Source organism: Siminovitchia jepli, assembly GCF_047228825.1.
Lineage (GTDB): Bacteria > Bacillota > Bacilli > Bacillales > Bacillaceae_C > Siminovitchia.
This window is the reverse complement of record NZ_JBFEGN010000026.1, coordinates 1-42,392: the sequence shown is the minus strand read 5'-3', so window position 1 is coordinate 42,392 and position 42,392 is coordinate 1. Positions and strand designations below refer to the sequence as shown.

The following is a 42,392-nucleotide window of genomic DNA, read 5'->3' as shown; positions in this document are numbered from 1 at the left end:
TCCTACAAAGTAGGAGGGGAATCAAACAGTTGGGTCAAGAGATCCTTTGACCCATCTAACTCGGCGAATGCCGAGAGTCTATCTGATACTGAGGAGGATGAATAGGTTAGAGGGATTGTTGAATTTGCATTGGCATCATCATACTTGCTCTGCTCTGTTCATTAATACCGCAACAAACAATGACTGCAGTGCCAAATCAATCCGAGGAACTGGAGGAAGAAGTGTACTGATATTTTTATCAGCATTGACGGCTGGGAGGGTGACCCGGTAATTTCCACGTAATTCGTGAAACCAACATATCAAGTGTGTTGGTAGAGACAGGATTTCCGGATCATCCGGGAAATGCTGGCGCAGCAGTTACCGGCGACGAGCAGCCCAAGGAATTCTCTTGGGGGTGCACGATTATTTTATGTAATGAGGAAACATGAGGCCCTTGATGGATAGAGGCCTCTTCTCTCTATATTTAAATATAAAATGATCGTAAGATCGTTTTCTTTTAATCTATTAAATTTTGATGGGGGATTTGAATGTTTAAAATGAGCAGGCTTTTTACTATCTTGACAGTATCTGTATTACTCTTTCAGCTTTTACCGCAAAATTCTGCAGCTGATATGTTAGAAAATAGCCGTACATTAGGCGTACTCTTTGCCGAAAACCCGGAAGAAGAGATTGAAATATTTGCAGATGAATCGTTAGAGGAAGTCAAGCTTTTGATCCCGGACGATACGGTGGTGGAGATCGAACACGCGAATGATGCAGTAACATATGTACGCTACAAGGGTGAAAAGGATGGTGAAACGGCATATGAAGCTGGATATGTAAAAAATGACCATATTATAAACATTGAAGAGGCTGAGGAATTCAGAAAGAAACGGCTGGAGCCGGGATTTGATTTGCAAGCATATCAACGGTCAAAGGTTAAGCAAAAATTGGACGAAGCGCAAGAGAACAAAGATCCGAAAACACCGGAAACAGACGGTCCAAAAGAGGAATCCCATTCAGAAAAAAATATGGATGAATCAAGTACGGAGCCTCCTTCAAATACGGAGGAAGGACCCAAGAAAAGTGAAGGTCCCGAAGCAGTCCAAAAAAGTGTAAATCTTAATATGATGCCCAAACAAGAAGCAAGTATCCGTGGAGTGGCACTGCAAGCTCCAACCAATGTATATGCTGATAAAGATAAGAGCTCTGAAGTGCTGAAAGCCTATAGTCAAGGGCATATACTCATTTTGCAGCCGCTGGACTCCGACTGGCATCTTGTTTTTGTTTATGTAAATGGAGAAAGGTTGCAGGGCTATGTACATGCTAAAGATGTTGATCCATTAGTCGAATCGGACAGGCTGGAAGGACATGCTTTAAAACAGCCGGTAGCTGTATACGAAAAGCCTGCCCGAAGTGCTAAAGTTTTAAAGACATACAACTATCATCAAAGATTGATATATCGGGCTTTTTCATCCCAATGGCACGAAGCGACTGTCTATGTTGGAGGTAAGCCAAAGACAGGTTATATACATGCCTCGGATACAGGAAGCATACAACAATCGCCGATGGTAAGAGGCGTTGCCTTGCTGGCGAAAACCCCTGTTTACAAAAAGCCTTCCAAAGATTCAGGTACATGGAAAACATATAGACAAGGACACGTATTAAAATACAGAAGCTACAATACCAATTGGCATATCGCTACTGTGTATGTGAATGGCAAAGCGGAAACGGGCTACATATATGCGAAAGATGTAGAATCGGCAGAGGTGTCCCCGACTTCCCAAAAAGGTGTCGGGACAAAGGAGACGATACGTATATATTCCTCTCCTTCTACTCATGCAGCAGCGGTAAAAAGCTATGCATACGGAAGTATCCTTCAGTACAGGACTTTTACATCTGCATGGCATGAGGTAACGGTTTATGTGAAAGGAAAAAAGCAGACAGGTTATCTCAAAGCAGACGATGTAAATGAGCTTCATACAAAGTTAAAAGGATATGCAATAAACAAGACGACCCCTGTGTACTCAAATCCGAATCCATATTCAGCTGTTTTAAAAAGCTATAAGAGAGGCCATGTGCTGCAATATCAGGGCTATCAATCCAATTGGTTCATAGCAACGGTCATTGTGAATGGAAAAGCCCAAACCGGCTATATCAGGACAAAAGATGTGTCCCCAAATGCGCCTATGATCACAGGATACGCATCTTCCGATCCAACCCATGTATATGCGAACCAATCCAAAAGCTCCGCAAAGTTAAAGACTTACAACAAAGGTCATCAACTTAAATTTAGACCGTTCAATTCCAATTGGCACATTGCCACCGTTTATGTTAACGGCAAAGCTGGAACCGGCTACATACACAAAAATGATGTCAGTGGCTCAGCGCCGATATTATCGGGTTATGCCAAAAAAAGCCCAACGTATGTCTACAGTCAAACATCAAGAAATGCACCCAAAATAAAAACATATCAAAAGGGCCAATTATTAAAATTCCGCTATCATAATGCCAGCTGGTATAAAGCTACAGTATATATTAATGGGAAGCCGCGCACCGGCTATATCCATAAAAGTGATGCAGGGGCAGCGACAGAGATATCTTTTGTCAATCCTTACAAAGTGTACACCTATAATCATATGGTTGCCGATATAAAGAGCCTTCAAAAGGCATACCCCGATCTCATAACGTATAGAGTGGTCGGAAAATCCGAATATGGACGCAATATTTACGCCGTCTCACTTGGAAAAGGAAAGGCAACTACCGTTATAAACGGCTCGCATCACGCCCGTGAATGGCTAACGACCAATTTGAATATGTACATGATCGAACAATATGCCAAAGCTTATCGGAAAAATAGCAAAATAAAAGGATACGATGCCAGAAGTATCCTGAACGAGACAACGATTTGGTTTATCCCGATGGTGAATCCCGATGGCGTTACGCTTCAACAGCAAGGTTTAAAGGCCTATCCAAAAAGCATGCACGCATCCTTAATAAAAATGAATAATGGGAGTAAAGATTTTAAACGTTGGAAAGCCAACATTAAAGGAGTAGATTTAAACAGGCAGTACGATGCAGGATGGAAAACAATTGCCGGTAATGTCGGAAGGCCCAATTATAAAAGCCATAAAGGAAAAGCCCCTGCAACGGCTTCGGAAGTAAAAGCGGTCCTTAAGCTTGACGCGGAGATTGATCCTGAAATCGCTGTAGCCTATCACAGCAGCGGCCAAATTTTATACTGGTATTATAAACAAACGGGAGCAGCCTATCATCGGGACCACACCTATGCTAAAGAGATTGGAAAATTAACCGGTTATCGATTGGTTTACCCAGGGTCAAACCCATCGGGCGGCGGATATACGGATTGGTTTATTGAAAAAAGAAAGCGGCCTGGTTTTACACCTGAAATCGCACCATATGTATTTGAGACAAATCCACCCATTTCCATCTTTTCCCAAGTCTGGAATGAAAATCAGGCAGTCGGGCTGTTCGTGGCCAAAGAAAGTGCCAAACTTTATAAAGCGAGGAAACAATAAAGAAATATTCATTGCATGTCGATGAAATGGTTTTCTGGGGGAAGGCGCAACCTTTCCCCGGAAATCATTTTAGCTTTTTTTAGGACTTTCGCCAGAACTAGATGAGTAGGATTTCACTCAAACGGTTATCGCGATTTTTATTCAAAATGGTCTGCTATTTTTAATCGTAATATGGTATGATGACATACGTATTAAAGAGACAAATTGGGGGTCAAGTCTGAATGTTTCGTTCCAAAAATTTATTCGTTGCTCTGCTTATCGTCTTATCTTTTTCATTTTTTTTCCTGTCCAATGCATCTGCCAGTAATGAAAAAGCAACGGGAGAAAGATTACAAGGGTATGCATTAAAACAACCGGTTTCCGTTTATGCCAGTCCTTCAAGGGATGCAACGGTTTTAAAAAATTACAACTACAATCAGCATCTCGTTTATAGCCCTTATTCATCAGAATGGTATGTTGTAACTGTTTATATAAATGGCATCTCTTATAGAGGATACATACATAAAGGCGATGTCGGAAACCATGAGCGGGCACAAAGCGTAAGGGGCGTTGCCTTACAAAAAACAAACGTATTCAGCTCAGCAAATGCTACATCAAAAATATTAAAGAGCTACAAAAAAGGGAGCATTTTACAATACCGCAGTTACAATAAAGATTGGTATACTGCAACAGTCTATGTGAGCGGAGTTAAGCACACGGGATATATTTCGGCAAAAGATGTTGAGACAATTGATACAAAACAACAAGTAATGAAAGGAATAGGAATCAAAAGGGCAACTTCGGTATATTCGGCCGCTTCCAAAGACTCAAACATTCTCAAAAACTATAAGTCTGGTCAAATTTTGCAATACCGAACGTTTTCAAAAAATTGGTTTGAGGCTACTGTTTATGTAGGCGGAAAAGCTAAAAAAGGTTACATTTCTACAATGGATGTTGAGCCCATTATAGAGGGGCAGCAACCATTAACCGGGGTCGCAATCAAGCAGCCAACCCGAATATATTCGCTTGCTTCCAAAGAATCGAAGGCCCTTAAAGACTATAAATATGGTCACATTCTGAAAATCCGCCCGTTTTCCAATAATTGGTATAAGGCAACCGTCAATGTAAACGGAAAGCCCCGAACCGGCTACATATTCAAAAGTGATGTTAACACTGATTTAAACAGTCCCTTAACAGGCTATGCGAAAGCAAATGCTACAGCAATATATAGTGATGCTTCCCGAGCTGCTACGGTATTGAAACGTTATAAAAAAGGACATTCTCTTAAATATCGTCCATATAATTCGAACTGGTTTCGTGCAACTGTATATGTAAATGGGAAAGCTCGGACTGGATATGTTTATACAGGTGATGTAAGTCCAAATCCAGCTACTCTTCGAGCTCATGCCTTAGCAAATCCTACTTACGTGTACAGCAAAACTTCCAGAAATTCTACCAAACTAAAAAGTTACAAAAAAGGAACGCTATTGCAAATTCGACCTTATAATGAATTTTGGCATAAAGCGACTGTTTATGTGAAAGGCAAGGCGCAAACCGGCTATATTCATGTGAAGGATGTAGGAGATTTACCTGTCAAAAAGAAACCGGGATTTGATATCCCAATTCTAATGTATCATCAAATTGGTGAAAATCCCGTTCCTGAAGGATATGGTTTGTTTGTAAAATCAGAAAACTTTCAAAAACAAATGAATTACTTAAAAACGGCAGGATTTACGCCAATTCATTTTGATGAGATTCCTAACATCAAAAATATTAAAAATCCCATTATCATCACTTTTGATGATGGTTACGAAAATAACATGATTGCATATGAAATATTAAAAAAAGTCAATGACAAATCTTTCAAAGCAAAAGCTACTTTCTTTATAATAGGTGCTAAAATTGATGTAAAAAATTATTTATCAGCGGCGCAAATCAAAGAGATGAGCGATTCCGGAATTATTTCCATCCAATCGCATACAATGACCCACCCGTTTTTTAATGATAATGAAACGGCAGGCCGCATCAATTACACGGAACAATTACGCGACAACAAGTTAAAATTGGAACAACTTACCGGGAAAAAGGTTAGGGTGCTTGCTTATCCTTACGGAAGCTACAACGACCTTGTAATTGCTGAAACGAAGAAATATTATGATTATGCAGTAACAACAAAACCAGGCATCGCCAATACAAATGATTCTCCTTATGAGTTAAAAAGAGTAAGGGTGCGTTTTGACACAACGCTGGAACAATTTAAAAAATCGATTGGTCGATAACAAGGAAAAGGGCGAACGATATGTTCCGCCCTTTTGCAATGCGTATCATTTTTTAGAATGTACGTGATCCGTATTCCCATAATGATATAATGAAATAAAAAACTGAAAAACTGCGGAAAGGAATATATGTATGCTTGGAAAATTGGTATCGGCTTTGGTCAGATTCCGAAGAGGAAAGTTCGTTCGGAAAATGTATAAATACACTTTTAATATTGCCGGGTTATTGCCCAAAAAAGATATCATCATATTCGAAAGCTTTCACGGCAAACAATATAGCGACAGTCCGAGAGCGATTTACGAATATATGAAGAGCAAAGGTACGAAATATGACTTGATATGGGCAGCAGATCGCAGACATGTTGATCGGTTTGAAAAAGCGGGCAATGTAAAGTACATAAAAAGACTATCCTTAAGATGGTTGTTATCCATGGCCAGAGCAAAATACTGGATCGTGAATGCGCGTTTGCCCCTTTGGATTCCAAAGCCAAAAGGTACTGTGTATGTCCAAACGTGGCATGGAACACCATTAAAAAAGTTGGGAGCGGACATAGAGGAAGTTCATATGCCAGGTACGAATACAGACAGGTATAAAGCAAATTTTTTAAAAGAGGCAAGCAAATGGGATTATCTCGTATCGCCAAATGCTTATTCATCAGAGATTTTTAAACGGGCCTTTGGATTTCATAAAACAATGATTGAGTCGGGATATCCCAGAAATGACTTTATCGTTAACCATCAAGATGATAAAGGTCTCATTGATGCCATCAAGGAGAAATGTCATCTTCCCAAGGATAAAAAAGTGATTTTATATGCACCGACTTGGCGAGATAATCAATATTACTCTGTTGGCAGGTACAAAGCAAATCTTCAAATGGATTTTGAGAAAATGAGAAAAGAGTTGGGAAAGGATTATATTATTGCCTTAAGACTGCATTACTTGGTTTCCGAACACCTTTACTTAACAGGCTTTGAGGATTTCGTATTTGATTTATCACATTATGAGGATATAAGGGATCTATATTTGATTGCCGATCTTTTGATTACAGATTATTCTTCAGTATTTTTTGATTACGCCAACTTGAAAAGGCCAATGATTTTCTTTGTTTACGATATAGAGAGGTATCGGGACAGCTTGCGCGGTTTTTATTTTGATCTGGAAGAAAAAGCACCCGGTCCGCTAGTAAAAACGACGGATGAGTTAATTGCCGAAATTAAGGCCATCGATCGGAACGGCTTTATTTCATCTGAGAATATAGAAGACTTTTACAAACGATTCTGTTATTTGGAGGATGGCCGCGCCAGTGAGCGTGTTGTGAATGAAGTTTTTAAGGAAAAATAATATCTTAAGAAAAAAGGCTGTTTTTTTTGGAAACGGTCTTTTTTACTTTCGCTTGCGGATGATGCGTATAGTCGACAGTTTGCAAAAAAAATATTTTTAGATTGGAAGGAATACCCATTATGATACAATGGTAAAAGCAGTAACCATCATTCAATGAAATGTTTTAAGGAGCGGAGGGATTTCATGGTACGTCTATATAAGACAATGATTTTAGGAATCATAGCGGTATTGGCCTTTCAGCAATTTCCCCAATTGATGTTTGCCCAAACGAATGAAGAAGAAGTGTTAAGTGCCGGGGAGCCGGAAGGGGACATTGAACATTCTGAGGAAGCTGCTGCCGAAGAGCCGAGTGATGCAGAAGTACAACAAGAAGAGAACAAGAATGATAATAAGCAAGAATTAGAAACGTCAGAGGAAGCAAGGGAAATACCAAATGCTGATCCGAAGGCAACTCCGAACTTGGAAGAAAAAGAAAACCATAAAGCGGATCAACAGGTAAAAAGTGAAAGCCCTGAGAAAGCAGAGCCAAGTTCTTTTTCAGCGGCAAGCCTGGCACCATCTTTACGAGGTGTGGCCCTGCAAAATCCAACAAAAGTGTATATGGAAAAAAAGAAAGACTCGCAAATATTAAAATCCTATAAGCAAGGTCATATTCTCCACTTCCAGGTCAATGACGGCAATTGGTATTCGGCCACTGTCTATGTAGGTGGAAAGAAACAATCGGGTTACATATTGAAAAGTGATGTCGATTTACTGGTCGATTCCCGGCCTCTTGAAGGTTATGCCCTAAAGCAATCGGTACAAGTGTATGAACAACCAACTCAGGAATCTAAAACCCTAAAAAAATATAACTTTGGCCAATTGCTCAAGTATCGGGCTTTTTCATCGAAGTGGCATGAGGCGACAGTCATTATAGAAGGAAAGGCCAAAACAGGCTTTATAAAAGCTTCTGATGTGGGCTATCAAATTAAAACGCCGTTCGTTAATGGGATTGCACTGGCAAACCAGACCCATGTGTATGATGATACTTCGAGAAACGCAAAAAAACTAAAAACATATAAAAAAGGCCATATTTTAAAATACCGCACTTACAATTCCGATTGGTTTATGGCAACAGTCTATCAAAATGGTAAAGGTTATACAGGTTTCATTGATAAAAACGATGTGGAAACAGCGGTTGCTAGGCAAACCACTTTAAAAGGAGTCGGCATAAAAAATCCCACTCGCGTTTTTTCGACAGCTTCCACAAATTCTAAGGTTCTGAAAAACTACAAATATGGGAGCATCCTAAAATACAAAACTTTTACCTCCAATTGGTACCAGGCCACTGTATATGTGGGGGGGAAAGCCCAATCAGGCTACATTTATGCAGGTGATACAGGAGCCCTTGATACAAAGCTGAAGGGATATGCGTTGGCTAATCCTGTGTATATTTACAGTGAACCCAATAGAAAATCCAAAAAGTTAAAAAGCTACGCACAAGGACATCTGCTCCAATACCGAGCCTATAACGCCAACTGGCATCAAGCAACAGTATATGTGAACGGCAAGGCTCAAAATGGGTATTTAAACGTTCACGATGCCGGTCCAGACGTACCCATTTTAAAAGGCTACGCCCAGCTGAATCCAACATATGTTTACAACAAACCATCCAAAAGCAGCGGGAAATTGAAAGCTTATAAAATAGGCCATTTATTGCAATACCGCCCATATAACTCAACTTGGCATACAGCCGCCGTTTATATAAATGGGAAACGGAAAACCGGTTATATTTATAACAAGGACGTGGGACCGACAAAGAAAAAAGCCAACTCCCCTACATACATCAATGGGGTCCTGATTGTGAGTAAGAATTACCCGTTGCCCGCCTCCCATGCTCCTGGAGAGAATCCGGCAGCCCGGAAAGCCTTCAATCAAATGGCGAAGGACGCCAAGAAAAGCGGATTCCGTTTGACAGCCTTTAGTACCTATCGCTCTTATTCATATCAAAAAAATCTTTTTGATAGATATGCAAGGAAACATGGTGTAGAGGCGGCGAATCGCTACAGTGCCAAAGCGGGGCAATCCGAACATCAAACCGGATTGGCATTTGATGTAGGAGAAGTAGGAAAAGAACATTTATGGGCAGAAGAAGGTTTTGAACATACAAATGCAAGTAAATGGATTGCGAAAAATGCCCATAAATACGGATTTATTGTCCGCTATCCAAAAGGGAAAGAGCATATAACAGGATATATTTATGAGCCATGGCATTTAAGATATCTGGGTGTAAACCTTGCAACCAAGGTATACAATAGCGGTTTGACTTTGGAAGAATATCTGGGGATATATTAAAAAGTAAAAGCGGAGGCTGGATGAAAATGCAGCCTCCGCTTTTTTAATTTTCTTTTACAATTAACCCGTAATTATCCCCAATGGTCGTGTAAAAATCGAATTTCTTTTGTTTTTGCGTAATGACGTTTCGGGAATTCATTTTGATCATCATTTTCCGATATTGGTCGTATTGTATATATATTGCATAACTGGCAGATGATAGTTTTTCCAGTTGGTCATAGGGAATGGAAGCTTCATAGAGAGTCTGGTCTATTTGTTTAATGGGAAATAGTACTTCTACCAAATGATTGTTTCGTTCACGCATGACTAAGCTATCAATTTGATGCTGCGGATCCCCATAAATGTGGACTTGTAATCTAAGCTTATCGTTCTTTTTCTCTGAAGCATGGAAGACAGCCAGCATATTGATCCTTGCAAGCTGATAGGGCTCCTCCTCAAATGGCAGCTTATAATATGGAAGTCCGTCTATGACAACCGTTTTCTTTATCGACTCATTCAAGCTCCAATTGATCAGGGTGACAATATCGTCAAATCTCCGTTCTTTAAATAAATCAACCAGCACTTTATGCCACGGTTCGAAAAAGTTTTCGGTGAAGTCGTAGGTCAAATCTTTGGTGGTTTCTAAAACTTTGGCGAATTTTTTAAAATATTTTTCCTTTTGTCTGGATTTTAAAAAATGCTGCCTGTTAAATAATCTTGTAATACAATCGAATTCATATAATCGGTTCAATACCATTCTTTCGATACGTTCCGGCAAGTTCTTTTGAATCACATACTTGATGACCTCAAGGTTCGTATCCGTTTTTTCAAATATGGATGTTTTTGAAGTCAGGCTTTTGTTCTCTTTATTCCTATTGACATAATAAATAATCTCTTTCGTTGTTGATATCGTGGGGCAATTCGTCAATACATCAATAAAAAATTGTTTGTCCTCTGCAAATCGCATGTTAGGGAATCTGAAATGATGTTCCTTCAAAAAATCTGCCCTCATCATTCTGGCTGTCGGTCCCAAATGTTGAAAGACATGGGGGATGGAACAAGGGTCAATGGATTCCCTGTTTTCACAGCTGTTATACTCACCTGTAATGGTCAATTTATTGTCTTCTGTTTTCATTGTTCTTCCAATCGCATAGGGATCCCCGGTTTTTTCCAGGAGCTTGTATAAAATTTCGATTCCATTCAAAGTTAGCCAGTCATCGGAATCGAGGAACATGATGTACTTGCCCTTTGCCAGGTCCATTCCGGTATTTCGCGGTTTCGCGGGTGACCCGTTATTTTTTTTGTAAAAGACAGGCACAATGTTTGGATGGGACTTTGCATAATCTAATATAATAGATTGGGAACTGTCTGTTGACTTATCGTCAATAATAATCAATTCGATATTTTCAAAGCCAATTGTCTGATTGATGACCGAATCAATCGTCTTTTTCAAAGTTTTTTCAGCATTAAAAACAGGCAAAATTACCGTCACATGATATTGTTTTTTTGGTGCGGCGGAATGTATGTAATAGCCTTCTTCATTATAGGAAGCTTGAAGAGCAGTTCCTTCTCTTTTTGAAGCAGGTGCAAATAACCGATTTAGAAAGCGCATTTTATCCTCCCTAGCTTTTCGTGCTCTTTATTATAAAATCATTTTACGTTAATGTTGAATGAGAAAACAATAGTATTTCTATAAATAGGTTGATGTATTTTTCAAACGGCATAAAGAGGTATAAGTTGGCAACCGGTTTAAAACCTGGCACTCCCTATCTTTTATTGTCTTTTCCATATCCTCCTTGTATAATTTAATAATGCAATAGCGTACCTATAGTTTTGAAAGGATATAACATGAAATCAGCAATTATTGTCATTAAAGAGCAAATTCAACATTTTTATTTGATCAGAAGACTCTCTTTATATGAACTAAAGAGCAAAAACAAAAGCAATTATTTGGGAATGGCGTGGGAAGTGATTAACCCCGTCATTCAAATTTTGATTTATTGGTTTGTTTTCGGAAGCATCCGGCAAAGGGCCGATATAGAGGTTGTACCCGGGTTTGAAGTGCCTTTCATCAACTGGCTGCTCGGAGGGTTTATTCTTTGGACCTTTTTTTATCAATCTACGATTCAAGGGTCAAAATCTATTTATACGAGACTGCGAATGTTGTCCAAAATGAATTTTCCAATGAGTGTAATCCCCAATATTGTGATCTTTTCTCAATTTTACATTCACCTGTTTATGCTGGGGATTGCTTTTCTTATATTTCAGCTAACCGGTTTCCATGCGACTCTTTATTTTACACAAATTGTTTATTATATGTTCGCAGCGTTTTGTTTAATTTTTGCTATTTCGTTGATTACATCTACGTTATCGACGATTATCAGGGACGTCCATATGCTTTTGAACGCTACGCTCAGGATGCTGCTGTATTTATCGCCAGTCCTCTGGCAAATGACAATATTGAAAGAACCGGTGGCATCGATTTTAAAGCTTAATCCGCTATATTACCTGATCGAGGGCTATCGTTCTTCATTGTTTGGAACGGAATGGTATTTTATCGTTCACTGGCAATATACACTTTATTTTTGGGCAGTAGTGGTCGTTTTATTATTGTTCGGTTCCGCGTTGCACGTGAAATTCAGAAGACATTTTATTGATTATTTATAACGGTTGTGATTATGATGGAAAAAGCCATTATTGTAAAAAACATTACAAAAAAATATAAACTATATAACGGGACGAAAGAACGGCTTTTAGATTTGATCTTACCCAAAAGTTACGGGGAAGATTTTTATGCATTGGCAAATGTCAGCTTTGAAGCCGAAAAAGGGGATGTCGTTGGATTTATCGGCATCAACGGTTCAGGAAAATCAACACTTTCCAATATCATCGCCGGCATTGTTCCCGAAACATCCGGTTCGGTCCAAGTAAACGGCCAGGTGGCTTTAATTGCGGTGGCTGCAGGGTTGAAAGCCGATTTATCCGGAAGGGACAATATCGAACTGAAGTTGCTTATGCTGGGTTTCTCCAAAGAGGAAATTAAAAAGCTCGAATCGGAAATCATCGAGTTTTCTGAGCTCGGAAAATTTATTGACCAGCCGGTCAAATCATACTCGAGCGGTATGAGGTCACGTCTTGGATTTTCCATATCGGTCACCGTGGACCCGGATATTTTAATTATTGATGAAGCATTGTCAGTAGGAGACAAGGCCTTTGCTGAAAAAAGCCTTGCTAAAATGAAAGAATTTAAGCAACAGGGCAAAACGATGATTTTTGTCAGTCATTCAATCGGGCAAATGAAACAGTTTTGCGATAAAATTTTGTGGCTTGAATATGGAATGGTAAAGGATTTTGGTTTAGTCGAAGAAGTCATTCCAAAATATGAAGCATTTTTGAAGCAATATAATAAAATGACCAACAGAGAACGGGAGCAATACAGGGAGGAGCGATTAAAAAAGCAACAGGAAAGCTTGATGTCTCTCCAAGAAGCGTAAATTAATGAAAAATCTGCACCATTAGGGGTGCAGTATTTTTTTTTCTGAAGTGCCACTGTCACTCCTCGAAATATGTCAAATAATTTTGATCCTTGATCCATTTGAGATTCCACCGTTGCCTTGTACATCCCGGCGGTCTGTTTGGCCGTAAGAACCCGCCGGCTGGTCGGTACCCGGTAAAAACGAAATTAAAATCCAGGTCCTTCCCATTTGCATTCAAGCAGTCCTTTTCAAGTGACAAAAAGTATTTAAACTTTTTGAAAGTTTGTGGTGCTTTCGAGTGATCCATAGATTATAATATTTTAGTAATTAGTAAATGCTTCCTGTTGAGGAAAGGTGAGGGAATGAAAAAGATTAAAAGACTGCTGGTTTTCATTCTTGTTTTTTCATTATTGGTGCCGATTCAAGGATTTGCAGATGGCTGGGATGACAACGCAAAAAAATCTAATGAATTCATGTCCGTTTTAAAGAGAGATGCAGAACCAAGGAAATCGGCAAAAGAGATGAAAGAACAGTATCAAAACCCGGCAGATTACCCTTTGAAAAATGAAGGTGAGTTTGTCGGCCGTTTGGTGGACTCGAAACACATATATCACGATATTACATTTAATCAAGTGGCTGACTATTCCAATGATTTCATGCAGCTCAGTCTTTTATATCAGTCTGGCAATGCCTATATGAAAGACCGGTATCTTCGGGTAGAACTATGGACGGATGCCGGGGGAAAAATGCAATACGCGGGTTATCTTGACTTCGATACTTGGGGGCATTCCAAGTCCACACTGAACGGGAATCTTCCCAAGTCCCATTTTGCAGACCAGAAATACCTCTATTTAAGAGCAGGGGTTTTCGGTGATCCAATCGATGAGTATTATTCCGATGTAACGATATTTAAGGTGGTAAATCCTTTTTACTCGGGGGGACAACAACCATCGGAAGGAAATAAATATGCTCTGATCAGCAATGAGTCCGTGGTGGCAGATCAAACGCAATTTACAGGCGCGTTTTCGATCAATAACGAAAAATACACGATGAACAAGAAAATGGGCAAGGCCGCCTATCAACTGGATGTAAACAGGCCGTTCGATACGGAAAAACATGCAGACAAAAAGCTTGAAAGAAGGCCTGCTTCAAAAAGGTCTCTTAACCGGGTTGGAGATACGAAATCTTTTTGGGCTTATGATTTTGCCACAGACAGAGATTATCAGATAGAAGCGAAACTGCTGTATACAGGTACAAAAACAAATGTATGGGTCCACAATCATCAAATAACATCCACAAATGCGCAGAAGTTGGGACAGGAGTTTGATCAAAAAATCCATCCTTCCGTCACGCAAAACTTTGCAAATGAATCAGATGTAGACGGCAATGGCAAAGTACATATTTTGTGCTTTGACATACAGGATGGGTTTACCGGTTATGGCGGATATATCGCCGGCTATTTTTACGGAGGGGATCTCTTTGATGTTGAAGGATCCAACAGGTCAGAAATTTTTTATATAGATACGTACCCGTCAATGGGAATGGGTTCAATCAAAAATGTCGATGCCGCATATGGGACGCTGGCCCATGAATTTCAGCACATGGTTAACTTTAACCAGAATGTGTTCGTTGAGGGCGGACTTCCGATGGATACATGGCTGAATGAAGGATTGTCGATGGCTGCGGAACAAGTCTATTCCGGAAAAATGTTGACGGACCGCATTGATTATTATAATTCTTCGAGTTCCATCACCAACGGCCACTCCCTCCTGTATTGGGATGATGATGGCGATACTTTGTCCAACTATTCTTTATCATATCTCTTCGGCCAGTACGTGAGAACGCAGGCGGGCCGGGGGAATGGCATTTTTAAAGAAATTTTGGCTGATGCCAACAATGATTATAGAGCTGTGGAAAATGCAGCGAAAAAGTACATGGATCCATCCATTACTTTTGGAAAGCTGATGACCAATTTCCGCGGGGCGCTTTTGTTAAAGCAAAAAACAGGTGTCTATGGATTTAAAGGGGAACCGGGCTTTGATGCAATTCAGCCAAAAGTGTTCACGCGTTCCTCTGCGTATTTAAGGGGCGGAGGGGCTGTCGTCAAAAAAGCAGCGGAGAATGAAACAATCCCTGCTGCCAAAGGCAAAGACGTCACCTACACCTTCTTTGATCTGGATAAAAAAGATCCGGGAGATGTCACACCGCCCAGCAAGCCGCTTGTCGAACCGGTCGGCGACCAGAACACAGCCGTATACGGGCTTTCAGAACCAGGAGCGACTGTCTATGTCCAGCGCAATGCTTCCACAATTGGATCTGGCACAACGGATGACCTTGGCGCTTTTAAAGTTCCCATCCCTAAGCAAAAAGCCGGTACGGTATTAACGATATTTGCCAAAGATCGGGCGGGGAACCGAAGTGAGGCAGTAAAGATAACCGTCATTGACAAAACCCCGCCCGGGGTGCCCGTTGTCAATGAAGTCGGCGACTCTGACAAAGTGGTGACCGGAACTGCTGAAGCAGGTTCCACCATCCGGGTTGAAAAAGCCGGCAGCAAACTTGGCAATGCGAAAACCGGGTCGGACGGCAAGTTTTCCGTTCCGTTGCCATCCGCCCAAAAAGCCGGCACCGTCCTTTATGTAACAGCGACGGATCCGGCTGGAAATTTGAGTCCGGCAAAAAAAGTGACGGTCGTAGACAAAACACCACCAAAGGCACCAACTATAAATCCGGTGAGTGACAAAGATCAGCGTGTTACGGGCACGGCCGAAGCAGGTTCAACCATATCAGTGAAATCCGGAAATACCAAGCTGGGAACAGCCAAATCGGGCAGCGATGGCAAGTTCTCCGTTTCACTGCCGTCCATTCAAAAAGCTGATACCGTCCTTTCCGTAACTGCAACGGATAAGGCCGGCAATGAAAGTCCCGCAAGCAAGGTAACGGTTCTTGATAGAACGGCACCTAATGCTCCAACAGTTTCTCCAGTGAGCGACAAAGATAAGGCTGTAAAGGGAACCGCCGAAGGAGGCTCCTCGGTGACTGTTAAAGCCGGGAGCAAAGTTCTTAATTCAAGTAAAGCCGGTGCCGATGGCAAGTTCACTGTAACATTATCGTCTGTCCAAAAAGCCGGTACCGTCCTTTTCGTAACTGCAACGGATAAGGCGGGAAATATAAGCCCGGCCAAAAAGATAACGGTCATTGACAAGACGCCCCCAGCAATACCGACTGCTTCACCAGTCAGCGATAGAGACAAAAAAGTAACCGGAAAAGCAGAAGCCGGTTCAAAAGTAAAGGTAAAAGCCGGCAGCAAAGTATTGAACAATGCCACGGCAAATAAGAACGGCAAATATGCCGTCTCGCTAAAATCAACTCAAAAAGCAGGGACTGTTCTTTACGTAACGGCGACCGACAAAGCAGGAAATGTAAGCAAAGCAAGAAAAGTAACGGTTGTGGACAAAACAGCGCCAGCCGTCCCGAAAGTCAACAAAGTAACCGTTAAATCAACCGCTGTGAAAGGAAAAGCGGAAGCAAACTCTACTGTATATGTGAAGACAGGAAAGAAAGTAATCGGCTCTGCAAAAGCAAACAAGAGCGGAAACTTTTCAGTAAAGATCAAGAAGCAAAAGGCCGGAACGGTTCTCCAGGTGTATGCAAAAGATAAAGCCGGGAATACAGGGAAAGCGGCGAAAGTAACTGTGAAAAAGAAATAAAATATTTTGGGTGCCACTGTCACTCCTCGAAATATGTCGAATTAAAGGCTGCCTCTGGGCAGCCTTTTTGAAGTGCCTGTCACTCCCCGAAATATGTCGCATAATATTTGAAGGCTCCCCAAAGTCGCGAGTATATTCTAGGTGCCTGCCATTACTTGAATTACTTGAATTTTATCGGATGGCGCATGGCATTCCAAATTCTCCTACTTTATATTCACCCCAATGTTATCCCCGATCGTTGTGTAAAAATCAATTTGCCGCTTGTCATAATCAAAAATTCTGCGCGTGTTCATTTTAATATACAGTCTCTGGTAGTCGTAATAGCGAATGAACATGAAATGGCTGGCGGATGAGAGTTCGGCCAGGCGGGCAAACGGAATTTCCACTTCGTACAACTCCCCGCCTGCATGGCGAATGGGCAGTTGAATCTCATTCAGTTCATTATCACGCTGCCGAATGACGAATGCATTTAACTTATCCAAGTGGTCCCCGTAAATTTTTACTCTCAGTAAAAATCGGTCAGCCTCTTTTACCTGGTCTTGATACAGGGCGAGCATGCTGACCCGTGCCCATTGGTATGGCTCCTCGAGCGGCAGCCGGTAGTACGGCAATCCGTCCCGAATGACCGTTTCTTTCGTTATGTCTTTCAGGCTCCATTCAATTAATTTGACAATATCGCCATAACGTTCCTCCCTGAAAAGATCGACGAGCACTTTGTGCCACGGTTCGAAAAAGTTTTCGGTAAAATCGTACCGCAGCCCTTTGGTTGTCTCCAGCACTTCCGCAAACTTTTTATAATATTTATCTTTTCGCAGCGACCGCAAAAAATGGTGGCGGTTGAATAAGCGCGTAATGCAGTCAAATTCATATAAACGGTTGAGCACCATCCGCTCGATGTTTTCCGGCAAGTTTTTCTTGATGACATGCCTGATCACCGCCAAATTTGTATCTGTTTTTTCAAAGATGGATGTTTTGGAAACGAGACTTTTATTGTCCCGATAACGATTGACATAATAAATGACTTCTTTCGTCGTCGATATGTTCGGGCAGTTCGTTAATACATCAATGAAAAACTGCTTGTCTTCCGCAAACCTCATATCCGGAAAGCGGCAGTTATGTTCTCTTAAAAATGCCGTTCTCATCATTCTCGCAGTCGGCCCCAAATGCTGAAAAATATGCGGAATCGTGCACGGATTGATCGACTCCCGATACTCGCAGCTGTTGTATTCTCCGGTAATGACAAGTTTTTTGTCTTCCACTTTCATCGTTCTCCCGATCCCGTAAGGATTCCCGGTTTTCTCCATCAATTTATATAACACTTCTATACCGTTTCTACTGAGCCAATCGTCCGAATCGATAAACATGAGATATTTGCCTTTCGCCAGATCGATCCCGACATTTCTCGGTTTTGCAGGCGAGCCGTTATTGCTTTTAAAAAAAACCGGCACGATATTTGGATAGGAACGGGCGTACTCCATAATGATCGACCGCGAATTGTCAGTGGATTTGTCATCCAGAATCAAAAATTCAATATTTTCAAAGCCAATCGTTTGCCGGATCACGGAATCAATCGTCTTCCGCAGCGTTTTTTCCGCATTATACACCGGCATGACGACCGAAACTTTAAAGTCCCTGTTCCGGTTCGCCGGATGGACGTAATAGCCTTCGGGATTATAATCAAACCGCTCAAAGTTCGGTCCTCCGTTTGTAAAAGCGGCATACATGCGCGTCAGGAATGAAATCATGGTTATCCTCCCATAAAATGAATCTTTTAAACGTATTATGGGCATCATACCTTCTTTTTATAAGTTTATTCCCCGCTTCATTGGACATACTTTTCAATATGTCAATACAAATGGGTACGGTGATTCCTATGCGCAAAAAACTGAGAAAAAAACTGCAAAAAATATATAAAAAGGTATTTAGGATGTTGGCGTTAACATTGCCGAAAAACAAAAAACTCATTGTGTTTGAAAGTTACTTGGGAAAGCAGTATAGCTGCAATCCACGGGCCATTTATGAATATTTAAGAGACAATCATTCGGGGTATGAAATGGTGTGGAGCGTGGACAAACGGTGTACGGAAACATTTGACAGCCGCGGTCTCCCATATGTCCGGCGCTTTTCCCTTGCATGGCTTTTCACGATGACGAGGGCGAAATATTGGGTGACCAATTGCCGCTTTCCGCTTTGGATGGCAAAACCCCCGGGAACCGTTTATGTTCAAACGTGGCACGGCACACCGTTAAAAAAGCTCGGACTTGACATGGAAGAGGTCTATATGCCGGGAACGAACACGAATAAATATAAAAGGAACTTTGTGAGAGAATCCGGAAAATGGGATTTTTTGATTTCGCCGAATGCCTACTCGACGGAAATTTTTAAGCGTGCTTTTCTATTCGGAAAAAATATGGTTGAAACGGGCTATCCCCGGAACGATTTTTTAATCCGTAACAACAACGCCGAAAAAATCGCGGAAATCAAGAAATCATGCGGCTTGCCATTGGATAAAAAGGTCATTTTATATGCCCCGACGTGGCGGGACAACCAATATTATGCCAAGGGAAGGTACAAGTTTGACCCGCAGCTTGATTTTGCGGCGTTAAAACGGGAGCTTGCCGATCAATATATCATCATTTTGCGCCTCCATTATCTCATTGCTGACAATCTTGATTTAACCGGTTATGAAGGTTTTCTGTATGATTTTTCCGAGTACGACGATATTCGCGACCTGTTTCTTATTTCGGACATTCTCGTCACCGATTATTCATCCGTCTTTTTTGATTTTGCCAATTTAAAACGGCCGATGATCTTTTTCGTTTACGACATTGAAGATTACCGGGACCATTTGCGAGGCTTTTATTTTGATTTTGAAAAAGAAGCCCCGGGTCCCCTTGTCAAAACAACGGACGAACTGATCGCGCAAATCAAAAGCATCGGTAACCTTGACCTTACTGAAAAAATGAAAACTTTTTATGACAAGTTTTGTTATTTGGATAACGGGAATGCCAGTGAACGAGTCGTCAATGAAGTGTTCAACGTACACCGGCTGTGAAAGGATTCACTTATGAAATCTGCATGGAACATCTTGAAAGAACAAATTGAGCATTTTTACTTAATCCGCCGGCTTTCCCTTTATGAATTAAAAAGCAAAAATAAAAGCAACTACCTCGGCATGGCGTGGGAAGTGATCAGCCCGGTCATTCAAATTTTGATTTATTGGTTCGTTTTCGGAAGCATCCGCCAGCGGGCGGATATCGAAGTGGCCCCCGGATTTGAAGTGCCATTTATCTATTGGCTGCTCGGCGGTTTTGTGCTATGGAGTTTTTTTTACCAAGCCGTCATTCAAGGATCAAAGTCAATTTATACGCGGCTGCTCATGCTGTCCAAAATGAATTTTCCGATGAGCGTCATTCCGAACATCGTCATTTTTTCGCAGTTTTACACGCACCTGATCCTGCTGGGAATTACCTTTATCATTTTTCAGGCGTCCGGTTACTTTGCAACGGTTTATATCTTGCAAATTTTTTATTTTATCTTCGCGACCTTTTTCCTGGTATTCGCCATTTCGCTGATTACGTCCACGTTGTCGACGATCATTCGGGATGTGCATATGCTGCTGAATGCGACGTTGCGCATGCTGCTGTATTTGTCGCCTGTTTTATGGCAAGTGACGATTTTGGAAGAGCCGCTTCCGACGATCATGAAAATCAATCCGTTATATTACTTGATTGAAGGATACCGGGCCGCGCTGTTTGGAACAGGCTGGTATTTTGCCGAGCATTGGAGATATTCCCTTTATTTCTGGACAGTCGTCCTTGTTTTGCTCCTGTTTGGCGCCAAACTGCATATGAAATTCAGGAGACATTTTATTGATTATTTGTAACGGGGTGTGATGAAAATGGAAAAAGCCATCATCGCCAAGAACGTCACGAAAAAATATAAATTGTACAGCGGAACGAAAGAGCGCCTGTTTGATTTGATTTTCCCCAAAGATTACGGTGAGGACTTCTACGCGCTCGCCAACGTCAGCTTTGAACTGAAAAAAGGCGATTCGATCGGATTTATGGGCATGAACGGATCCGGAAAATCAACCCTGGCGAACATCGTTGCCGGGATCGTTCCCGAAACGTCGGGTACGGTGGAAGTAAATGGGCAGTCCGCACTGATCGCTGTCGCGGCAGGACTCAAAGCAGATTTATCCGGAAGGGACAACATTGAATTAAAACTCCTTATGCTCGGTTTTTCCAAGGAAGAAATTAAAGAAATGGAACCGGAAATCATTGACTTCTCGGAACTGGGAAAATTCATCGATCAACCTGTGAAGTCGTATTCCAGCGGCATGAGATCCCGGCTCGGATTTTCCATCTCCGTCAATATCGATCCTGACATTTTAATCATTGATGAAGCCCTGTCCGTCGGCGACAGGGCGTTTGCCGAAAAAAGCCTTGACAAAATGAAGGAATTTAAACAAAAAGGGAAAACACTCATCTTCGTCAGCCACTCACTGGGACAGATGAGACAGTTTTGCGAAAAAATTCTTTGGCTCGAATACGGCATGGTCAAGGACGTCGGAACCGTGGAGGAAATCATCCCGAAATACGAAACTTTTCTGGGCGATTTTAAAAAAATGTCGCGGGAAGAAAAGGAAACCTACAAAGAGAAGGCCATGGAACGGCAAAAGGAGTTGCTGATGGCACAAGTGTAGCCGGACCATGCGCCCTCCATCTTTTACATCTGAAAAAACTTGTGTATTTCACCGCATTTTTACACATCCTAAGATGGAGGAGGAAGGTTCCATTGATGTATGCAGCACCGATCATTTGCTTTATGATCACGATCATTTTAACTCCAGCCGTAAAACACCTGGCACATCGGTGGGGCGCTATCGATCGGCCGAATAAGCGAAAAATCCATCAGCAGCCGACACCGCTTTTGGGCGGCCTTGCCATCTTTGCCAGCTTTCTGGCCGGCGTGATCCTCATCTTTCCATTCGATCAGCGCATGATCACGATTATTGCCGGCGCGCTCATTATCGTCATGACCGGTTTTCTTGACGATATACTGCAAATGCCGGCAAGGTTTAAACTGCTTGGACAGGTCATCGCTGCGAGCGTGATCATATTGGGCGGCCTGGTGATCACCGAGTTGAACATCCCGTTTGGCGGGCAGATTGAGCTCGGTTTTTTTAGCATTCCCATCACCATGTTATGGATCGTCGGCATCACGAACGCCATCAACCTGATCGACGGACTGGACGGTTTAGCCGCCGGTGTCTCGGCCATTGCCTTTTCCGCCATCAGCTTCATGGCTTTCCTTCACGGAGACTTCTTCGTACTTGCTCTCGGACTCATTTGCATCGGAAGCACACTTGGCTTTCTTGTGTACAATTTTTACCCGGCCAACATCTTTATGGGAGACACCGGCGCCCTTTTCCTTGGCTACATGATCGCTGTTTTGTCCCTCCTCGGGTTTAAAAGCGTCACCTTTATCTCTTTCATCATTCCCATCATCATTTTGGGAGTGCCCATTTCCGACACACTCTTCGCCATTATCAGGCGCATTATACATAAAAAACCTATTGCCGCACCAGACAAGGCCCACTTGCATCATTGCCTGCTGTTGATCGGGTTCTCCCACAGGCAAGCCGTTTTGGCCATCTACGGGATCGCAGCACTCTTCAGCTTGGCTGGCATCGTTTTTTCCATGGCTACCGAATGGATGTCAATCGTCATTCTCTGCATTTTTCTTGTCCTGACCGGCACTCTCGGACTCATCAGCGCCAACGACAAACCGCTCCTGTTCATGATGCGAAGGAAATAGCACCAGGTTTTTGGTTTTGTTAACGGAACTTGGTACTTTATTATCTGAACTCGGTACTTTATTATCCAAACGCGGCACTTTATTATCCAACTCGGCACTTTGTTGAACTCGGTACTTTGTTATCCGAACTCGGTACTTTGTTATCCGAACTCGATACTTTATTATCCGAACTCCGCACTTTGTTATCCGAACTCGATACTTTATTATCCAACTCGGCATTTTGAGTTATCTGAACTTCTTTATTATCCGCACTCGGCACTTTGTTATCTGAACGCGGCACTTTATTATCCGCACTCGGCATTTTGAGTTATCTGAACTTCTTTATTATCCAAACTCGGTACTTTGTTATCCGCATTCCGAACTTTATTATCCAAACTCAACACTTTGTTATCCGAACTCCGCATTTTATTATCTGAACTCTTATTTTAATAAGCTTTTCAATTTTTCCAGCGACAAGTGATACACCCGGTTCCTTTTTTGTCCGGAAACCGGGAGACCGAGCGCAACGAGGAGCTTGGTCGCGACAGAAATGGAATTTAGTTTGAAAAAAGCACGCAGCTCCCGGTTCGTAATGGTGTTCCCGATTAAATAATAATAGTCGATGAGCGCCTCAATAGGGGCTTTGGGATTTTCCTTTTTGCACCTTGTGCAGATCCAGCGTCCTCTATATCTTATGACGGTAAGAAGTTTGCAATCGTTACAGAACAACCCTGGTAAAATATCTTTTTTGCTGATATGAAACTCTTGGAAAATGTCATGGCGGAGCGGCGTGTCCAATTGAAGCAAAAGAGTGGCAAGACGATGGAGCTGTTCAGTTGATAAAACAGGGTTTGGGTATTGCCTGGAAAAATGCTCAACTTTGTGCCGGATGGCAGAAGGCCTGATCATTTTGGGAGCTGCAATATGCCGATAGGACGGATCAAAATGGATGATACAAGAGGGATTGGTCATGACGACAAAGCAAGTATGTGGAAGCTGGATATGGAGATAATCCTTCATCAGATTGTTCAGGTGGAAAAGTTGGTTTTCAGCTTGTACGAGGGGATTTTGGAAGGCTTGTGTTTGTTCATTTATCGTTTGTTGAAGCTGATGCTCTTCAACCAGTAAAGATCCCGCAACATTTTTGGCTTCAAATGTTACATAAAATCTGTTTGTCAGCAGAAGGGAATCGATTTGAAAAAATTCCGTTTCCGAGTGTGGCAGCCGGAGACCCGGAAAAATATACTGGTATCCAAAAGAAAGTTGCCGTAAATAGTAGTCCAAGTTTTGTTCCCCGCGGTAACCCGATTTTCGGTGTGCCAAATCCTTCGACACCCGCTCCCTTTCGGGATGTTTCTTTGAAATGCGTTTTAAAATGGCCTCCAGAACCGGAATTTTGTAAGGAACCGGTCTTTTTCTAAGCAAAAAATCACCTCTTTCATGTATTCAATCAAATAATTTCTAGAAAAACGTCGAAAACCCTTTATTTTTTTAAAAAAAAGAGGGTTCGGCAAAGCCGAACCCTTCCGATTTGATGTCTTAGCGTTAGTTTCATCTGAAAACCGGGCTTCATTATCCGGTCTCAAATGTTTATTCTCCGAAATTCGGGCTTTATTATCCGGTTTCGAATGTTTATTCTCCGAAATTCGGGCTTTATGATCCAAATCAGCTCATTTATCATCCAAATCGGCCCATTTGTGATCCGAACGAACAGCCCTTAATCATTCCGCAATAAAATATTTCTTTAAAAACGCAAACCACACTTCGTGCCCCTTTTTGTTCGGAGCGCTCTGGTCCTCCAATAAATAGGAGCGCAGCTCTTCGTTTTCCGGATCCGGCCATTCAGGCCAGTGATTCAGGAAAGTTAAGTTGTGATTACCGGCGAATTTCTCCAGCTCCTCCACTTGCCAAGGATAGATGGTCGCATTATGGATGGGATGCGGCGGCTGCAAGATGACGACTGCTTCATTATTTTCCTTTTCAATACTGGATAAAAAGGTTTCGATGTTCTGGTGACTGTCTTCCACTTCCACGTTTCCGTTATCGTTTAATGTGAATGGCTCAAATAATATAACATCAGGTTTGAATTTGGCGACTTCTTTGTCATGCCCGGAATTGATAAATCCATCGGACCGTTCTTCATATTGAAAAATTTTCACATCGAGCGCATCCCCATAGGCATCCGCCAAGGCATCTTGCAGCTGAACAGACCAGCCATTTGCATCCTTACCCAATGCTTCCGAGCCGACAAGGGCTACTTTCAATGCTTTTTCATTCAACATGGCTTTTTCAAAAGCTGTCTGGGCTTTCTCTGGCCAGTTAGCTGCTTTTTCCAGTTTTTTCTCATCAAAAACAGGTTCCTTGGCTTTTTCGGGTTCCGCTTTTTCCTTCGGAGTAACCGTTGCGCCAACATTTACCGAAGTCGTCTTATGTTTCCAGTATGTATGGCCTGCAAACAAAAAAATAATCGTTATGATGACTGCTATGAAAGTAAAAAATCGTCTCATACTAAGCCTCCTGCACAAAAAAGTATTATAGCAAAAAACACATAATGAAAAAATTCCCTGGCATTTTTTCATTATACGACATATAATCGTAATTAGTGGTTATTTCAAACAAAAATCTCTCAATATTTACATATATCATATAACAGATTTAGCCAGGAGGAAACTATGGAAGAAACTATCAGCTTGAGGGAACTGATGGCGACACTGAAAAAACGGATGAATCTCATCGTGCTTGTCACGTTAACGGCCGTCGTATTAAGTGGAGCTGTCAGTTATTTTGTCATGACGCCAATCTATCAATCTTCGACACAATTGCTTGTCAATCAGTCGAAAAGCGAACAGCCTGTTTACAATCCGGCGGAAATTCAGACCAATTTGCAATTAATCAATACTTATAATGTCATTATCAAGAGTCCGGCCATCTTAGACGACGTCATCAAAGATTTGAATTTGCAAATGACGGTAAACGAATTAATTGAAAAAATTACGGTGCAAAGCGAGAAAGACTCTCAAGTGGTTAATGTCACCGTTCAAGATCCGGATCCAAACAAAGCAGCGGAAATTGCCAATCAGATTGGAACCGTTTTTCAAAACAAAATCGCCAAAATCATGAATGTGGACAACGTCAGCATTCTGACGAAAGCCGAGATCGGCGAGAATCCATCACCTGTCAAGCCAAAGCCGCTGCTCAACATCGCCATCGCGTTGGCGGTTGGGTTGATGGCAGGAGTAGGGATTGCCTTCCTGCTTGAATATTTGGACAACACAGTCAAAACGGAACAAGACGTCGAACAATTATTGAACCTTCCGGTCCTGGGAGCCATTGCCACGTTTGAAGAACAAGACTTACAAAAATCATCGAGATCCGAAAGAAGACCAAGGCTAAGGGGTGAGACGGTTGGCTCTAAGTAAAAAAAAGACCGGTAATCCTACGAGAAGAAAGTTAATCACAAAATTAAATCCAAAATCCCCGGTCTCCGAACAATACAGGACGATTCGGACAAACATACAGTTTTCCATTATCGACGAAGAAATTCGCACCTTGATGGTCACTTCATCCGGTCCGGGTGAAGGGAAATCCACCACTACGGCCAATTTGGCGGTTGTGTTTGCCCAGCAGGGAAAACGCGTCTTGCTCGTAGATGCCGATATGAGAAAGCCTACCGTTCATTATACATTTGGCTTGACCAATACATTTGGCCTCACGAACGTGCTCACCCGGCAAATGGAACTGGCAGAGGCAGCGAAAACGACAAACGAGGAACTGTTGCACGTCTTAACGTCGGGCCCCATCCCGCCCAATCCGGCGGAACTGTTAAGTTCCCGCGGGATGAAACAATTTCTCGACGTGGCATTGGCGGAATATGATTTGGTAATGTTCGATACCCCTCCCGTATTGGCAGTAACCGATGCGCAAGTGTTGTCTAATCAATGTGATGGAACGATTTTGGTCATCTCCAGCGGCAAAACGGAAATCGAGTCGGCCCAGAAAACAAAGGATCTGCTGGAAGCGGCCAAAGCAAAAATCCTGGGTGTTGTGCTCAATAACAAGAAAATGAATAAAAATGACAACTATTACTATTATGGAACAAAGTGACACTCGACAAGCCTCGCTATTTACTTGTAAAATAGTTATAGTAATATAAGACGAAGAATGGTTATATCTATTCATAAGGGAGGGAACCAAATGATAGATATACATTGTCATATATTGCCCGGCGTAGATGATGGGGCCGCAGACTTTACGGAAAGCCTGGAAATGGCACATGCCGCGGCCAAAGAAGGCATCAAAAAGATCATTGCCACACCCCATCATCAAAATGGCAGTTACGTCAATTACAAAGAGGACATCATCCAAAAAACAAACGAATTAAATGAGTATTTACAGTCCGAACAGGTAAAGGTGGAAATCTTGCCCGGGCAGGAAACAAGAATATACGGTGAAATGGTAGAAGACTATGAACAGGGGGAAATCCTGCCGCTTGCCGAAGTATCGACATATGTGTTTGTCGAGCTTCCTTCCGGGCATGTTCCCCGTTATACAGAACAACTATTATTCGACCTGCAAATGAAAGGTTTAACACCGGTCATTGTGCATCCGGAAAGAAATGCGGAGCTGATCGAGCAGCCGGACAAATTGTATCAATTTGTCAAAAACGGTACGGCTACCCAAGTAACGGCAGCCAGTCTGGTCGGCTATTTCGGAAAAAAGATCCAAAAGTTTTCCGAAGACTTGATTCAAGCCAATTTAACGCATTTTATCGCTTCAGATGCGCATAACACGACGACAAGGGCGTTTAAAATGGAAGAAGCTCTTGAAGCCGTCAATGGAAAATTCGGAACAGACACACTGTTTATGTTAATGGATAATTCGGATTTGGTCGTGGATGGAAAAGACATTCTCCGCGAGTATCCCGAAAGAATTAAAAAGAAAAGGCTATTTGGCCTTTTTTAGTGTTTGCGACCAAGCATGGTCATTTAGTACCAATGATAAAAACATGTATCGGTCATGTCTCCCAGCCGTTATCATTGGAGGCACTCGGTCATGCTGTGGGTAGGCCCTGAGACCTACCTTAGACGCCCGTCGTCGAGAGTGTGGCGTGAGGATGGGTTAGATGCCCAATTTTAAATTAATGAAAGAATTAAATGTTTAATGAAAGGGTATAAGCTGATGTATGCGTTTTCATTAAACATTTAATTGCATAATTACAAAATCAGTTATAATTTTATGAGTGATTTGTATTACAATGTATGTACCTGTTGTTTTAAATTTTTGAAGAAAAGAAGGGATTCATGTTGACTTATCAAAAGCGGGTGCCGCTGTTGATGCTCCTTGATTCCGCGATTGTTTTGTGTTCGATCTATATCGGCTTTTTTATTTTGCATCCCTATTCGGACTTTTATAATTCCAAAACGCTTTTTATGAGTGCGGTCGTCCTGTTGATCAGCCACCATATCTTTGCTTTTATGTATAGGCTGTACCACAAAGCGTGGGAATATGCGAGCGTCGGTGAGTTGATGATCATTACTAAGGCGGTCACCTTTTCAATCGGAATTGCGGCGTTGGCCCAGTTTATTGGTACCGGCAATATTTACTTGCGGGTCCTGTTTATAACGTGGATGCTGCATATGCTCTTAATCGGGGGATCACGGTTCTCATGGAGAATGTACAGAGACCGATACATAAAACCAAAGATCGAAAAAAAGCGAACGTTAATCGTCGGGGCTGGTTCCGGGGGAACGACCCTGGCGAGACAGTTGCTGCACAGCAATGATGTGGATTTGGAGCCGGTGGCATTCGCAGATGATGATCCGAGAAAGTTTATGTTGGAAATGTATGGATTGAAAGTGTGCGGCGGAATTGATGACATTCCCTTAATCGTAAGAGAAAATAGAATCGAAAACATTATTATCGCCATCCCGTCTTTGCCCAAAAAAGAAGTCAGGCGGATCTACGAAACATGTGCCAAAACGGATGCCGAGATTAAAATTATGCCGCTGATTGAAGACGTCATGACGGGGAAAGTCGAAGTAAGCGCCCTTCGGAATGTAGAAGTGGAGGATTTGCTTGGACGCGAACCGGTGGAACTGGATATTTGCAGCATTACCGAATCAATCAAAGGGTCGACCGTCCTTGTTACGGGGGCAGGCGGATCGATCGGGTCGGAAATATGCCGGCAAATTTGTCAATTTGAACCGAGAGAAATCATTCTTCTCGGCCATGGCGAATACAGCATTTACAACATTGATATGGAACTTCGCCAAAAATACGGAGACAAAATCGGCATCTTCCCGGTAATAGCGGACGTCCAGGACCGCGAGCGCATTATGGAAGTAATGGATACACACAGGCCAGACGTTGTCTATCATGCTGCAGCCCATAAACATGTACCGCTCATGGAGTACAATCCCAGGGAAGCGGTAAAAAACAACATATTCGGCACGAAAAATGTAGCCGAAGCTGCTGATACATATAAAGTGAATACGTTTGTTCTTGTTTCAACGGACAAAGCGGTCAACCCGCCAAACGTGATGGGAGCAACAAAACGCATTGCCGAAATGATCATCCAAAACATGGCCAAAATCAGCCATACAAAGTTTGTCGCCGTTCGTTTCGGGAACGTTCTTGGCAGCCGCGGCAGCGTCATCCCGCTATTTAAAAAGCAAATTGAAGCCGGGGGTCCCGTTACCGTCACGCATCCGGACATGACACGCTACTTTATGACAATTCCGGAAGCATCTCGGCTCGTCATCCAAGCCGGAGTGTTGGCCCGCGGGGGGGAAGTGTTCGTTCTTGACATGGGTGAACCTGTCAAAATCGCCGACCTGGCGAAAAACCTGATTACACTTTCGGGATATACCGTTGAAGAAATAGGTATTGAATATACCGGGATCCGACCGGGCGAAAAAATGTACGAAGAGCTGTTGAATGACAACGAAATACAAGAAAAGCAGATATTTCCAAAAATCCATATTGGGAAGGCGGAGCCGATTGATGCTTCCGAGCTATTCAGCTTAATCAGCCATTTGGAAAATGCGCCGATGGAGAAAGTGAAAGATATCATTGTAGGAGCGGCAAACAGGAAGCCTGAGCGGACCGTACAGCTTGCTAAATAAATGGAGGTACATAAGTTGAAAAAAGTTAAAAAAGCGATCATTCCGGCTGCGGGCCTGGGAACAAGATTTTTGCCGGCAACGAAAGCCATGCCGAAAGAAATGCTCCCGATCGTAGATAAACCGACCATTCAATATATCGTAGAAGAAGCGATTGCATCAGGTATTGAAGACATTATTATTGTAACAGGAAAAGGGAAACGGGCCATTGAGGATCATTTCGACAACAACTTCGAATTGGAAGACAACCTGGTCAAAAAAGAAAAATTTGATTTATTGGCAAAGGTAAAAGCATCATCAAATGTTGACATCCATTATATTCGTCAAAAAGATCCGAAAGGTCTCGGCCATGCCGTCTGGTGTGCACGAAAATTCATTGGCGATGAACCATTTGCGGTACTATTGGGAGATGACATCGTCCAAGCTGATACTCCAGGACTAAGACAGTTAATCGAACAATACGAAGAAACGCAATGTTCGGTTGTCGGTGTCCAGCAAGTTGGAGATCAGGAAACCGACCGTTATGGCATTGTAGACCCTATATCAAAGGAAGGCCGGCGCTACCAAGTGAAACAATTCGTGGAAAAGCCGAAATTGGGAACAGCGCCATCCAACTTGGCGATCATGGGCAGATATGTCTTTACGCCGGAAATCTTCTCTTATTTGGATAAACAGGAAATTGGTGCTGGTGGCGAGATTCAACTGACTGACGCGATTCAAAAATTAAACGAAGAACAGAAAGTCTACGCCTATGACTTTGAAGGCAAACGCTATGACGTCGGCGAAAAGTTGGGCTTCATAACAACTACCATTGAAATGGCCCTGCAGCATGATGATTTACGAGTTGACCTGCTGACCTATCTTGAAGAAGTTATGGCCAAAGAAAAATTAGTAAAATAAATCACGCAGCCTCTGTTCATATTATGGTTTATGTGATATGGGCAGGGGCTTTTTTCTGTTGTCCATAAAAAATACAAAGAAAAATACAACGGTACCTCAGGAAGGAAGTATCAAGCAGTGACTGATAAAATATTTCTCTCATCACCGCATATGAGTGATGAAGGTTATGAAATGCAATATGTAAAGGAAGCTTTTGATACAAACTGGATAGCACCCCTTGGAGAAAATGTAAATCAATTTGAAATAGAGCTGGCCAAGAAAGTGGGATCTAAGGCTGCTGCAGCTCTTTCTTCCGGGACGGCAGCCATTCATCTAGCATTAAAAGCTGCCGGGGTCGGAGAAGGAGATATCGTCTTCTGCCAATCACTCACTTTTTCGGCCACAGCGAATCCTATTATCTACCAAAATGCTATTCCAGTCTTTATAGACAGTGATCATGAAACATGGAATATGTGCCCTAAAGCATTGGAAAAGGCTTTTAATAAATATCCTGAAGTAAAAGCTGTGATTGTAGTTCATCTATATGGTTTATCGGCAGATATGGATAAAATTTTAGACCTTTGTAAAAAATATAACGTTGTCTTAATCGAAGACTCTGCCGAAAGCCTGGGTACTTATTATAAGGGAAAGCATACAGGGACTTTTGGTGACTATGGGATCTTTTCATTTAATGGGAATAAAATCATTACCACTTCAGGTGGCGGAATGCTTGTATCTGATAATGAAGAAATGATTCAAAAAGTGAAATTTTGGGCCACTCAATCAAGAGATGCGGCAAGACACTATCAACACAGTGAATTAGGGTATAATTATCGAATGAGCAACGTTCTCGCTGGGATAGGTCGCGGACAACTAAAAGTATTGGATCAACGAGTAGAAAAAAAGAAATATATATTTGATTTTTATAAAAGAGAGTTGGGCGAACTTGATGGTGTAAAGTTCATGCCAGTTAATGAATGGAATGAACCAAATTATTGGCTGAGTGCAATGTTTTTGACCGGCAAAGTAAGACCTATTGATATTATGGAAGCTCTGGAAGCCGAAAATATTGAATCAAGACCTGTTTGGAAGCCGATGCATATGCAGCCGTTCTTTGAGAAATTTGATTTTCTGGGCAAAAATGTAGCGGAATTGCTATTTGAAAATGGTGTGTGCTTACCGTCGGATACAAAGATGACAGATGATCATTTAGATAAAGTATGCAGGAAAATTAAGGGGTTGTGGGATAGATAATGAGAGCAGTCAACCTATTTATAAAAAGATTAATAGATATCTTTGGAAGTAGTATAGGGCTATTAATAATATCACCTGTTCTTATTATTGCAGCTTTACTTATAAAGCTCACAATGCCTGGTCCTATATTCTTTAAACAAGAACGTGTAGGAAAGAATAAAAAGTTATTTTACATATTAAAGTTACGTACGATGAAAGTTGATAAAGAAGCTGAGGAAAATCTGGATTTCTCTAAGGATAAAGACAGGTTAACAGCTGTTGGTAAAATATTAAGAAGGACAAAAGTTGATGAACTACCTCAACTAATTAACGTGTTGGTAGGTGATATGAGCTTAGTAGGGCCAAGACCAACAGTTATGAAACAAATAGAAGGCTACACTGATTTTCAACTACAACGTCTCAATATGCGACCAGGAATGACGGGTCTTGCTCAGGTGAATGGAAACATTACATTGCCATGGGAACAAAGAATTGAATACGATATTGAATATATAAGAAACTTTTCGATTGTACTTGATTGTAAGATATTTTTTAAGACGATAGCAATTGTATTGTTTGGTGAGGAGAAATTCAAAAAAGTGAAAATGACAAATTCCCAAAATCAAGTGGTTGAAAAATAAACGATTTTTAAAGTAACAATAAGAGGAGATTAAAATGAAGTCTATTCTGATAGGTTCAGTTGGTTCGAGCAAAATAATACTGGAAGAAATGATAAAACTAAACTTTCCAATTGATATGGTTTTTTCCCTAGATGAACAGTATTCAGAAAACGTATCGGGGTATTATCCAATTCATGAAATTGCAAAAGAAAGTAAAATTCCATATAGAAAATTTAAAAAAATAAACACCCCCGAGCATATAGCAATAATTAAAAAAATAAACCCAGATTACATTTTCGTTATTGGATTATCACAATTAATTGGTAGGGATATTATAGAGGCGGCAAAAAAAGGTGTTATTGGATTTCATCCTACTCCTCTCCCCAAATTTAGAGGTAGGGCAGCCATGGTCTGGCAAGTTCTATTGGGTGTCAAAGCAACTAAATGTACATTATTCTTTATTGATGATGGAATAGATTCTGGTGATATTATTGGTCAGGAAGACTATGTTATTGATGATACAGACTATGCTATTGATGTGAGTCGGAAGTGTCAACAAGCATTTAAACGTCTTATACAAAAAGTGCTTCCAAAATTATTAGACGGCTCTATAAAACCAGTCAAACAAAATGAGGAAGAAGCAACATATTTGTTAAAGAGAACACCAGAAGATGGATTGATTGATTGGAATGAGCCTGCTGAAAAAATTCAGAGGTTGATTAGGGCAGTCTCAAAACCTTATCCGGGAGCTTTTTCAAAATATGATGGGAAACATAAAGTGATTTTTTGGAAAGCAGATTATATGGATAATAACAAATATATTGGATTACCTGGACAAATAGCGGCGATTGCTGAGGAATATATAGATATTCTATGTAAAGAAGGATTGCTACGAGTATATGAATACGAAAATGCAGATCAAGTAAGATTAATTGTAGGACATAAATTCAAATAATTGATAAATTGCGGGTGAAAAAAGTGAGGATACTTGTATTTGCGCCACACAATGATGATGAGGTGCTAGGTGTTGGTGGTACAATGGCTAAATATTCAAAAATGGGACATGAAGTTTATGTATGTGAAGTAACTTCCGGTCCACAAAAAGAGCTATTACAAACTGAGGCGAAAAAAGCACATAAAGTACTTGGGGTAAAAGAGGCATTTTTTTTGGATTTACCTTCTGTAAAACTCAGAAATATGACTTCGATAGAAATCAATTCTAAAGTTTCAGCGGTGGTTAATAAAATTAAGCCAAATATAGCTTTTATTCCACATAAAGGTGATATGCACTTAGACCATGGAGAGGTTGCAGAAAGTGCCATGGTAGCATTAAGACCGGTTAATAATCCACAATTAAAAGCTATTTATGCTTATGAAACATTGTCTGAAACAGAGTGGAATATACCATCTTGTGATAATGCCTTTGTTCCGAATGCATGGAGTGATATATCAGACACAATAGAATTGAAACTCGAAGCTATGAAATGCTATGAAAGCCAACTTAAAGAATTTCCAAATCCAAGATCACTTGAAGCTATTGAGGCTTTATCTAAATTCAGGGGCTCTACTATTTGTGTAAGGAATGCAGAGAGCTTTATGGTAATAAGAAATATTTTTTAAACATTAGGGGAAATTACCGAAAATTGTAATTAATTATCCGTGATATGTGATATTGGAGTGATTGAAATGGGAATTTCACTAAGAAAATTTCAAGAAAGTGATATACCTTATAAAGTTCGATGGATAAATGATGAAAATAATAATAAATACCTTCATTATGATCTACCACTTAGTGAAGATAAGACTATGATATGGTTTAAAACACTTAAAGGCAGAAACGATAGGGTTGATTATACGATTACATATAACGGTGTACCCGTTGGATTAATAGGATTATTAAATATTGATAATAAAAATAAGAAAGCTGAATATTATATTTGCCTTGGTGATGAAAAATATAAAGGTAAAGGAATTGCAAGTATAGCAACAGACCTTTTAATTAAAATAGGATATAGTGAGCTTGGATTACAAAAGATTTACTTATACACAGAGGTAGAAAATATCAAAGCTCAAAAGCTATTTGAAAAGGTAGGTTTTAAAAAAGAAGGGTTAATGAAAAATGATTTAATTCATAATGGAAAAAAAATAGATAGATATGCCTATGGATTAGATGTAGATGTCTATATTAAAAGAAATAAGGGTGGATATAAGTGAATCTGGGTAAACACCAAGCCACACCAATTCAAAGAATTAGTAATAACCTAAATAAAAATACTTTCTTTATAAAACGTGACGATCTTCTACCAATATCTTTTGGGGGCAATAAAGCAAGAAAAGCTGTTCTTTTTTTTGAAGAATTAAAGAGAAAAAACTTCGATTCTGTAGTGACATACGGTAGTAGTAGTTCAAACCATTGTCGAGTTGTAGCCAACATTGCTGCTGCAAAAGGAATTCCATGTCATATCATTTCACCAAGTGAATCTTATCAAAACACCACTAATAGTAAAATGATTAGATTGTTTGGAGCATTCGTTACACGGTGTCCTGTGTCAGACGTAAGTTTGACTATTAAGAGAAAGTTGGATGAGCTAAAAAAACAAGGGTATAAACCCTATTTTATCCCAGGCGGAGGGCATGGTGATATTGGAACACAGGCATATGTAAAAGCATATGAAGAAATTGTAGACTATGAAAGGTCATTAGGTATCCATTTTGACTACATATTTCATACAACTGGAACAGGAACTACACAAGCTGGACTTGTATGTGGAAAACTATTGCGTGCCGATCAAAGAGAAATAATTGGAATAAGCAATGCGCGAAAAAATGCTTACGGCAGTCAAGTTGTTCTTGATAGTGTTAATAGTTATTTAAAGGGCTTAGATATAGGGCCAATAGGTCTTGAAGAAATATCATTTATAGATGAATATGTACTTGACGGCTATGGTTCTTATAACGATGAAATTTTGGAAACTATAAAAGAAGTTCTAATAAACGATGGTATCCCGCTGGATACTACATATACAGGAAAAGCCTTTTGGGGCATGAAAGAGTTTATAAAAAAGAATCAAGTTACAAGTAAGAAGATTCTTTTTATCCATACTGGTGGAACCCCATTGTTTTTTGATAAATTGGAGGATCTTATTAATGAAGGATGATTTAAACGTATTAATACTCAGCTGTGGAACAAGAAATAAAATAGTAAATTATTTTAAAAAAGAATTGCAAGGAAAAGGACTTGTAATGGCAACAGACTGCAGTAATTTAGCTCCAGCCTTATATGATGCGGATAAACATTTTATTGTTCCAAGGATGGAAGATGAAGGATACTTAGATGCTATTCTCTCCATTTGTAAAGAAAATAATATAAAGGCAGTCCTATCTTTAATAGATCCAGAACTTAGTCTTCTTGCGAAACACAAACAAGCGTTTTTGAATATTGGTACAATGCCTATTGTATCAGATTATGATTTAATAGAAATGTCTTTTGATAAATATAAGATGTTTGAATTTTTAATTCAGAACGGGTTTCGAACTGTTAAAAGTTATATAGACAAAGAACAGTTTTTCAAAGATGTTGAAACTGGAGTCATTAACTATCCAGTATTTGTGAAACCTGTAAAAGGCAGTGCAAGTATAAATATTAATATAGTTTCATCAAAAGAAGAAATTGAGTTGTTATTTAGTCGATTTGATAATTTGATGATACAAGAGTTAGTGAACGGAACTGAATACGGTGTTGATGTATATATTGATATGATTTCTGGTGAACCAGCTGCCATTTTTATAAAAGAAAAAATTAAGATGAGAGCTGGTGAAACAGATAAATCAGTTTCTGTTAAAGACGAAAGACTTTTTAAGCTAGTAAAGAGGTTTATAAAAAAAGCAAATTTTAAAGGTATTATTGACATCGACATTTTTAAAATTAATGGTGAATATTACATTTCTGAGGTAAACCCTCGTTTTGGTGGAGGTTATCCACATGCATATGAATGTGGAGTAAACGTACCAGCAATGATCGTTAATAATATGTGTGGAAAAAAGAACTTAGATGTAAGCCTTAATTATGATGAGAACTGTTACATGATGAAGTTTAATGAAGTGAAAATATTTAAAAATAAAAAAGTGTGAGGATCTCAAATGAGTTTTGGATTTAATAGAATTAGGAATCTAGCTTTTTGGTTTATTGATACACTAAAAGGTGGAAACGTCAGAGACTATTATATTAATCTGAAAGAAATAGAAGAAGCCGATAGTGATTCACCGTTAATAAAAGAAAAACAAAAAAAAGCAATCGAGCAACTTGTGAAACATGCTATATCAACTACTAAATATTATAAATCTAATTATACCAATAGGAGTTTCGATCAATTTCCAATTATCAACAAAAATATTATACGCTCTCAGCAAAAAGATTTTATATCAGAATCCTATAAAAATACTAAATTAATAACAATGCAAACGAGTGGTTCCACAGGGACACCGTTTATTTGTTATCAAAATCCTGAAAAAAAGAAAAGGGTTATTGCTGAACTAATATATTATAATGAAAAATTAGGTTACTTTGTAGGTAAAAACCTAATTTTTTTAAGATCCTTATCCGCAGAAAGTAGTAATTCAAAAAAAATATTAAGGTTTCTACAAAATCAAACCTTAATTAATGTAAGTGAATTAGATGATGAAGTAATTGAAAAAATGTTGAGAGAAGTTGAGAGAAAGTCAGCAAATGGCTCCGTTCTTATGTCATATGCATCAACCTTGGACGCTTTCCGAGACTATTTTATGCGAACTGATAAGAAATATAACTTTAATATTTCTGGGATAATAAGTGGTTCCGAGATGCTTTATGATGAAACACGTGATGTCATGGAAAAAGTTTTTAAATGTAAATGTGTATCAAGGTATTCCAATCAGGAAAACGGTATTTTAGGTCAGGATAATATTGAGAATAATACCTTTTTAATTAATGAAGCTCATTATTTTATAGAAATATTTAAAATGGATAAAGATATTCCTGCTGAACCTGGTGAAGTTGGGAGAATAGTTATTACAGATCTTTATAATTATGCAATGCCTATGATTCGTTATGATACGGGGGATATAGGTGCAATTAAATATATAGAGGTTAATAGTGTCAAGAAAAAGGTGATTTATAATTTTGGTGGCAGGAAGATAGATATGGTATATACAGTGGATGGAACGATTCTTTCTCCACATAAAATTTCTGTTACTTTTTGGTCATTTTCTGATATTAAACAATTTCAGTTTTTACAGTTGGGTCCTCAGGAGTATCAAGTGATTTTAAACGTTGAACCTACCTTTAAAGAAGAAATAAAAGTTGCAGAAAAACTATATAATTTATTAGGGAAATCCGCGGTAATTACGTTTAGTTATGTGAATGATATTCCTGCCCTTTCTTCTGGTAAAAGAAAATATATAATGAATAAATGGGAGAAATAATTTTATGAGTTTAAATTATGCTATCTCTAAAGTGAAAAAGTTATGGAATGGGATAGATACTTATATCAATCCAAAATTAAATTGGTTTATTAAAGCTAGTATTACATTAGATTTTCTAACTACTGTTTTATTATATGGAGCCGGAGTAAACGATTATTTTCAATATAAATTATACAAAAGAAGGCATTCAGCTCGAAAAGACTTTGTGGTTTATAAGAAAAGAATGAAAATAGTTAAAACATTTAATGATGAATCTGATAGGAATATCTTTAATTCTAAAGAAAGGTTTAACAAAGTATTTAAAGATTATATAGGAAGAGAGTGGTTATCCGTCAAGGATTCAAATCTTGCTCTATTTGAAGAATTTACAGAAAGAGTACCGAAATTTATTGTAAAACCAAATGAAGGTAGTCATGGTAAAGGTATTCGGGTTATAGAGGTGGAAAATATTAAGGATAAAGAGTCCTTATATGAGGAATTAAAAAAAGAAGAAGTACTCATAGAAGAACTCATTATACAACATGATGAGTTAGCTACCTTTAATCCTACTTCAGTTAATAGTTTAAGAGTGGTCACTTTATTTTGTCCGGATAATAAAGTACGCGTTATGACCGCAAATCTAAGAATGGGAAACGGTCAAAAGTATGCAGATAATTTTCATCATAATGGAATCGCTGCACTTCTAGATGTTGAAACAGGCATTGTTGTTACAAAGGGTGTTGATAGAGACTTAAAAGAATATATTACCCATCCTTATACTGGTAAACAAATTATTGGATTTAAAATACCGTTTTGGAGGGAAGTTGTAGAGACCGTATCTAATGCCGCTCGTTTAGTTCCTACTGTGGGTTATATAGGTTGGGATGTAGCTATTGGCAACGATGGTAGAATTTTTCTAATAGAAGGAAATTCAGCAGCAGACCCGGATATATCTCAAATCCCGGATCAGATTGGAAAGTGGCCATTATATAAAGATTTTGTAAAAGAGAAGCAGAGATCATAGATTGAAAAGCGTATTTAATTTTTAACATGACTTTAATTACATGATTTACAAAATAGTTTATCAGATGATAAGAACTAAAAAATTCAGATGGAGTAAGGGAAAATTGGAAAAAAATATGGCAAATGTTAAGATTAGTTTTATTGGAGATATAATGTGTGAAAAGCCCCTGTTAAATGCAGCACTTAAGAATGATAACACGTATGATTTTGATTCGGTATTTTGTTCAATGAAGAAAGTTTTTATGAAATCTGATTACATTGTAGGAAATCTTGAAACAGTTTGTGCAGGAGAAAAACTAGGTTATACAAACCATATATATAGCTTTAATACACCAGAAGAATTTATTAAATCAATCAAGAATTCAGGTGTGGATTTAGTTACTACTGCTACTAATCATTGTTTAGACAGAGGTGTAGAAGGGTTAAAGAATAACTTAGCAACACTAAAAAAATATAAGCTTGATAATATTGGAACACATGATTCAATCGAAGAAAGGGAACAAGTGTTCGTTAAGGATTTTAACGGTATAAAAGTTGCCTTTTTAAATTATACCTATGGTACTAATACACTTATAAATGAGGTAATCTTAAACAAAAATGAGAGATTCCATGTAAATTTACTAAAACCACAGTGTGAAGAAATAAAAAAGTTAGAAAAAAAATTGACATCTAAAAGTTTAAAATCTAGGATTGCCCGTACCATCTTTAAAATTATTACTGTAGAACAGTGGATAAGGCTCAAACGTACTTTGGGTTTAGCTTATAAAAAGGCCTATCAAGATGACAGTTTAGAGGGAATTGATCAAGATTACCTAGAGCAAATTAAACTAGATATCCAAAAAGCAAAGGCAAAGTCTGATTTTGTGATTATGTGCATGCATAGTGGAGGTCAGTTTAATGTAGAGCCAGGTAAATTCAGTAAATTTATGATGAACTTCATGAAAGAAAATGGAGTAAATGTTGTTGTAGGAAATCATCCACATATTGTACAAAAATGTGAGAGATTTTCAACTGGCATGATTGGGGCTTATTCACTTGGCAACTTTAGCATATCTCCTAGTTCGGTATACATATTGCACGAAAATCTTCCAGAATACTCTATAATGATGCATATTTATTTAGAAAAAAACAAAAATAATATAAGACTATCAAAAGCGACATTTTCTATATTAAAAATAATTGAAAGTAAAAACCATAACCTAACTGTGTATCCAGTTATTGAATTAATCAAAAAGGCAAAAGATGAAAAAGAAAAAAAAGAATTAATTAATGATGTTACAATTATCTATAACCGGTTTTTAAATAAAAATATCAAAAATATAGAAATTAGAGATGAATTTATAATTGAATGATGCAATTGTAAAAAAGTATAGAAAATTCCTGTGATGTAGTTCATCTATTCTATTTCCCGTTTTTTTCTTTGAGTTTTGATCTGCTCAACCACATGATCAATCAACAAGAACTCGGTAATTTGATGGCCTTGTAGATCCCCCTAATTTGTTAGACGTTTTTACGTTTTTATTATGCCTAGATAGTTTTTAGAGCGAGGATTTAAAAGATATCCTTTATTAATGCATGTCAATTAAGCCCTTTTCCTTTATAATTAAAGGAGCATCTCTTACGTGTTAAAGATTGTGTCTGTAACTACTATTATTAAAAGTCAGGAGAGATGCTCCACTTTTTATTTACTGTAAGCATCGAGATAAATAGCTTTGAACTATGAAAATGAGCTCTACTGATATAAAATTAATAAAAGTTTAGAGGAATTATTAAAGCATATTAGAGACCAGAGCCTGACTAAAACTAGTACGTCTTTCGGTGAACTTGATATTGAGAGTCGGAAATGGATGGGGACATTAAAAAACTGTAAAAACTTGTATTAGATAACTATACCTCGGACGGATATACAGCCATTACGTTTTTCAATCCCAACATTAATTTAACTATAATTGAAATCTAACAGCTTTTTAAAAGCAATAAAAAGTTATCACACTAATTTACAAAAGCATAAATTATTTTTTCTAATATAAAAATTAAAAATGAATGAAGAAAGGGATTTTTTGATGAAGGTATGTTTTTTTACCCATTATAGTTACACAAATCAAGATGGTGCTACACTTTCATTAATAAACATCGTTAATGAAATGGTTGAAAGAGGCATAGAAGTAATTGTAGTTATACCTAATAAAAACATTCAATTTCCTATAAAGCATGAAAAAGTTAAATGTATAGTAATCCCAGCTTTTTCAATGCGTGTTCCTATTCATTATAACGGCATAATGAGTTATGTAAAAGGAAAAGTAAAATCTTTAAGAAATTGGTTTTCTATGAAAAAAGCCTTATCCATAATAAAAGAGGAAAGGCCAGATATTATTCATATTAATGGGCTAGATTCTGGAATTGGAGCAGAAGTAGCTATAAAGCTTGGTATACCATACTTTTGGCATATTAGACAGTTATTAGATGATGATCTAGGGTTACGCCTTTATAATGAGAAAAAAATTTACAAATTGCTAAAAAAAGCCCAGTCTATTATTGCTATTTCAAAAACAATTAAGGAAAAATATGAAAAAATTTTAAATAAAAATCTAGTATTAATTTACAATGGCATCCCTATTGAAAAATACCGCATTGATGAGAAAATCCGTTTTTCAAAAAAGGTAATTAATATACTGCTTGCTGGTAGAATTGTTGAAAAAAAAGGACAGCTTGATGCGGTTAAAGCAGTATCTCATCTAGTAAAATCAGGTACAAAAAATATTCAATTGATTTTGGCAGGAAATGCACAAGATATTAACTATACAAAAACTATTAAAGAATTTATTTATGCACATAATCTACAGGAATTCATTAAAATAATTGATCATGTCGAAGATCTTAGACAATTAAGATCTAACTGTGATATAGGGCTTATATGTTCGAAAAAGGAAGCATTTGGTAGAGTTACGATAGAAACAATGCTTTCAAGAATGTTGGCTATCGGAGCTAATACGGGAGGTACAGCCGAAATAATAGATAATAACGTTAATGGTTTGCTTTATCAAGAGGGAGATTATTTAAGTTTAGCTAAAAAAATAGAATATGCAATTGCTAACAAAGATGAGATGAATACTCTTATCGATTTGGGTTATAAAACAGTGATTGAACGCTATTCAATATCGCGAGTTGTAGATCAAATAATTAACCTTTATGAAGAAGTGATGAGTGGAAGGTTAGATAAAGAGGTAAGTTAATATGCAATATGTTGTAATTTTATTTTTGTTTTTATGCGTGTTTTTTAGCTATATAAAAGAAAAAAATATTTATAATCCAATTACGCTATTTTCTCTTTACTGGCTTCTGGTTATATTATTTGCCTCATTGGAGCTTTATGGTTTGTATACTACAAGTCAACAAGCATACTTATTCATAGGATTAGGTATGTTCAGTTTCGCTTTTGGGTATTCAATAAGAATTAAAGACCTACCCCATCAAAAATTATGTAAAAAAGAAACTAAGTTTTTAGTCCGATACAAACTTTACATAATTATTAATATATTAATAATTATATTCTTATTATTTAGAGTAGCGGACTTGCTTATTTTAATATACTCTCGGTATTCCAAACGAGTAAATTCCTGAATTCCCAAAAATTTACTGGAAATGGAGTGTAATCTGATGA

General features: G+C 39.2%; 30 protein-coding genes and 2 pseudogenes. 28 read left to right on the top strand and 4 right to left on the bottom strand.

Annotated features, from left to right (window positions below; translation table 11 throughout):
• Positions 1-527: 527 nt before the first annotated feature.
• The 4 genes and pseudogenes from AB1L08_RS10880 to AB1L08_RS10865 all read left to right on the top strand — a co-directional run bounded on the left by AB1L08_RS10880 (position 528) and on the right by AB1L08_RS10865 (position 9,449).
• Positions 528-3,518 carry a M14 family zinc carboxypeptidase gene (locus tag AB1L08_RS10880; protein WP_413064675.1) on the top strand — a complete coding sequence of 997 codons (2,991 nt, stop codon included), beginning with the start codon at positions 528-530 and terminating at the stop codon, positions 3,516-3,518.
• Between the two features lie 677 nt (positions 3,519-4,195).
• Entirely contained in the window at positions 4,196-5,776 is a 1,581-nt protein-coding gene (locus AB1L08_RS10875) for a polysaccharide deacetylase family protein (RefSeq protein ID WP_413064674.1), read from the top strand.
• 139 nt (positions 5,777-5,915) lie between these two features.
• Positions 5,916-7,115: pseudogene (locus AB1L08_RS10870) on the top strand (CDP-glycerol glycerophosphotransferase family protein); the annotation flags it as partial.
• A gap of 183 nt (positions 7,116-7,298) precedes the next feature.
• Positions 7,299-9,449: a M15 family metallopeptidase gene (locus tag AB1L08_RS10865; protein ID WP_413064673.1), complete on the top strand. Its 2,151-nt coding sequence runs from the start codon at positions 7,299-7,301 to the stop codon at positions 9,447-9,449.
• A 43-nt stretch (positions 9,450-9,492) separates the two neighbouring features.
• Here AB1L08_RS10865 and AB1L08_RS10860 read toward each other — a convergent pair whose 3' ends face one another.
• The gene (locus AB1L08_RS10860; protein ID WP_413064672.1) at positions 9,493-11,040 is read right to left on the bottom strand and encodes a glycosyltransferase family 2 protein; all 1,548 of its coding nucleotides are present in this window, start codon (positions 11,038-11,040) and stop codon (positions 9,493-9,495) included.
• A gap of 236 nt (positions 11,041-11,276) precedes the next feature.
• Between AB1L08_RS10860 and AB1L08_RS10855 the strand changes: the two genes are divergently transcribed.
• From AB1L08_RS10855 to AB1L08_RS10845, 3 genes are all read left to right on the top strand, one after another.
• Positions 11,277-12,095, top strand: a complete 819-nt coding sequence (locus AB1L08_RS10855) for an ABC transporter permease (protein ID WP_413064671.1) — start codon at positions 11,277-11,279, stop codon at positions 12,093-12,095.
• Positions 12,096-12,109: 14 nt separating this feature from the next.
• Positions 12,110-12,922 (top strand): teichoic acids export ABC transporter ATP-binding subunit TagH, encoded by an 813-nt coding sequence (gene tagH / locus AB1L08_RS10850; protein WP_413064670.1) that lies wholly within the window; start codon positions 12,110-12,112, stop codon positions 12,920-12,922.
• A 344-nt stretch (positions 12,923-13,266) separates the two neighbouring features.
• Entirely contained in the window at positions 13,267-16,614 is a 3,348-nt protein-coding gene (locus AB1L08_RS10845) for an Ig-like domain-containing protein (protein ID WP_413064669.1), read from the top strand.
• 203 nt (positions 16,615-16,817) lie between these two features.
• Here AB1L08_RS10845 and AB1L08_RS10840 read toward each other — a convergent pair whose 3' ends face one another.
• A complete protein-coding gene (locus AB1L08_RS10840; RefSeq protein WP_413064668.1) occupies positions 16,818-18,359 on the bottom strand; it encodes a glycosyltransferase family 2 protein in 1,542 nt (513 codons plus the stop codon).
• Between the two features lie 137 nt (positions 18,360-18,496).
• Between AB1L08_RS10840 and AB1L08_RS10835 the strand changes: the two are divergent.
• The 4 genes and pseudogenes from AB1L08_RS10835 to AB1L08_RS10820 all read left to right on the top strand — a co-directional run.
• A pseudogene (locus AB1L08_RS10835) lies at positions 18,497-19,669 on the top strand (CDP-glycerol glycerophosphotransferase family protein); the annotation flags it as partial.
• Between the two features lie 12 nt (positions 19,670-19,681).
• Complete coding sequence (locus AB1L08_RS10830) at positions 19,682-20,500, top strand: ABC transporter permease (RefSeq protein WP_413064667.1); 819 nt, start codon at positions 19,682-19,684, stop codon at positions 20,498-20,500.
• A 15-nt stretch (positions 20,501-20,515) separates the two neighbouring features.
• Positions 20,516-21,322 carry a teichoic acids export ABC transporter ATP-binding subunit TagH gene (tagH, locus tag AB1L08_RS10825; RefSeq protein ID WP_413064666.1) on the top strand — a complete coding sequence of 269 codons (807 nt, stop codon included), beginning with the start codon at positions 20,516-20,518 and terminating at the stop codon, positions 21,320-21,322.
• A gap of 92 nt (positions 21,323-21,414) precedes the next feature.
• Complete coding sequence (locus AB1L08_RS10820; protein WP_413064665.1) at positions 21,415-22,437, top strand: glycosyltransferase family 4 protein; 1,023 nt, start codon at positions 21,415-21,417, stop codon at positions 22,435-22,437.
• A 420-nt stretch (positions 22,438-22,857) separates the two neighbouring features.
• Here AB1L08_RS10820 and AB1L08_RS10815 read toward each other — a convergent pair whose 3' ends face one another.
• Positions 22,858-23,841 (bottom strand): nuclease-related domain-containing protein, encoded by a 984-nt coding sequence (locus tag AB1L08_RS10815; RefSeq protein WP_413064664.1) that lies wholly within the window; start codon positions 23,839-23,841, stop codon positions 22,858-22,860.
• A gap of 296 nt (positions 23,842-24,137) precedes the next feature.
• Positions 24,138-24,923 carry an SGNH/GDSL hydrolase family protein gene (locus AB1L08_RS10810; protein ID WP_413064663.1) on the bottom strand — a complete coding sequence of 262 codons (786 nt, stop codon included), beginning with the start codon at positions 24,921-24,923 and terminating at the stop codon, positions 24,138-24,140.
• A 165-nt stretch (positions 24,924-25,088) separates the two neighbouring features.
• Between AB1L08_RS10810 and AB1L08_RS10805 the strand changes: the two genes are divergently transcribed.
• The 17 genes from AB1L08_RS10805 (at position 25,089) to AB1L08_RS10725 (ending at position 42,352) form a co-directional block, all read left to right on the top strand.
• Positions 25,089-25,835 (top strand): YveK family protein, encoded by a 747-nt coding sequence (locus tag AB1L08_RS10805; RefSeq protein WP_413064662.1) that lies wholly within the window; start codon positions 25,089-25,091, stop codon positions 25,833-25,835.
• Entirely contained in the window at positions 25,822-26,520 is a 699-nt protein-coding gene (locus AB1L08_RS10800; RefSeq protein WP_413064661.1) for a CpsD/CapB family tyrosine-protein kinase, read from the top strand. The genes AB1L08_RS10805 and AB1L08_RS10800 overlap by 14 nt, the downstream gene beginning before the upstream one ends.
• A gap of 90 nt (positions 26,521-26,610) precedes the next feature.
• Positions 26,611-27,378 carry a tyrosine-protein phosphatase gene (locus AB1L08_RS10795; RefSeq protein WP_413064660.1) on the top strand — a complete coding sequence of 256 codons (768 nt, stop codon included), beginning with the start codon at positions 26,611-26,613 and terminating at the stop codon, positions 27,376-27,378.
• 341 nt (positions 27,379-27,719) lie between these two features.
• Positions 27,720-29,540, top strand: coding sequence for a polysaccharide biosynthesis protein (locus AB1L08_RS10790; protein WP_413064676.1), 1,821 nt, complete (start codon positions 27,720-27,722; stop codon positions 29,538-29,540).
• Positions 29,541-29,555: 15 nt separating this feature from the next.
• Positions 29,556-30,437: a UTP--glucose-1-phosphate uridylyltransferase GalU gene (galU, locus tag AB1L08_RS10785; protein WP_413064659.1), complete on the top strand. Its 882-nt coding sequence runs from the start codon at positions 29,556-29,558 to the stop codon at positions 30,435-30,437.
• Between the two features lie 117 nt (positions 30,438-30,554).
• Positions 30,555-31,670 carry a DegT/DnrJ/EryC1/StrS family aminotransferase gene (locus tag AB1L08_RS10780; RefSeq protein WP_413064658.1) on the top strand — a complete coding sequence of 372 codons (1,116 nt, stop codon included), beginning with the start codon at positions 30,555-30,557 and terminating at the stop codon, positions 31,668-31,670.
• Positions 31,670-32,290, top strand: a complete 621-nt coding sequence (locus tag AB1L08_RS10775; RefSeq protein WP_413064657.1) for a sugar transferase — start codon at positions 31,670-31,672, stop codon at positions 32,288-32,290. The genes AB1L08_RS10780 and AB1L08_RS10775 overlap by 1 nt, the downstream gene beginning before the upstream one ends.
• 34 nt (positions 32,291-32,324) lie before the next feature.
• Complete coding sequence (locus AB1L08_RS10770; protein ID WP_413064656.1) at positions 32,325-33,224, top strand: methionyl-tRNA formyltransferase; 900 nt, start codon at positions 32,325-32,327, stop codon at positions 33,222-33,224.
• Between the two features lie 23 nt (positions 33,225-33,247).
• Positions 33,248-33,889: a PIG-L deacetylase family protein gene (locus AB1L08_RS10765; RefSeq protein ID WP_413064655.1), complete on the top strand. Its 642-nt coding sequence runs from the start codon at positions 33,248-33,250 to the stop codon at positions 33,887-33,889.
• Positions 33,890-33,955: 66 nt separating this feature from the next.
• Positions 33,956-34,483 carry a GNAT family N-acetyltransferase gene (locus tag AB1L08_RS10760; RefSeq protein ID WP_413064654.1) on the top strand — a complete coding sequence of 176 codons (528 nt, stop codon included), beginning with the start codon at positions 33,956-33,958 and terminating at the stop codon, positions 34,481-34,483.
• Positions 34,480-35,427: a 1-aminocyclopropane-1-carboxylate deaminase/D-cysteine desulfhydrase gene (locus tag AB1L08_RS10755; protein WP_413064653.1), complete on the top strand. Its 948-nt coding sequence runs from the start codon at positions 34,480-34,482 to the stop codon at positions 35,425-35,427. The genes AB1L08_RS10760 and AB1L08_RS10755 overlap by 4 nt, the downstream gene beginning before the upstream one ends.
• Positions 35,417-36,400, top strand: a complete 984-nt coding sequence (locus AB1L08_RS10750; protein WP_413064652.1) for an ATP-grasp domain-containing protein — start codon at positions 35,417-35,419, stop codon at positions 36,398-36,400. The genes AB1L08_RS10755 and AB1L08_RS10750 overlap by 11 nt, the downstream gene beginning before the upstream one ends.
• 9 nt (positions 36,401-36,409) lie before the next feature.
• Positions 36,410-37,729, top strand: a complete 1,320-nt coding sequence (locus tag AB1L08_RS10745; protein ID WP_413064651.1) for a phenylacetate--CoA ligase family protein — start codon at positions 36,410-36,412, stop codon at positions 37,727-37,729.
• 4 nt (positions 37,730-37,733) lie between these two features.
• Entirely contained in the window at positions 37,734-38,732 is a 999-nt protein-coding gene (locus tag AB1L08_RS10740) for a sugar-transfer associated ATP-grasp domain-containing protein (RefSeq protein WP_413064650.1), read from the top strand.
• Between the two features lie 103 nt (positions 38,733-38,835).
• Positions 38,836-40,083, top strand: coding sequence for a CapA family protein (locus AB1L08_RS10735; protein ID WP_413064649.1), 1,248 nt, complete (start codon positions 38,836-38,838; stop codon positions 40,081-40,083).
• A gap of 711 nt (positions 40,084-40,794) precedes the next feature.
• Positions 40,795-41,964, top strand: coding sequence for a glycosyltransferase family 4 protein (locus AB1L08_RS10730; protein ID WP_413064648.1), 1,170 nt, complete (start codon positions 40,795-40,797; stop codon positions 41,962-41,964).
• A gap of 1 nt (position 41,965) precedes the next feature.
• Positions 41,966-42,352 carry an oligosaccharide repeat unit polymerase gene (locus AB1L08_RS10725; RefSeq protein ID WP_413064647.1) on the top strand — a complete coding sequence of 129 codons (387 nt, stop codon included), beginning with the start codon at positions 41,966-41,968 and terminating at the stop codon, positions 42,350-42,352.
• Positions 42,353-42,392 lie beyond the last annotated feature (40 nt).

Excerpts from the sequence above, each read along its gene's own strand:
- AB1L08_RS10775 (WP_413064657.1), top strand. The coding sequence starts at position 31,670 with ATGAGAGCAGTCAACCTATTTATAAAAAGATTAATAGATATCTTTGGA.
- AB1L08_RS10865 (WP_413064673.1), top strand. The coding sequence starts at position 7,299 with ATGGTACGTCTATATAAGACAATGATTTTAGGAATCATAGCGGTATTG.
- AB1L08_RS10840 (WP_413064668.1), bottom strand. The coding sequence starts at position 18,359 with ATGATTTCATTCCTGACGCGCATGTATGCCGCTTTTACAAACGGAGGA.
- AB1L08_RS10770 (WP_413064656.1), top strand. The coding sequence starts at position 32,325 with ATGAAGTCTATTCTGATAGGTTCAGTTGGTTCGAGCAAAATAATACTG.
- AB1L08_RS10745 (WP_413064651.1), top strand. The coding sequence starts at position 36,410 with ATGAGTTTTGGATTTAATAGAATTAGGAATCTAGCTTTTTGGTTTATT.
- tagH (WP_413064670.1), top strand. The coding sequence starts at position 12,110 with ATGGAAAAAGCCATTATTGTAAAAAACATTACAAAAAAATATAAACTA.
- AB1L08_RS10730 (WP_413064648.1), top strand. The coding sequence starts at position 40,795 with ATGAAGGTATGTTTTTTTACCCATTATAGTTACACAAATCAAGATGGT.
- AB1L08_RS10750 (WP_413064652.1), top strand. The coding sequence starts at position 35,417 with ATGAAGGATGATTTAAACGTATTAATACTCAGCTGTGGAACAAGAAAT.
- AB1L08_RS10855 (WP_413064671.1), top strand. The coding sequence starts at position 11,277 with ATGAAATCAGCAATTATTGTCATTAAAGAGCAAATTCAACATTTTTAT.
- AB1L08_RS10880 (WP_413064675.1), top strand. The coding sequence starts at position 528 with ATGTTTAAAATGAGCAGGCTTTTTACTATCTTGACAGTATCTGTATTA.
- AB1L08_RS10740 (WP_413064650.1), top strand. The coding sequence starts at position 37,734 with ATGAGTTTAAATTATGCTATCTCTAAAGTGAAAAAGTTATGGAATGGG.
- AB1L08_RS10760 (WP_413064654.1), top strand. The coding sequence starts at position 33,956 with ATGGGAATTTCACTAAGAAAATTTCAAGAAAGTGATATACCTTATAAA.
- AB1L08_RS10860 (WP_413064672.1), bottom strand. The coding sequence starts at position 11,040 with ATGCGCTTTCTAAATCGGTTATTTGCACCTGCTTCAAAAAGAGAAGGA.
- tagH (WP_413064666.1), top strand. The coding sequence starts at position 20,516 with ATGGAAAAAGCCATCATCGCCAAGAACGTCACGAAAAAATATAAATTG.
- AB1L08_RS10795 (WP_413064660.1), top strand. The coding sequence starts at position 26,611 with ATGATAGATATACATTGTCATATATTGCCCGGCGTAGATGATGGGGCC.
- AB1L08_RS10830 (WP_413064667.1), top strand. The coding sequence starts at position 19,682 with ATGAAATCTGCATGGAACATCTTGAAAGAACAAATTGAGCATTTTTAC.
- AB1L08_RS10810 (WP_413064663.1), bottom strand. The coding sequence starts at position 24,923 with ATGAGACGATTTTTTACTTTCATAGCAGTCATCATAACGATTATTTTT.
- AB1L08_RS10845 (WP_413064669.1), top strand. The coding sequence starts at position 13,267 with ATGAAAAAGATTAAAAGACTGCTGGTTTTCATTCTTGTTTTTTCATTA.
- AB1L08_RS10805 (WP_413064662.1), top strand. The coding sequence starts at position 25,089 with ATGGAAGAAACTATCAGCTTGAGGGAACTGATGGCGACACTGAAAAAA.
- AB1L08_RS10725 (WP_413064647.1), top strand. The coding sequence starts at position 41,966 with ATGCAATATGTTGTAATTTTATTTTTGTTTTTATGCGTGTTTTTTAGC.